Origin of the sequence: Bradyrhizobium sp. IC4060, from assembly GCF_020193715.1 — a bacterium.
Lineage (GTDB): Bacteria > Pseudomonadota > Alphaproteobacteria > Rhizobiales > Xanthobacteraceae > Bradyrhizobium > Bradyrhizobium yuanmingense.
The window spans coordinates 1008989-1066240 of the sequence record NZ_JADYVJ010000001.1 but is presented as its reverse complement, the minus strand read 5'-3'; the positions used below and the strand labels follow the sequence as shown (position 1 = coordinate 1066240).

The following is a 57252-nucleotide window of genomic DNA, read 5'->3' as shown; positions in this document are numbered from 1 at the left end:
AGCGCGCGGCGCAGCACGGAATGGCGATGAATTTCGGCTATGCCGAGCTGACGCCCGATGGCCACCACTTCAACACCGCGATCCTGACCGACAAAACCGGCAGGATCGTCGGCAAATACCGCAAGGTGCATCTGCCTGGCCATGTGGAATACGACAGCAAGCGCTCGCATCAGCACCTGGAGAAGCGTTACTTCGAGCCGGGCGATCTCGGCTTCAAGGTCTGGCGCGAACTTGGCGGCATCATCGGCATGGCGATCTGCAACGACCGCCGCTGGCCCGAGACCTATCGCGTCATGGGCCTGCAGGGCGTCGAGATGGTGCTGATCGGCTACAACACGCCGTCCGTAAATGCCGAGAAGAGTGAGGAGGGCGTCGAGAAGCGCCTGTTCCACAACCGCCTCTCGGTGCAGGCCGGCGCCTATCAGAACGCGACCTGGGTGGTCGCGGTCGCCAAGGCCGGAAATGAGGATGGCCACCCGCTGTTCGGCGGCAGCTTGATCGTCGATCCCAATGGCGAGATCGTCGCCGAGGCCAAGAGCGAGGACGACGAGGTTCTGGTCCACGCCTGCGACCTCGATGCGACGGTCTTCGGCAAGACCACCATCTTCGATTTCGCCCGGCATCGCCGCATCGAGCATTACGGCCTGATCACCAGCCAGACCGGCGCGGTGCCGCCGCCGGAGACGTGACGCCGATGGCTGACAAGGGCATATCCTTGCGTGAACTCGATCCGCGCGATCGCTACAAGCTGCTTTGCGGCGTGGTGGTGCCGCGGCCGATCGCGCTGGTGACGACGTTGGATGAGAACGGGGCGGTGAATGCCGCGCCGTTCAGCTTCTTCAACGTGTTCTCCGAAAGTCCCGCGCTGATCGTGCTCGGCCTGCAGCACAAGCCGGATCACTCGCCGAAGGACACCACCCGCAACATCCATCGCGACGGCGAGTTCGTGGTGCACATGGTGGACGAGGCGCTATCGGTCGCGATGAACGACTGCGCGGTCGATTTCCCCTCCGGAGACAGCGAGGTCGCCGCGACCGGCCTGGCGACGCTACCTTCGGTCGACGTGAAGGTGCCGCGTCTCGCCGCGGCGCCCTTCGCGCTGGAATGCCGGCGCCATGTCGTGCTGACCTTCTCGCCGGATCGCGAGCTCCTGGTCGGCGAGCTCTTGCGGGTTCACGCCCGCGAGGGGCTTGTCGACACCGCCAACATGTATGTCGATCTCGACGCCTATCGGCCGATCGGCCGCATGTTCGGCAATCTCTACACCACCCAGCGGGACACGTTTGCCCTTGTCCGCGAGAGCCATGCGCAATGGCTCGCGCGCCAGGGTGCCAAAGAGCTGAAGGACGCCTAGTGAGCCGAGAACTGCACCGTACCCAGCGCCATGGTAACGGCCGCCTGCGTCGGGTCGATGACGGGAATCCGCAGCGCGTCTTCCAGCGCGCGGCGATGGCGCGCCATGCCGGCGCAGCCCATCACGACGGCGCGGGCACCGTCCTCGTCGCGCAGCGCGCGGCCGACCTCGATCATCTTGGCGAGCGTACCTTCGCCCGAAGCGGTTTCGGCGACGCTCATGTTCAGCGGCCGCTCGCCGGAGAAGCGGTCGGTCAGGCCCATCTGCCTGAGATAGCGCATGTGACGCGGGATCGAACGCTGGGCGATCGCGATGACGCCAAAAGTCTCCGCGCGGGAAAGCGCCGTCAGCACGCCGCACTCGGCGATGCCGAACACGGGGCGGTCGGTGCCTTCCCGGCAAACTTGCAGCCCGGGATCGCTGTAGCAGGCGATGACGAAGGCGGCCGAGCTGTTGTCGCTTTCGACCAGCTTTCGCAGCGGGATCGCAACGCTGTCTGCGTCCGCCTGGCTTTCAATGCCGAACGGACCTTCGGCCAGCGTCTGGCAGACCACTTCCGGCCCGCCCTCGAAATCGAGCGGCTTCAACGCATCCTCCAGCCCCTGCGTGACCTTGTGGTTGGAGTTCGGGTTGATGACGAGAATGCGCGGCCGGGACATGATGATCTTCCTGCGAGATTTAGCGAACGTGCCTTGAGCCTATCACGGAGTGCCTCATGACTGAACCCGCTTACGACCTGATCATCCGCGGCGGCCACGTCGCCACCACCACAGACGTCTTCGAGGCCGACGTCGCCATCTCCGGCGAGACCATTGCGGCCATCGGCCGCGGGCTTCCGCCCGCAAAGCGCGAGATCGACGCGCGCGGCAAGCTGGTGCTGCCCGGCGGCGTCGACAGCCACGCGCATATCGAGCAGCTGTCGGCCGCCGGCATCATGAACGCCGATACGTTCGAGAGCGCCACCGTCTCCGCCGCCTTCGGCGGCACCACCACGGTGATTCCGTTCGCGGCTCAACATGTCGGCATGAAGCTGCCTGAGGTCGTCGAGGATTATCACGCACTGGCGAAGAAGGGTGCGGTGATCGACTACGCCTTTCACATGATCATTGCGGACGCGACCAAGGATACGGTCGAGGAACACATTCCCGCACTGGTGAAGCAGGGCCATGCCTCGATCAAGATCTTCATGACCTATGACCGCCTCAAGGTCGATGACGAGCCGCTGCTCGACATCCTGCTCGCGGCGCGCCAGTCCGGCGCGATGTTATGCGCCCATGCCGAGAACCACGGCATCATCGCCTGGATGGTGAAGCGGCTGCTGTGGCGCGGCTACACCATGCCGAAATACCACGCCGTCAGCCACGCCCGCGTGTCGGAAGCCGAGGCCTTCACCCGGCTGATCGGCATGGCGGCGTTGATCGACCAGCCGATCATGATCTTCCATGTCTCGACAGCCGAAGGCGCCAAGGTAATCCGCGACTCGCGCGGGCAGGGGCTCAAGGTCTTTGCCGAGACCTGTCCGCAATACCTGTTCCTGACCGCCGCTGATCTCGACAAGCCCGGCGCGGAAGGCGCCAAATGGATGTGCAGCCCGCCGCCGCGCTCGCATGCCGACCAGGAGGCGCTGTGGCAGGCGCTCTCGCTCGGCGATCTCCAGACCATCTCGTCGGACCACGCGCCGTATCGCTATGACGAGACCGGCAAGCTGCGCGCCGGCCCCAATCCCAACTTCAAGCAGGTCGCCAACGGCCTGCCGGGCCTGGAGCTGCGGCTGCCGCTGTTGTTCGACGCGATGGTGTCGAAGGGCCGGCTGGGCCTGGAGAAATTCGTCGAGCTGACCGCGACCGCGCCCGCAAAGATCTACAACCTGCATCCGCGCAAGGGCTCGATCGCCGTCGGCGCCGACGCCGATATCGCGATCTGGGATCCCAACCGCGAGGTCACCATCGCCGACGAGATGATGCACGACCTCGCCGGCTACACGCCGTTTGCGGGGCGCAAGCTGAAGGGCTGGCCGGTGTCGGTGCTGTCGCGCGGCCGCGTGATCATCGAGGGCGACAAGTGCCTCGCAAGCGCCGGCAGCGGAAAATTCCTGGCGCGCAGCGGCGGCGAGGCGGCCAGGCCGACCGGCCGGCTCGTCGCCGACATGGATCCCGAACGGAATTTTGGGGCAGAGCTGCTGTGATGGTGGATCGCGCGCGATGAAGATCGTCATCTTCGGCGGCACCGGCTTTGTCGGCCTCAATCTCGCCGAGGTGCTGCTCGCGCGCGGGCATGAGGTGACGCTGTATGATCGTGCGGCGTTGCCGGCGAGTGCACAAAGATCTCTGGCTGACTACGGCGCGCGGATAAATGCCGTGCAGGGCGATATTAGCGACACAGACACCATCGACGCCCTGATTGCAAAGGGCTGCGATGCGATCGTACTGGGTGCCGCGGTCACCGCCGGCGATGACCTCGAACGGGCATCGCCCGCGCGCGTTCTCGAGATCAACGTCATGGCCCAGATCCCGATCCTGCAAGCCGCGATCCACCATGGTGTTCGCCGCGTTGTCAATCTCTCGTCGGCCTCAGCCTATGGCGCTGCGGGTAAGCGTCATCAGATCCTCGACGAGGAAACGCCCTGCGATCCCGTCTCGTTCTACGCCATCAGCAAGTTCACTTCCGAGCGGTCGGCGGCGCGGCATGCCGAGCTGTTTGGCGGCGATTTTCTGAGTGTGCGCTTAAGTGCCGTATTTGGTCCGTGGGAGCGGCCAGGTTCGGTGCGCGATACGCCCAGCCTCCAGTTCCAGATCCTTGCTGCATTCGCTCGCGGCGAACCGGCGCTGCTGCCGGCGCCAGGCATCAAGGATTGGACCTACGCGCTGGACGCTGCCGAGGCCGTGGCTGTGCTGATCGAAGCCGAGCGGCCGCGCCATCGGCTCTACAATATCTCCAGCGGCGCGGCCTGGTCGGCGCTGCAATGGGGCGAGGCTTTTGCGGCCCTGCATCCCGGGCTGGAGTGTCGGCTGGCGGAGCCGGGCGAGAAGACCTTCATCAAGCTTCATGGGGGCGATCGCGCGCCGCTCTCAGTGACGCGAATGGCCGACGAATTCGGCTGGCGCGCGCGGTTCGGCTGTGCGGATTCCGCTGCCGCGATGAGCGCCTGGTGGATGCAGCACAGGGAGGGGATCTGACATGCGGCTGCAGGGGCGCACGGCCATCATCACCGGCGCAGGCTCGGGCATCGGCCGCGCCAGCGCAAAACTGTTCGCGGAGGAGGGCGCGCGCCTTGCTTTGGTCGATCGTGACGCCGCGGGCCTCGAGGAAACGCTGAGCCTTATCGGCGAAGCGACGACGCATATCGGCGACGTCGGCGATGGCGCATTCGCCGAAACCGTCGTCGGCGACGTCGTGGCCCGGCATGGTCGGCTCGATATCCTCATGACCGCGGCTGGCTTCTCCTGTGGTGGCACGGTGCTGACCACGAGCCTGGACGACTGGGATGCGGTGTTCCGCGCCAATGTCGGCGGCACCTGGCTGTGGGCGCGGGCTGCGGTGCCGCAGATGCAGCGGCAGAACAGCGGCTCGATCATCACGCTGGCATCGCAGCTCGCCATTGCCGGCGGCAAGGGCAACAGCGCCTATATCGCGGCCAAGGGCGCGATCATCAGCCTGACGCGGACCATGGCGGTGGATTTCGCAACGGATGGCATCCGTGTCAACGCGATCGCGCCCGGCGCAATCGACACGCCGATGCTTCGCCGCAGCTTTGCCCGGCACGCCAATTCCGAGCAAGTGCGCGAGGCCTCGCGCAACCGCCACGCCATGAAGCGCTTCGGCGTGCCTGAGGAGATCGCGCAAACCGCACTGCATCTCGCGAGCGATGCCTCGTCGTTCACGACCGGCACCGTGATGGTGGTCGACGGAGGCTGGCTCGCCGCATGAGTGAGGCGCTGATCCAGCTCGAAGCCGACATTCACGCCGATCTCGCTCGGATCGCGCATCCCGGCGCGGCGTGGCTCGAACCGAAAGCGGGGCCAGACGGCAAGCCGGCGCTGGATGTTCTCATCATCGGCGCCGGCCAGTCCGGCATAGCCATCGGCTTCGGCCTGCTGCGCTCGCGCGTCAGCAACATCCTGCTGATCGACAAGGCCGAGGAGGGCAAGGAGGGCCCGTGGCTCACCTACGCCCGCATGCCGACGCTGCGCAGCCCGAAGGACTACACCGGCCCGGATCTCGATATCCCCGGCCTGACTTACCAGTCCTGGCACGAGGCCCGCTTCGGCAAGGCGAGCTGGCAGGAGCTCGGCCTGATCGCGCGCGAGCATTGGGCGGAGTATCTGCTCTGGCTGCGGCGCACGGTCGGCTTGCCGGTGCGCAACGCTTGCGAGCTCAAGGAGATCGCGCCGGCGGCTAACGGCCTGCTCGCTGCGCGCGTGAAACGGGCAGGAGAGGTCGAAACGCTCTATGCGCGGAAGATCGTGCTTGCGACAGGGCAGGAGGGCATGGGCGGTTGGATGATTCCGGAGCAGCTGGTGCATCTGCCGGCGAGCTCTGTTGCAACCGTCGCCGACGACATCGATTTCGAAAGCCTGCGCGGCAAGCGCGTCGCCGTGATCGGTGCCGGCGCCTCCGCTTTCGACAATGCGGCGACTGCGCTGGAGGCCGGTGCCGCTGAAGTGCACCTGCTGTGCCGCCGTGCGCAGATCCAGGTGATCCAGCCCTATCGCTGGCTGACCTTTCGTGGCTTCCTGCGTCATCTCAGCGATCTCGACGATGCCTGGCGCTGGCGCTTCATGCGCAAGATCCTCGAGATGCGGGAAGGATTTCCGCAGCCGACCTATGACCGCTGTGCGCGTCACGCCAACTTCACACTGCACGAGGCCGCGCCGGTCGAAGCCGCGCGCAAGACCGATAACGGCGTTGAACTCCAGACGCCGCGCGGCGCCATCACCGCCGATTTCGTCATCTGCGGCACCGGCATCGACATGGACTTTGCCGGCCGCGGCGAGCTCGCCCAATGTGCCGCCAACATCGCGACCTGGGCCGACCGCTACCAGCCGCCGGAAGACGAACGCAACGAACGGCTCGGCCGCTTTCCCTATCTCGCCGACGACTATGCCTTCACCGAGCGCGAGCCGGGAATGACGCCGTGGATCGCCGACATCCATCTGTTCGCCATCGCCTCGACCATGAGCTTCGGTCCGTCGGGATCGTCGATCAATGCGATGACGACCGCCGTTCCAAAGCTGGTCCACGGCCTGACGCGCGGCCTGTTTCGCGCCGATGTCGAACGGCACTGGGATTCGCTCAGCGCCTATGACGTGCCGCAGGCCGTGGTGACGCGTCATGCGCGAGAAATGGGGGAATCGCTGTGATCACCCATGCGCCGTCGCGACCTCGCGTCCCTCGAAATGTCCGATCGGACTGGCGCGCAACTTGCTTCCTTCTGAACCTGCCTTGCTGGCGTTCTCGTTCGAAATTCAGGGAAAAACCAATGCGTTTTGTGTCTTTCAGACTGGCGACCTCAGTTCTCGCTACCACTGCGCTGCTGCTCATCGCCACTGCGCCGTCGCAAGCGCAAACCAGGGCAGAGACCTTGCGCTACGTCACCGGCGCCTCCGTCAACACGCTCGATCCCAACATCCCCGGCTCGACCCGCGAATCCTTCGCGTTGAGCATGAGCACCTATGACCGGCTGGTGGCATTCGGCCGCAAGCAGCTCAACGGCAAATGGGTGTTCGACCTCGACACGATCACCGGCGAGCTCGCCGAATCCTATGACGTCAGTCCCGACGGCCTTAAGATCACCTTCCGCCTGCGCAAGGATGCAAAGTTCCAGGACGGCTCGCCGGTCACGGCCGAGGATGTCAAGTGGTCGCTCGACCGCTGCGTCACCGCGCCGATCCTCGGCAAGGCGCAGCTGCTGACGGGCTCGCTGACGTCGGCCGATCAGTTCAAGGTGATCGATCCCCTCACCATCGAGGTGACGCTGCCAAAACCCGACAAGCTTGCGTTGCCCAATCTCGCCACCGTCTACCCGATGATCATCAACTCGAAAGTGGCAAAAGAGCACGCGACGGCTGACGATCCCTGGGCCACGGCCTGGCTGAAGGAGCACACCGCCGGCAGCGGCGCCTATGCGGTCGAGAGCTTCAAGCCGGGCGAGCAGGTGATCATCAAGCGCAACGAGGCCTGGAACCGGGGATCGCCCGGCAAGCCGGCGTACTTCAAGCGCGTCATCGTGCAGTCGGTGCCGGAGCCGGCGACCCGCGCGAACCTCGTGGAGCGCGGCGATGCCGATCTCGTGCTCGACCTGCAGGCCAGCGACGTGCAGTCGCTGGAGGCCAAGGGCAAGCTCAAGGTAATCTCGACGCCGCAATACAATGCGGTCACCTACGTCTCGATGAACAACCAGATCCCGCCCTTCGACAACGTCAATGTCCGCCGCGCCATCGCTTCCGCGCTGCCCTATGAGGACATGTTCAAGGCGGCCCTGTTCGGCCGCGGCGCGCCGCTGTTCGGCGCGACCTGGCCGGACGGCAAGCCGGCGAACGGCATCTATCCGTTCCAGCAGCCGGTGAAGATGGATCTCGACAAGGCCAGGGAATACCTCAAGGCTGCAGGTCTGCCCGAAGGATTCTCGACCACCTTCAGCTTCAATGTCGGCCAGGCCGCGACGGCCGAGCCGATGGCCGCCCTCGTCAAGGAGTCTCTTGGCAAGATCGGCATCAAGGTCGACATCCAGAAGCTGCCGGACGCGCAGATGTCGACGCAGATCAACGAGAAGAAGCTGCCGTTCTTCACCGAAGGCATCGTCGCCTGGCTGCCGTCGACCGACTATTTCTACCGCAACTTCTACACCGGCACTCAGCGCTGGAATTACTCTTCGATCAACAATCCGGACCTTGCCGCGATTGCGCAGGAGGCCCGCTTCGAGCCGGATAAGGCCAAGTACGAGGAAGCCGGCCGCAAGCTCAACGCGATGCATGTCGACCTGATGCCGCAGATCATGCTGTGGCAGCCCAATCAGGACGCGGTGATGGCGCCGTCGATCGAAGGCTACACCTATGAGTTCCACCGCCAGGTGGATTATCGCGATGTCAGCCGCAAGTGACATCCGCGGCCAGCAGGGACGCTGAATGGTGACGACCGGTCTTGGTGCAACGATGGTGCGGGCGGGCAGGCGGCTCTTGTCGTCGCTGCCGGCACTGTTCGGTGTGCTGGTCTTCACCTTCCTGTTGATGCGCGTTCTGCCCGGCGACCCCGCGGTGTTCTTCGCCTCGGGACCCAATGCCGGCAAGGAGGAGATCGAGCAGATCCGCAAGCAGATGGGGCTCGACAAATCCGTGCCGGAGCAGCTCGTGTTCTATCTCTCCGACATCGGCCACGGCAATCTCGGCCGCTCGATGATGACGGGGCAGCCGGTGCTGAAGGACCTGCGCGAGCGATTGCCGGCCTCGCTCGAGCTCACCTTCACCGCACTGTTGATCGCGCTCATCGCGGCCGTGCCGCTTGGGGTGCTGGCGGCGCTGCGGCCGGGATCAATCATCGATCACGGCGTGCGGCTGTTCTGCGCACTCGGCGTCTGCGTGCCGACCTTCGTCTCGGGCCTGCTCTTGATCTATGTCTTCTATTATCTGTTCGGGCTGGCCCCTGATCCGACCGGGCGCATCGACGTCTTCACCTCGCTGCCGCCGCAGCGCACCGGCTTCCTCTCGATCGATTTCCTGCTCGCCGGCGACGTCGAGGGCTGGTGGGCGGCCTGCAGGCAGTTGATCCTGCCGGCGGTGAGCATGGCGCTGTTCGTGATCGCGCCGCTGGCGCGGATCACGCGGGCCTCGATGCTGGTCTCGCTCGGCAGCGATTTCGTGCGCACTGCGCGCTCGGTCGGATTGTCCTGGCGCAAGGTGGTCGTCACCTATGCGCTCCGCAATGCGATCCTGCCCGTCATCACCATCGCCGGCATCGTGTTCTCGACCATGCTGGGCGCCAACGTGCTGGTGGAGAAAGTGTTCTCCTGGCCGGGCGTGGCCTCTTATGCGCTCGACGCGTTGCTGTCCTCCGACTATGCGCCGGTGCAGGGTTTCGTGCTGCTGATGGCCAGCCTGTTCGTGCTGGTCAATCTCGTCGTGGACATCTGCTACGGCATCGCCGATCCCAGGGTGTCGATCGAATGACCAGCGCCACACTTCGCCATTCGGTCTGGATCCTGCGCGGCAATCCGCTCACGGCGGTGGCCGCGGCCGGGGTGACGCTGTTCGTCTTGGTCGCGATCTTCGGACCGTGGATCGTGCCTTACGACCCCGTGGCCTCGAACGTGTCGGAGGCGCTGCTGCCGCCGAGTGCGGCGCACATTGCCGGCACGGACCAGCTCGGCCGCGACGTGTTCAGCCGTCTCATCATCGCTGCACGGCTCGACCTTGCCATCGCAGTCTCCGCGGTCGGAATCTCGTTCGTGATCGGGGCCGTCGTCGGCGCGTTCTGCGGCTATGCCGGCGGACGGCTCGATCGCGCCGTCGGCCGCTTCGTCGACGTGATGATGGCCTTTCCGTTGTTCGTGCTGGCGATGGCGATGGTCGCCGCGCTCGGCAACCGGATCGAGAACATCGTGATCGCGACCGCGATCATCAATCTTCCGTTCTACATCCGCTTCGCACGGGCCGAGGTCAACGTCCGCCGCAATGTCGGCTGGGTCGAGGCTGCGCGCGCCTGCGGCGAGAGCCATTTCTCGGTGGTGCTGCGCTTCCTGCTGCCGAACATCCTGCCGGCGATGGCGGTGCAGATCTCGCTCAATCTCGGCTGGGCCATTCTCAATGCCGCCGGCCTGTCCTTCATCGGTCTCGGCGTCAAGCCGCCGACGCCGGAATGGGGCATCATGGTCGCGGAAGGCGCGCGCTTCATCTCCACCGGACGCTGGTGGCTGGTGGCCTTTCCCGGCCTCGCACTGATGCTGGCCGTGCTGTGCTTCAACCTCCTCGGCGACGGCATGCGGGACATTCTCGATCCCCGGATGCGCACATGAGCGAGGACCTGCTCAGGATCGACGACCTCCACGTCGCGTTCTCGACGCGGCGGGGCATGGTCGAGGCCGTGCGCGGCGTCACGCTCACCGTCAAGGCCGGCGAGATGCTCGGCCTCGTCGGCGAGAGCGGCTCGGGCAAGTCGGTCACCGGCTTTGCGACGACGCGGCTGCTCGATGCAGCCGGCCGCGTCACCGGCGGCAAGATTCTGTTCCGCGGGCAGGACGTCACCAAGCTCCGCGGCGATGATCTGCGACAGCTGCAGGGCGCCGCGATGTCGATGATCTTCCAGAATCCGCGGGCGGCGCTCAACCCGATCCGCGCGATCGGCCTGCAGATCGCGGACGCGATCCTCACCCACAAGCGTATCTCGAAAGAGGCCGCGCGTGCCGAGGCGCTGGACCTGCTGCGCGCCGTTCAGATCCGCGATCCCGAGGCGCGGATGAACGCCTATCCGCACGAGCTCTCCGGCGGCATGTGCCAGCGCGTCATGATCGCGATCGCGATCTCCTGCAATCCTGCACTGCTCATCGCGGACGAGCCGACCACCGGCCTCGACGTCACCACGCAGAAGGTGGTGATGGATCTGCTGGCAGACATTGCCGCCGCGCGAGGCATGGCCACGATCCTGATCACGCACGACCTCGGCCTTGCGGCGCGCTATTGCCGCCGCATCGCCGTGATGGAGCGCGGCCGCATCGTCGAGGAGGCGAGCCCCGGCATTCTCTTCAGTGCGCCGCAGCACGCCTATACGAGGCGCCTGGTTGCGGCGTCGCCGACGGCGACGTCACGGATCGAAGATCTCGTGACGGAGGAGGACAGAGAGCGTTACGCCAACGTCGTCACCAGGCCCAGGCAGGAGCGAGCGCACGGCACGCCGCCGCTCCTGGAAGTGCGCAAGCTCGCCAAGCGTTTCGATCAGGGCGCTGCTGCGGTTGCCGACTTCTCGATGACGATGGCGGGCGGCGAGAGTGTCGGGCTGGTCGGCGAGTCCGGCTCGGGCAAGAGCACGACCTCACGCATGATCTGCCGCCTGATCGATCCGAGCGAGGGCGACATCGTGTTCGACGGGCAGTCGATCGGGCACGTGGCGGCGCGCGATTTCCACCGCTCGCCGTTACGCAAAGACATCCAGATGGTCTTTCAGGACCCCAACGAGAGCCTCAACCCGCGCTTTACGGCGTTCGATTGCATTGCCCATCCCTTGATGCGGCTCGACGGCATGCGCGCGGGCGGAGGCTTGCGCAAACGGGTGGAAGAATGCGCCGAGCGGGTCGGACTGCCGCTCGATCTGTTGCCGCGGTTTCCGCATCAGCTCTCCGGCGGGCAGAAGGCCCGCGTCGGCATTGCCCGCGCCATCGCCTGCCGGCCGCGGCTGCTGGTGCTGGACGAGCCGACCGCCGCGCTCGACGTCTCGGTGCAGGCGGTGGTGCTGCAACTGCTCGATCGCCTCAGGCGTGAAAACGACATTGCGCTGCTGTTCGTCAGCCACGATCTCAACGTCGTGCGCATGCTGTGCGACCGCACCATCGTGCTGCGCAACGGCGGCATCGTGGAGCAGGGCGAGAGCCGTGCGCTGTTCGATAATCCGAAGTCAGACTACACGCGCAAGCTGGTCGAAGCGATTCCGCATTTCGAGGCCGGGCCGGCCCTGGCGGCCGCTCTTTGAGGCCGGGATCAGCCCAAATGGCGGTGAGATCCCGCTGGCGATGGCGCATTTAGTGGCATACCATTTGCTTGCAAATGGGCTCGGTTTCACTTGCCCTTTGCCAATGAACAGCTGGCATCACGGCATTTCTGGGAGGACTTCATGGATCGCAGGACGGTATTGAAGGGACTGGCTGGCGCGGGCAGCCTGGCATTGACGGGTGGCCTGTCGGCCCCGGCGATCGCCCAGGGTGCCTCGGCGCGCACCCTGCGTTTCGTGCCCCAGGCCAATCTTGCCAATTTCGACCCGATCTGGGGCACGCAATATGTCGTGCGCAATGCCGCCGCGATGGTTTGGGACACGCTCTACGGCATCGATTCCTCGTTCCGGCCGCAGCGGCAGATGGTCGAGTCCGAGGAAGTGACCGACGACGGCACCACCTGGACGTTCAAGCTGCGGCCCGGCCTCAAGTTCCACGATGGCGAGCCGGTGCTCAGCAAGGACGTCGTGGCAAGCCTGACGCGCTGGTCGGCGCGCGATCCGATGGGCCTGATGATCAAGGCGCTCCAGCAGGAGCTCACGGCCGTCGACGACCGCACCTTCAAATGGGTGCTGAAGCAGCCTTTCCCGAAATTGCTCTATGCGCTCGGCAAGAACAATTCGCCTTGCAGCTTCATCATGCCGGAGCGCATCGCGCAGACCGATCCGTTCAAGCAGATTTCTGAATATATCGGCTCCGGTCCGCTGAAGTTCGCCAAGAGCGAGTGGGTCCCCGGTGCGAAGGCCGTGTTCGAGAAATTCGCCGACTATTCACCGCGGCAGGAGAAGGCGTCCTGGCTTGCTGGCGGCAAGCAGGTGATGGTCGACCGCGTCGAGTGGGTGATCATGCCGGATCCGGCAACCGCGGCGGCCGCGTTGCAGAACGGTGAGATCGACTGGTGGGAGAACCCGATCGCGGATCTCGTTCCGGTTCTGAAGAAGAACAAGAATATCAGCGTCGATATCGGCGATCCCCTCGGCAATATCGGCTCGTTCCGCATGAACTTCCTGTATCCGCCGTTCAACGACGTCAAGGCGCGGCGTGCGGTGCTGATGGCGCTCAGCCAGGAAGACTACATGCGCGCGATCGTCGGCGACGACAATTCGCTGTGGAAGCCGCTGCCCGGCTACTTCACGCCGGATACGCCGCTCTACACCGAAGTGGGCGGCGAGATCCTGAAGGGCAAGCGCGATCTGGACGCCGCCAAGAAGCTGCTCGCCGAGAGCGGCTATTCCGGCCAGCCGGTGACGTGCCTCGTCGCGCAGGACCAGCCAATCACCAAGGCGATGGGCGACGTCACCGCCGATCTTCTCAAGAAGCTCGGCATGAATGTCGACTTCGTCGCAACCGATTGGGGCACGGTCGGCTCCCGCCGCGCGCAGAAGACACCTCCGGGACAGGGCGGCTGGAACATGTTCCACACCTGGCACGCAGGCGCGGATTGCGTCAATCCGGCTCCCTACACCGCCATCCGTGCCAACGGCGACAAGGCCTGGTTCGGCTGGCCCACCAGCGCGGCCACCGAAAAGGAGGTCGCCTCGTGGTTCGAGGCCAAGAACGTTGACGAGGAGAAGGCCGCCATGGGCCGCCTCAACAAGGCGGCGATCGATGACGTCGTCTACGCGCCCACGGGCTTCTTCCTGAGCTACACCGCGTGGCGCAAGAACGTCTCCGGCGTTGCCAAGGGACCGCTGCCGTTCTTTTGGGGCGTGTCGAAGTCCGCATGATCGTGCGCTGAGGCCAGATGCTCTCCTACATCCTCCGTCGCATCGTCGCGACCTTGCCAGTCATGGCCATCGTCGCGCTGTTCGTGTTCAGCCTGCTCTACATCGCGCCCGGCGATCCGGCCGTGGTGATCGCGGGCGATCAGGCAAGCCCGGAGGATGTGGAGCGCATCCGCCAGAGCCTCGGGCTGGACCGGCCCTTCCTGGTCCAGTTCGGAGGCTGGGTCTGGCGCATCCTGCACGGCGATCTCGGCACCTCGATCTTCACCAACCTGCCGGTCTCGGCGATGATCGGGCAGCGTCTCGGACCGACGCTGTCGCTGATGATCGTCACGCTGCTGCTGACGATCGTGGTGGCGGTGCCGCTCGGCGTGGTGGCGGCATGGAAGGCCGGCAGCCTGATCGATCGCGTCATCATGGGCTTTGCCGTGTTCGGATTCTCGCTGCCGGTCTTCGTGGTCGGCTACATGCTCGCCTACATCTTCGCGCTGGAGCTGGAATGGCTGCCGGTGCAGGGCTACACGCCGCTGGCCCAGGGTTTCTGGCCATGGCTGGAAAACCTGATCCTGCCGGCGATCGCGCTCGGCTGCGTCTACATCGCGCTGGTCGCCCGCATCACGCGGGCAGCCATGCTCGAAGTGCTGCAGCAGGACTATATCCGCACCGCCAAGGCCAAGGGCCTCGGGCAGGGCGGCATCCTGTTCATTCACGCCCTGAAGAACGCGGCGGTGCCGATCGTCACCGTGATCGGGATCGGCATCGCGCTCCTGATCGGCGGCGCGGTCGTCACCGAGAGCGTGTTCGCGATCCCCGGCCTCGGCCGCCTCACCATCGATGCCATCCTGCGCCGTGACTATCCGGTGATCCAGGGCATCGTGCTGCTGTTCAGCTTCGTCTACGTCCTCGTCAATCTGATGATCGACGTCGTCTACACGCTCGTTGACCCGAGGATCCGCTATTGACCGACACCACCGTTAATCCGCATTCGCTTCCGGCCGGCCTCGTCCTTGCACCGCAGCTGCCCGAGATCCTGCGGCCGGTCAGGATACGGCGCGGCTTCGTCGGCCTCCTGCGCGGCCATCCGACGGTCGCGATCGGCGGCGCGCTGCTGCTCATGCTGGTGCTGATCGCGGTCTTTGCGCCGTACCTCGGCACGGTCGATCCGACCGCGCTTGCGCCCGCCAAGCGCACCCGCGCGCCGTCGGCCGATTTCTGGTTCGGCACCGACGTGCTCGGCCGCGACATCTATTCGCGCGTGCTGTTCGGCGCGCGCGTCTCGCTCACGGTCGGCCTGTCGGTCGCGATCTGCGCCTCGGCGATCGGCCTTGCCATCGGCATGGTCTCCGGCTTCATCCGCTGGGCCGACGGCATCCTGATGCGGTTCATGGACGGGCTGATGTCGATTCCGCCGATCCTGCTGGCGATCGCGCTCATGGCCCTGACGCGCGGCAGCGTCGGCAACGTCATCCTGGCGATCACCATCGCCGAGATTCCGCGCGTCTCGCGCCTCGTCCGCAGCGTCGTGCTGTCCTTGCGCGAGCAGCCCTATGTGGACGCGGCCGTGGCCTGCGGCACGCGCACGCCGATGATCATCCTGCGCCACATCCTGCCCAACACGGTTGCGCCGATGCTGGTCCAGGCGACCTACATCTGCGCCAGCGCCATGATCACGGAGGCGATCCTGTCCTTTATCGGCGCCGGCACGCCGCCGACCATTCCGTCCTGGGGCAACATCATGGCCGAGGGCCGCGCGCTTTGGCAGGTGAAGCCCTACATCGTGTTCTTCCCGGCGGCGTTCCTGTCCGTCACCGTGCTCGCCGTGAATCTGCTCGGCGACGGCCTTCGCGATGCGCTCGACCCGCGCATGGCCAAAAGCCTGTGATGTTGTCTGTGATGGATCGAGGCTGATTGCGATGGCTTTGCTCGAAGTCGAGAACCTCCAGACCCATTTCCGCACGCCCGGCGGCATCAACCGCGCGGTCGACGGGGTATCCTTCCATGTCAACGAGGGTGAGACGCTCGCCATCGTCGGCGAATCCGGTTGCGGCAAGTCGGTGACGTCGATGTCCTTGATGCGGCTGATTCCGGAGCCGCCGGGCCGGATCGCAGGCAGCATCCGCTTCGCGGGCAGGGATCTGCTGAAACTGTCCGATCGCGAGATGCGCGCGATCCGCGGCAACGACATCTCGATGATCTTTCAGGAACCGATGACGAGCCTGAACCCGGTGCTCACCGTCGGCCGCCAGATCCGCGAGACCTTGATGATCCATCAGGGCCTCGACAAGCAGGCGGCGGAGGCGCACGCGGTCGAGATGCTGACGCTGGTCGGCATTCCCGAGCCGAAACGGCGCGTCGGCGAATATCCGCACCAGCTGTCCGGCGGCATGCGCCAGCGCGTGATGATCGCGGTTGCGCTGGCCTGCAATCCGAAGCTTCTCATTGCAGACGAGCCGACAACCGCCCTCGACGTGACAATCCAGGCGCAGATCCTCAAGCTGATGCTGGACCTGAAGCGCCGGGTCGGTGCGGCCATCATCCTGATCACCCACGATCTCGGCGTCGTCGCCGAGATCGCCGAGCGTGTCATGGTGATGTATGCCGGCCGCAAGGTCGAGGAGGCGCCGGTGGCCGAGCTGTTCCGTTCCCCGCGCCATCCCTATACGCAGGGCCTGTTAGGCGCGGTGCCGAAGCTCGGCTCTTCGCTTGCGGGCACCGCGACGCGGCTCGCCGAGATTCCCGGGCAGGTGCCTGATCTGCGCAAGCCGATCACGGGCTGCGTCTTTGCCGGGCGCTGTGCGCTCGCGACCGATCTGTGCCGCCAGTATGCGCCGGGGCTGGAAGAGAAGGGCCCCCGCCACATCGCTGCGTGCCATTACGCCGCCAAGGGAGCGATCGCGGCATGAGTGTTCCGCTGCTCCAGGTCAACGACCTCAAGAAGCACTTTCCGATCAACAAGGGCCTCTTCGGACGGCAAACCGAATTCGTCTACGCGGTGGACGGCGTCTCCTTCGAGATCGCGCGCGGCGAGACGCTGTCGCTGGTCGGGGAGTCCGGCTGCGGAAAATCGACGGTTGGCCGCGCCATCCTGCGGCTGTTCGAGATCACCTCGGGCCAGGTCATCCTCGACGGCCAGAGGATCGACGACGCCGCACCGGGCACGATGCGCCAGATGCGCCGCCGCGTGCAGGTCGTGTTCCAGGATCCGTTCTCCAGCCTTAATCCGCGCATGCGCGTGCGCGACATTCTCGCCGAGCCGATCCGCAATTTCGGCCTCGCCAAGTCCGCAGAGGATCTCGAGGTCCGTGTCACATCGCTGATGGACACGGTGCGCCTGCCGCGCGAGGCGCTGAACCGCAGGCCGCACGAATTCTCCGGCGGCCAGCGTCAGCGCATCGGCATCGCGCGGGCGCTTGCGGCCGAGCCCGAGCTGATCGTCTGCGACGAGGCGGTCTCCGCGCTCGACGTTTCGGTCAAGGCGCAGATCGTCAATCTACTGCAGGATCTGCAGCGCGAGTTCGGCCTCGCGCTGCTCTTCATCAGCCACGATCTTGCCATCGTCGAGCACATGACCCATCGCGTCGCGGTGATGTATCTCGGTAAGATCGTCGAGGTCGCCCCGCGCCGCGAGATCTTTGCCGCGCCAAGGCATCCCTACACCAAGGCGCTGCTTTCGGCCGTGCCGCTGCCGGAGCCCGGAGCCCAGCGCAATCCCATCATCCTCAAGGGCGACGTGCCGAGCCCGATCAATCCGCCGAAGGGGTGTCGCTTTCACACCCGTTGCCCGTTCGTGTTCGATCGTTGCCGGACCGAGGAGCCGACGCTGCGCGCGGCCGGAGCCGAGCAATGGGTGGCGTGTCACCTGGAAGAGGCCGCGCCGGCAGTCAGCGGTTAGGGACCTGACGCCAGTCCGCGTCGCACACCGCGCCGACGCTGGGCAGGTGCCTGGATGGCGGGCGCAACTGCCATCGGGTGATGATTACATTATGCCCCTGTTTTGCCCGACGAGTCAAAATCCACCGCCGATCCGGGTCGGCATTGGCCTCGGATGCGAGGTCGCGCGGTGCATCGGAAATTCGTAAGCGAAAACAAGCCCCGTTCTACTGTGCATGGGGTTGTTTTCGCACTTTGTCGTGGCGGACCCTCAACCCTGCCGGCGCAGGAAGCCGGTGATCGTCACCTTGTCCCAGATGCCGGCCGCGGCAAACGGATCGGCGCGATTGAAGGCCTCGACCTCGCTACGGCTAGGGGCCTCGATCAGGAACAGGCTGCCGATCATGGTCTGGCCGTCGTCGGAGACGAGCGGACCGGACATCACGATCTTGACGCCGAAGCGCGAGGTGTCGCTGAGGAAAGCCTTGTGGGCATCGTAATTGGCGAGCCGGGTCGGCAACGCGCCGGTGCGGTCGAGGGCGTGAATGGCGAACAGCATGCTGTCTCCGTTTCTTGGCTTCATTCTTGGGACGGCCGCGGGCTGCGGCCGTCCGGGCTTGGTGCGATCGGGTCGTCTACTTCGCGCTGAGCTTGCCGGCGTCCTCGAAGGTGGGGCAGGTCCGCTGTTCCAGCGGCACGTCGAACGGCCCGTAATTGTCCTTGGTGATCACCGTCGGCTTCAGCACGATCTCGCTGATAACAGGCTGGCCCCGCAAGGAGCGGATTGCCATCATGGTGCCGAGGCAGCCTTGCGCAAAGCCGTTGTAGTCGCCGCTCGCCAGCAGTTTGCCGGATTTGATCGCGTCGATCGCCTCCTTGGTGCCGTTGATGCCGATCACCTGCGCCTTGCGGTTGGCACCGTCGAGCGCCTCGATCGCGCCGACCGCCATGGCATCGTTGGCGGCTAACACGCCGTCGATTTGCGAATTCGACTGCATCAAGTTCTCCATCACCTGCAGCGCCTGGAGCCGCTGGTAGTTGCCGGGCTGCGAGGCCAAAAGCTTGGCGCCGGGGGCTTCCTTCAGCGCGTCGTTGAAGCCGCGGACGCGGTCGACATTGGTCAGCGAGCCCTTGACGCCTTCGATGATGACGATGTTGCCCTTGCCGCCGAGCGTCTTGAGCAGGAAGCGCGCGGTCTCCAGCCCAAGGCTGTAATCGTCGGCGCCGACGAAGGACAGGAACTTGCCGCCGGCAGAACGGTCGGTGATGTTGACGACCGGGATCTTGGCTTCGTTGATCTTCTCGACGCCCGGCACCATCGCCTTGTAATCGACCGGCGTGAACACGATCGCGCTCGGCTTCTTCACCACCACGTCCTCGATCTGGCTGAGCTGCTCGGGAATCGAGTCCGGCTTGGTCGGGATGTATTGCAGCGTCTTCGCGTTCAGCACCCTCGCCATGTTGTCGGCGCCGACCCGCACCGTCTGGAAGAACGGATTGGTCTGGTTCTTGGTGAAGACGGCGATGGTCTCGCCGTCGGCACGCGCCGCAGTGGTGAGCGCGGTCGCCATCAGCAACGGCAGCGCCACATAGCCAATTGTCTTTCTCATATTGCCTCCATCCCTCATTTTGCTTGTTGGATTGCTGGAACTCATTGCGCGCGGCGGCGGGTCTTCATGTCGAGCCAGACCGCGAGAATGACGATGACGCCGGTGACGAGCGGCTGCCAATTGGCGCTGACCGCGAGCAGGTTCATGCCGTTCAGCACCAGGGTCAGGATCAGCGCGCCGATGAAGGTGCCGAACACGGTGCCGACGCCGCCGAACAGCGAGGTGCCCCCGATCAGAACGGCCGCGATCGCCGGCAGCGTCAGGCTCTCGCCGATATCGGCCTCGGCCGAATTGAGCCGCGACAGGAAGATGATCGAGGCAAGTCCCGCCATGGTGCCTGAGACCGCGTAGACCAGCAGCAGGCGGCGCGCGACGGGAATGCCTGATAGTCGTGCGGCGACAGGATTGGCGCCGATCGCGTAGATCTCCTGGCCCCAGACCGTGCGCTGCGCGAAGAACGTCCCGATGCCGAGGAACACCAGGAGCAGGTAGACCGGAATGGGCAGGCCGAACAGATAGCCGCTGCCGATCTGGCGGAAGCCGGCCGGGAAGCCGTGCAGGGTCTCGCCCGCCATGTACCAATAGGTGAGGCCGTTCAGCACCCAGAGCATGCCGTAGGTGGCGATGAAGGAGGGGATGCGGAGCGCCGTGACCATGACGCCGTTGATCAGGCCGACGAGCCCGCCGCAGGCAAGTCCGGTGAGGATGCCGAGCGCAGGCGAACCGGTCGTGTGGATCACGGTACCGGCGAGGCAGGCGGACAGCGCGACATTGGCGCCGACGGAGAGATCGAGGCCTGCGGTCAGCACCACCAGCGTCAGGCCGGAGGCGATGAAGAAGGTCAAGCTTGCCTGCCTCAGCACGTTGAGGATGTTGCCGAGGCTCAGGAAGGAATCGCTGAGCACGGCCAGCACCGCGCAGATCAGGAAAGCCGCGAGCAGCCGATAGAATAGCTGGACCGCGTCCTGCGACAGGAAGGAGCGGGGCGGCGCCATGGCGCCCTTGGTGATGTCGGTCATGTGCGGCTCCTGAGGCCGTCGAGGAACAGGGCAACGATGACGAGCACGCCGACGCTGGCGACCTGCACCGAGGAGGGGAGCGAGATCAGATTCAGGCCGTTGCGCAACACGCCGACGGAAAGGACCCCGAGCAGCGTACCGAGTAGCCAGCCATTGCCCCGCTCGAACGAGGTGCCGCCGACGGCGACGGCCGCGATGGCATCGAATTCCAGACCGAGGCCGGCGGTGGGATGGCCGGAGTTCATGCGTGCGGTCATCAACAGGCCTGCGATTCCGGCCATGGCGCCACCGATCGCGTAGACCGCGATCAGCAGCCTGTTGGGCGAGAGCCCGGCATAGCGCAGCGCCTCGCGGTTGCCGCCGAGGGCGAAGATGTAGGTGCCGAAGCGGGTGTGATAGAGCAGGCCGTGAAAGGTCGCATAAGTCACCAGCGCCATCACGATCGGCACGGGAATGCCTGCTAGCGTCGCCGAGTAGATGTCGCGCACGCTGTGGGGAATGCCGACCACGCTCTGGCCGTCGCTCACGATCAGCGACAGGCCTTGCGCCATGCCGAGCGTGCCGAGCGTCGCGACGAAGGGCGGTATGCCCAGAATGGCGACCAGCCAGCCGTTCGCAACACCAAAGGCCGTACCGACCAGAAGGCCGGCGCCAAGGCCCAGCAGCATCGACTTGGTCGCAAGCGACACGATAGCGACGCAGAGCGAGGTCAGCGTCAGCACCGCGCCCATCGACAGGTCCAGCCCCTCCGTCATGATGATCAGCGTCATCGGCAGCGCGAGCATGGTCAGGATGGTCGACTGCACCAGCACGTTGGAGAGGTTGGCGACCGATAGGAAGCCGGGCGCGATCGCGCTGAACAGCGCGATCAGCAGCACCAGCACCATGGCAACGCCGGGAATGCGCTGCAGTGGATTTGGTTGAGCGACGACCGCGGCCTCACGCATGATGCATCCCCAATCGCACGATATTCTCCTCGGTCAATTCGCTGCGTGTCAGATGTCCGGCGATGCGTCCCTCGCGCATCACATAGGCGCGGTCGCAGACATGGCAGATCTCGACCTGCTCGGACGAGATCATCAGGGCCGCCGCGCCGTCCGCCACGAGGCGGTCGATCAGCGCGAAGATCTCCGACTTGGCGCCGATGTCGATGCCCCGCGTCGGCTCGTCGAAGATGAAGAGTTTTGAGCCGGCGGCGAGCCATTTGCCGATCACGACCTTCTGCTGGTTGCCGCCCGAGAGCAGGCCGACGGTCTGGCGTGCGCTTGGTGTCGCGATGCGGAGCTGCCGGATCAGACCGTCAGCGGTACGCTGGGCCGAGCGTTGGTCGAATAGCCCGCTCGGAAACAGCTTTTTCAGCGCCGACACCACCAGATTGTCGCTGACGGATCGCAGCAGCGCGAGGCCTTCGCTCTTGCGGCTCTCCGGGATCAGCGCGATGCCGCGGCGGGCGGCGAGATCCGGCTCGCCGGAAATGCTCTTGCCGTCGAAGATGATCTCGCCCGAGGTCACGGGATCGGCGCCGAAGATGGCGCGGGCGACCTCGCTGCGGCCGGAGCCGACCAGGCCGCACAGCCCGACGATCTCGCCCCGGCGCACCTCGATGTTGATGTCGGAGATGCCGGTGGGCGCGGAGAGGCCCTTGACCTGGAGCAGCACCTCGCCGGGCTTGTCGACGAAATGGCGCGGATAGGTCATGTCGATGTTGCGGCCGACCATCATGCGCACCAGCTGGTCCGGCGTGACGTCGGCGGGCCGGACGCCGTCGATGCGGCGGCCGTCGCGCAGCACGGTGATGCGATCGCCGAGCGTGAACACCTCGGCCATGCGGTGCGAGATATAGACGATGGACACGCCGTCCGCCTTCAGCCGCGCGATTAGCGCGAACAGGAGCTCGGTCTCGCGGTCGGACAGTGCCGCGGTCGGCTCGTCCATGACGAGGATGCGGGCGTTCTGGCTGATCGCCTTGGCGATCTCGACCATCTGCTGCTGGGCGACGCCGAGCTTGTCGACAATGGTGGCGGGATCGATGTCGAAGCCGATCGTGTCGAGCACGCGCCTTGCGTCGGCCAATATCCTGCGGCGGTCGATGGTGCCGGGAATGCGGCCCTTCGGCTCGCGTCCCAAGAAGATGTTCTGGGCGATGTCGAGATGGGGGACCAGCGAGAATTCCTGGAAGATCACGGCGATGCCGAGCTTCTGCGCATCGGCAGTCGAGGAGATCGCGACGCGTTCGCCGTTGTAATAGAATTCGCCGGCGTCAGCGCGATAGGCGCCGCACAGCACTTTCATCAGGCTCGACTTGCCGGCGCCGTTCTCGCCCAGCAGCATATGGACTTCGCCGGGGTAGACGGCAAAGGACACGTCGTCCAGCGCCTTGACGCCCGGAAACTCCTTGCTGATGCCGCGCAGTTCCAGCAGCGGCGTGGGCGAGGTGACCTCGATCGGGAGCGCGTCGCTCATGGCTTGTTGCTCATGTTTTGGCTCTGCCAGCAAAGATCTTTCCGGGGTTCATCAATCCGTCGGGATCGAGCACCGCCTTGATCGATCGCATCACATCCACGGCCTCGCCGAGCTCGTCGGTGAGATAGTCGATCTTGCCGAGTCCGATGCCGTGCTCGCCGGTGCAGGTGCCGTCCATGGCGATGGCACGCGCGACCATGCGGGCCTGCAGCGCCTTGGCGCCTTCGGCCTCCTCGGGTTTTGTCGGGTCGATCAGGATCAGCATGTGGAAATTGCCGTCGCCGACATGGCCGACGATCGGCGCGGTGAAGCCGTGCTCGTCACCGTCGCGACGCGTCTCCGTCAGGCATTCCGCCAGACGCGAGATCGGCACGCAGACGTCGGTGATCACAGCGCGCGCGCCGGGCCGCAAGCCAAGGCCGGCGTACAGGGTGTTGTCGCGGGCATGCCAGAGCCGGCTGCGGTCTTCCGGCGCCTTGGCCCAGGCAAAGCCATGGCCGCCATGCTCGGCCGCGATCGCCTGCGCGGCTTCGGCCTGCTCGGCGACGGAGGTCTCGGAGCCATGGAATTCGAAGAACAGGGTGGGGGCCTCGCGATAGCCGAGCTTGGCGTAGGCGTTGATGCCGCGCATCATGACATCGTCGAGCAGCTCGATGCGGGCCACGGGGATCGCGGACTGGATCACGGAGATCGCGGTGTCCACCGCATCGTGCAGGGTGTCGAAGCTGCAGACTGCCGCCGAGATCGCCTGCGGCACCGGGTGTACCTTCAGCGTGATCTCGGTGATGACGCCGAGGGTGCCTTCCGCACCGACGAACATGCGCGTGAGGTCGTAGCCGGCCGCCGATTTCCGCGCGCGCCGGGCGGTACGGATCACGCGGCCGTCGGCCAACACCACCTCCAGCGCCATGACATTGTCCTTCATGGTGCCGTAGCGCACCGCCATCGTGCCCGAGGCGCGCGTCGAAGTCATGCCGCCGATCGAGGCGTCGGCGCCGGGATCGATCGGGAAGAACAGGCCGGTGTTGCGCAGCTCCGCATTCAGCTGCTTGCGCGTGATGCCGGGCTGCACCACGACGTCCATGTCGCTGTCGTGCAACGTCAGTACCTTGTTCATCCGCGCGAAGTCGAAGCAGACGCCCCCCGCGACCGCGGCCGCATTGCCTTCGAGCGAGGTGCCGGCGCCGAACGGGACGATCGGCATGCCCGCGCCGGCGCAGAGCTTGACGATCTCGGCGACCTCCTGCGTGGTCTCGGGGAAGACCACGATGTCGGGCGGCAGGCTCTGATAGTGCGACTCGCTCTGCCCGTGCTGATCGAGCACGCCGCGCGCAACGCTCGCGCGCGGACCGATCATGCCGGTGAGGCGCTCGGCCAAAACGCCCGTGCTGATCCGCGGTCCCATCCTCAGCTCCCGTCCCTGTTTTACGGACTCTTGTTGGTCCGTTGTTGAGCTTAAGCGGCTCTTGCGTTGCTTGCGACCTGCTTCAGGCCGAAATCATAGTTGAGATGAAAATAATCGCGCTCCACCATGCGACCATCCGGCGCACGGCCGGCGGGATGGCGGACGAAGTCACGGATCAGGCTGTCCTTGACGCCGAACACCACGTCGCTGTCGAGATATTGGTCGCCGTCAACGAACACGTGCGTCACCAGCTGCTCGAAACCGGGCGCTGAGATCATGAAGTGCACGTGCGCCGGGCGCCACGGATGGCGTCCCTGCACCTCCAGCATCTCGCCGACCGGTCCATCATGCGGAATCGGGTAGGCGGCCGGCTTGATCGACCAGAAATGGAAGCGGCCGTTGGCGTCGGTATGGAAGCGGGCGCGCATCGCGAGATCGCCGATCCTGTCGAGCTGCTGCACGTCGTAATAACCGTCGTCGTCGGAGTGCCAGACGTCGACGATGGCGCCGGCGAGCGGCTTTCCGTCCACGGCCGAGACCGAGCCGGTGACCAGCATCGGATCGCCATCCATCGGCCCGGAGATGTCAGCGCCGCTGTCCTTCTCCGGCGCGGCCTGGACGAAGAACGGCCCGAGCACCGTGGTCTCGGTCGCGCCTTCGGGCACCGGATGGTTGATGGCGTCGACCAGCATGGAGACGCCGAGCGTGTCCGACAGCAAGATGAACTCCTGGCGCTTGTCGTTGCACATGTGCCCGGTGCGGGTCAGGAAATCGATGCCGAACTCCCATTCGTTCTGGGTGGGCCGCACCTCGCGGACGAAGGCGTGCAAGTGCCGCACCAGCGCTTCGCTCACCTGCTTGATGCGCGGGTCGGTCGCGCCCGCGATCCGCTCCAGCACCGCATCCGTGATCGTATTTTCGTTGAAGTTACGCATGTGTATCTCCGCGATCAGGGTTTTGGTTCGCCGAGGCCGGACAGCCGTTCGAGATGCTTGACGGTCGCGATGAAGTCGGTATCGCCGTCGCCCTGCGCGACCAGCGCGCCATAGGTCTCGCGCACTTGGGCGGCGAGCTGCAGCGGCACGCCGACGGCATGGCCGGCGCCCAGGATCAGGTCGAGATCCTTGGCCATCTGCTTGCAGGAGAAGGTGGACTCGAAATCGCGGGTCCGCAGCGGCGCGGTCTTGTACTTGACCATGGGCGAAGCGACCGCGCTGTCGTCGAGCACCTTCAAGATGTCCTGCCAGGCGATGCCGCCCTTGCGCGCCAGCGCCAGGCTCTCCGCCATCATTGCCGCCGACACCGCGATCATCAGGTTGACCGAGAGTTTTGCATAGCGCGCTTCCTCGGCGGAGCCGAGATAGGTCTGAGCGCGGGTGAAAGCTGCGAACAGCGGCTTGGCGCTCTCGAAGGCGTGCTTCGGCCCCGAGACGAAGCAGGTCAGCGCCCCCGTGTGCACGATGCTGGCATTGCCGGAAACCGGCGCGCGCAGATAGGCAATGCCACGCACCTGCGCGGCGGCTGCAACCTCAGCCGAGGCGTCGACACTCACGGTGCTGGTTTCGATCAAGACGGCACCGGGCGCCATCGCGGCGATCAGGCCGGCGGAGCCGAGCAATGCGCCGCGCAAAGCAGCGTCGTCGGGCAGGGACGTGATCACGGCGGCCTTGCCGCGCACGGCCTCGGCCGGCGAAGCGGCAATCGCAATGCCCTGCGCGCGTGCCTCGTCGATGCGCGCCGCGCTCTGGTCGAACGCGGTAACGGCAAAGCCCGCCTTGGCGACGAGCACCGACATCGGCAGGCCCATCTTGCCGATCCCGATGAAACCAACTGTTTTCAGAGCGTCAGTCATTGTTCTTGTCCATTGGCGCCTCAGGCGGCGCGTCCCTGTCGTTCAGTATCCTGCACCAGCCGCCGGCCGGATTGCGCCAGCAGCTCCTTCTTCGTCTCGAGTCCCTCGACCAATAGCCGCCCCTTCTGCTTCTTCCAGGCACCGCCGATCATGACGGCCTCGATGTTGGCGAGGCTTGTCTGCATCACGACAGTTGCGATCGGGTCATGCACCGGATGAAGATTGAGATCGGAGGCGTTGATGATGACGAGGTCGGCGAGCTTGCCAGGCGTCAGCGAGCCGATCTGGTGCCCGCGGCCGAGCATGCGGGCGCCTTCCGTCGTGACCCAGCGCAGCGCTTCGCGCACGGGAATCGTGGTCGTCGCCGGAATGGCGCCACTCGCCTTGCGCGATTCCGCATTGTCGAGCGCCCGCTGCATCGAGAGCGCAACGCGCGCGACGGAGAGGAGATCGCCGGCCAGCACGGATTCGAGATCAATCCCGACCGTCGGCCGCACGCCGCGCTTCAGGAGGCGGCCGGTGATCGGAAAGCCATGGCCCTGGATCATCTCGTTCTCGGGCGTCACCGAGAACGATACGCCGAGATCGACGAGACGATCGAGCAGATCATCGGGCAGATCGTTGCCGTGGACGATGTTGATGCCGGGGCCGACGAGGCCGGCCTCGAGCAGCTTCTCCCAGCCGCCTTGCGTCTTGGCCGGACCGCCGCCCTGATGCATCGAGGCGATCAGGTTCAGCTCCCGCGCCAGGCGGAAATCGTGCATGGCGACGTCGAGCGTCGAGTAATGCGGGCCGAGAATGGCGAGCCCGAGCGTGACGAGGCCGTCGCGGTCGGCGAGGGGGCCCGCCAGCAGCCGCTCGACCTCACGGCGCGGATGCGGCACTTCCGAGAAATGCGGCTCGCCTGGCTTCGGCTCGGGCTTCGGCGAGCCGTGGAAGAACGCGGCGCGGACGCCGCTTTCGATCAGGCCGCGCACGGCGGCGTCGGTATGATCCGGCGTCGGGTTGTTGTGGCACCAATCGACCAGCGTGGTGACGCCGTGATTGATCTGGTTCAGCGCGCCGACGAGCGTCGCGATGTAGATATCGTCGGGCCGGAACACGGTGGCGAGGCCCGCATGCATGCGGCGGAAATATTCCAGCAGCGTCCAGTTCGCGGCAAAGCCGCGCAAGCCGGTCTGCCAAGTGTGCATATGTGCGTTGATCAGGCCGGGAATGACGATGCGGCCCGTGCCGTCGACGACCTCCGTGTCGGCCGCAGCGTCGATCGACGGGCGCACGTCGGCGATCCGGCCGCCCTCGACCAGCACATCGCCGGTCGAGAGATCGCCGATCGCGTCATCCATGCTGATGACGGTGGCGGATCTGATCAGGGTGCGCCGCATCGCTTCAAGCTGCCGCTTTGATGGCGCCGGGTGGTTCGCCGGCCCAGGCGCGTGCGATCAAGTCGCGAATGGCGCCACGCTCGAGCGGGCGCGGATTCCAGTAGGCATTCGTGACTGCGAGGTCAGCCGCCTTGTCGATCCCGCCCTCGGGCATGCCGACATCGCGTAGCGCGACCTTCGCACCCAGCCGCTTCGCAAGTTCGAAAAGCCCCCGAGCTGCATCGGCTGCCCCGATCGCGCGCGCGATCCGCACCATCGCGTCGGGCACGGCCGGCGCGTTGTAGGCCAGCGCATGCGGCAGCACGATGGTGTGGGTTTCGGCGTGCGGCAGGTCGAAAGTGCCGCCGAGCGTATGGCAGAGCTTGTGATGCAGCGCCATGCCGACAGTGCCGAGGCAGACACCGCACAGCCAGGCGCCATAGAGCGCCTCAATGCGGGCCTCCCGATCGTCGCTCCTGGCGACAATGGCGGGCAGGGCGCGCGCCAGCGCGCGGATGCCTTCTTCGGCCATCAGCGAGGTGACAGGATTGGCATCGCGCGCGTAAAGCGCCTCGACGGCATGGGCGATCGCGTTGATGCCGGAGGTCGCTGCGAGGCCTGCCGGCAGCGTCAGCGTCAAGTCGACGTCGTAGATCACGGTCTCCGGCAGCACGGCGGCATCGCGCACCGTGGTCTTCAGCCCGTTCTCGGTCTGGCCGACGATCGGCGTCATCTCCGAGCCGGCATAGGTGGTGGGAATGCAGAGCTGGTTGACGCCGGTGCGCAAGGCCAAGGCCTTGCCGAGCCCGGTGGTCGAGCCGCCGCCGAGCGAAACGACGCAATCGGCTTCGCATGCCTTCATTGCCGCGAGCGCGCGGTCCGTGACCTCGACCGGCGTGTGCATGGTGGCGCCGGAAAAGATGCCGGCATAGAGCGGGCCGAGCGCGGCTCCCAAGCTCTTGCCTTGTGCCTCCTGCTGCGGCGTCGTCAGCACCAGCGCACGCTTGCCGCCGAGCCGCTCGACCTCGGCCTTGGCTGAGGCAAGCGTGCCGCTGCCGAACACGACGCGGCAGGGCAGGTTTTCGAAGGTGAACGAACCGATCATGCGCCGGTCTCTTTGATGGGATAATCGACCTGGAAGCGCCCGATCCGCAAGTCGCCCAGCGCCTCGCGCACGCGCAGATGCTCCGGGTGGTTGGCATAGGCGGCGAGCGCCGCCTGGTCGGTGAATTCGGAGAACAGCACCACGTCGCAGGCATAATCGACCGCACTGACGTCCATGCCGACTTCGATATGGGTGAGGCCGTCGATCCGGCCTTTAAGGCCCTCGAACAGGGTCTTGACCTTGAGCCGGGCGGCCGAGCGCTCCTCAGGGCTCTCCCCGCGCAGTCGCCACATCACGATGTGCCTGATCGGGCCCGACATTTCCTGATTTCCTCGCCTGCAATGGTGCTTTGTTGGCGCCATTTTGCCTTGCAGAAATCGGAAATAAAGGTCAAAATTTGTAAGTCTCTTTTCCTTATTTCGCAAAAATGGACCGGCTGCTTCAACTCGAGGTCTTCTCCAAAACCGCTGAGCTCGGCAGCCTGTCCAAGGCCGCCGACATCCTGCGGATGTCGAACGCGGCGGCGAGCCGCCATCTCAGTGCGCTGGAGGAGCGGCTTGCGGTCCGGCTGATCGAGCGCAACACGCGCCGGCAATGGCTGACCGAAGCCGGGCAGGAGCTTTTGCAGCGTTGCAGCACGCTCTTGAACGAGCTCGCCGAGGCTGAGGACGCCGTCTCCGACCGCGCGCTGTCGCCGAAGGGCATGCTGCGCGTGACGTCTTCGCTGTCCTTTGCGATGATCTACCTCGCACCGATGCTGCCCGCCTTCCGTGCGCTCTATCCCGATCTCAGCGTGCAGATCATCAGCGCAAACCGCTATCTCGACTTCATCGAGGCCGGCATCGACGTTGCGATCCGCACCCGCGAGCACGAGCCGGATTCAAACATCGTCGTCCGCCGCATCGGTCAGATGCACCGCGTGCTCGCGGCCGCTCCCTCCTACCTCGAGAAGCACGGCCGGCCCGAGCATCCCGCCGATCTCGCCCGGCACAACATGCTGATCTACAATCTCGCCAATGATCCCTATTCGCTACGGCTGAGCCAGGGCAGCACGACGCAGACGATCCGGATCGCGCCGACGCTCGACAGCAACGACGGCCAGATCATCTGTGGTGCGGCGCGCGCGGGGCTCGGCATCCTGATCCAGCCGCTCTATATCGTGCAGGGCGATATCGCGGCTGGGCGGCTGGTGCCTGTCCTGAGCGATTGGCAGCTGCCGTTGCTCACCATGAACATCGCCTATCAGAACCGCGTCAGGCTGCCCGCCAAGATCAGGGTGTTCTCCGACTTCCTCGTCAGCTACATCCGGGAGCATTCAGAGCCGGGGATCTGGATCGACGCGGCGAAGTGAGCGGAAGCAGCATGTATCTCGGCATCGATCTCGGCACGTCGGCGGTCAAGACGGTTCTCGTCGATGATGCCCAGCGCGTGATCGCAAGCGAGAGCCGGTCGCTCGCGACTGTCTCGCCGCAACCGGGCTATTCCGAGCAGGATCCGGCGCAGTGGATCGATGCGACCTTCGCCACGCTGGATGCCCTCAAGGCGTCGCATGCCGATGCGTTGGCGGCGGTCGCAGGCATCGGGCTGTCCGGCCAGATGCATGGCGCCACGCTGCTCGATGCGAGCTCTAGGCCGCTGCGGCCCTGCATCCTCTGGAACGACGGACGCTCTGCGACTGAGTGCCGTGTCCTGGAGCAACGCTGGCCCGCCTTGCGCGAAGTGACGGGCAACAAGGCGATGCCGGGCTTCACCGCGCCAAAACTGCTCTGGATCGCCACGCACGAGCCCGAGATCTTCGCGGCGACGAAACTCGTTCTTCTGCCAAAGGCCTATCTGCGACTGGTGCTATCGGGCGAGGCCGTCGAGGATGTCTCGGATGCCTCGGGATCCCTGTGGCTCGACGTCGCGCGCCGCGACTGGTCGGACGCAGCGCTGGCAGCGAGCGGCTTGTCGCGCGAGCACATGCCGCGCCTGGTCGAGGGATGCGCGCCCGCAACCACGCTGCGCAGCGAACTCGCGCGGCGCTGGGGGATGATCAGGCAGCCGGTGATCGCGGGTGGGGCCGGCGACAATCCCGCGGGCGCCATCGGCATCGGCGCAATCCGGCCGGGAGCCGCTTTCGTGTCGCTGGGAACCTCGGGTGCGCTCATGGTCCCGACCGACCGGATCGCCGCCAATCCCGACCGTGTCGTGCACACGTTCTGCCACGCCATTCCAGGGATGTGGATTCAGGCCGGCGCGATCCTCTCGGCCGCTTCCTGCCTTGCCTGGCTCGCGCGCCTGTTCGGCGCCGCCGAGGCCGAGCTGCTGGCGCCGCTTGGAGCACGACCGCAGGCGCCGTCGCCCGTGAGCTTCCTGCCTTATCTCGCCGGTGAGCGGACGCCGCACGACGATCCCGTTGTGCGCGGCATGCTGGATGGCCTGAGCCATGGCACCGATCGCGCGGCGATCGTGCGGGCGGTGCTCGAAGGCGTTGCCTTCGCGCTTGCCGATTGCCGCGATGCGCTCGCGGATGCCGGCATCGGGATTGCGGAGGCCGACGTGATTGGCGGCGGTTCACGCTCTACCTTCTGGCTCTCGGTGCTGGCGAACGTGCTGAGCATTCCGATCCATCGCTTTGCCGGAGGTGAAACCGGCGCCGCGTTCGGTGCGGCGAGATTGGGGCGGCTTGCTGTCACGGGTGAGGCAATCGGTGACGTATGCATGCAGCCGCAGCGCATCGAAACATTCGAGCCCGACGCTGCACTGGTCGATGCCTACGCTGAACGGCTTCCCGCCTGGCGCGACCTGTATCGGCCGCGCCACTAGCTGGCCCAATCTGGTTTGCATACTTCGGTATATTCGCCTTCGGTATTGCCCTGCGTCACCCGCTTTTGTTTAATGACCAAACCGCGTTGCCGAGAAACGAGACGCGGGTGGGAAACGCATTGTGCGCCGGGAGGCACGATGAACGATCCGATCCTCGAGATGCGCGGGGTCTCGAAGACCTTCTTCGGCATCAAGGCGCTGCGGGCCGTCGATCTCACCGTCTATCCCGGCGAAATTCACGCCCTGATGGGTGAGAACGGCGCCGGCAAGTCGACGCTGATGAAGATCCTGTCCGGCGCCTACCGGCCCGACCCGGGCGGCGAGATCCGCATCGAGGGCAGGGCGGTGCGGATCGAAGGCCCGCTCGGCGGCCGCGCGGCGGGCATCTCCATCATCTACCAGGAGCTGTCGCTCGCTCCCAATCTCAGCGTTGCCGAGAACATCTATCTGGGACGGGAGATATCGCGGTCAGGCTTGCTGGCGCGCGGCACAATGCGCGAGGGCGTCGGCCCGATCCTGAAGCGCCTGGGCGCGGACTTCCTGCCCTCGACGCTGGTGGCGCATCTGTCCATGGGGCAGCGGCAGCTGGTCGAGATCGCCCGTGCGCTGCACGTCAGATCGAAAATCCTCATCATGGACGAGCCGACCACCTCGTTGTCGGCCGCCGAAAGTGAGCGGCTGTTCGCGTTGATCCGCCAGCTTCGCGCCGAGGGCCTTGCCATCATCTACATCTCGCATCGCATGGACGAGGTCTATGCGCTCGGCGATCGCGTCACCGTGCTGCGCGACGGCCGCCTGGTCGGCTCGCTCGACAAGCCCGAGATCCGCGCCGACACCATCGTGCGCTTGATGGTCGGTCGCGACGTCTCCTCGTTCTACAAGAAGGACCATGATCCGGAGGCGGGGCGGGGGCATCCCGTGCTCGCGGCGATCGACATGGCCGATGGCGGGCGCGTCAAGGGCTGCTCCCTCACCGTGCATGCGGGTGAGGTGGTCGGCCTCGCTGGCCTGATCGGCGCCGGTCGCACCGAGCTTGCGCATCTCATCATCGGCGCGTCGCCAAAAACCTCCGGCCGGCTCGAGCTGGAGGGGCGTCCGGTCGAGATCCGCACGCCGGGCGAGGCGCTCGAGGCCGGCATTGCCTATCTGACCGAAGACAGGAAGGCGCTCGGCCTGTTTCTCGACATGTCGTGCCTGGACAACATCAACCTCGCCGTGCTCGGCCGCGACGCGAAGCTCGGTTGGTTTCTCGACCGCGACAAGGCACGCGAGCGCGCCGACCGCGCCTTTGCAGGCCTCAGCATCCGCGCCGCCAATGCCGGCGTTCCCGCCGGCGGCCTGTCAGGGGGCAACCAGCAGAAGGTGCTGCTGTCGCGACTGCTCGCCATCGCGCCGAAGGTCCTCATTCTCGACGAGCCGACGCGCGGCGTCGATGTCGGTGCCAAGTCGGAAATCTATTCGATCATCGACAATCTCGCCAAGGCCGGCACCGCGATCCTCGTCATCTCGTCCGATCTGCCCGAGATCATCGGCATCTGCGACCGCGTCATCGTGATGCGTGCCGGGCACATTGCCGGCGAGGTCAGCCGCGGTCCGAATTCGCCGCTGGCGCAGGAAGACATCATGGGGCTTGCCACGGGGATGGAGCATCTCGATGCCTGACAATGGTGCTGCGGAGGCAAAGCCGGCATCGACGACGACCAATGGCGCTGCCGCGGAGACAAGACGCCAGCGGATGAGGATGCTGATCAGCGCGCTCGGCATGTTGCCGGTGCTGCTGATCCTCTGCATCGGCTTCAACGTGCTGTCGGAAGGCCGCTTCTTCACCGGACAAAATCTCGGCATCGTATTGCAGCAGGCTGCGGTGAACACCGTGCTCGCCGCCGGCATGACCTTCGTCATCCTCACCGGCGGCATCGACCTGTCGGTCGGCTCGATCCTGGCGGCCTCCGCGATGGCGGGTTTGACGCTCTCCAAGATGCCGGAGCTCGGCTTGCTGTGGCTGCCGGCCGCACTGCTCACCGGCCTCGTCTTCGGCATCGTCAACGGCGCGCTGATTGCGCTGCTGCGCCTGCCGCCCTTCATCGTCACGCTCGGCTCGCTCACCGCAGTGCGCGGCCTGGCGCGGCTGCTCGGGGCTGACACCACCGTGTTCAATCCCTCCATTCCCTATGCCTTCATCGGCAACGGCTCGTTGACGCTCATTCCCGGAGTCGCGTCGATCCCATGGCTCTCGGTAATCGCCTTGCTCGTCATTCTCGTCTCCTGGCTGGTGCTGCGCCGGACCGTGCTCGGCGTGCATATCTATGCCGTGGGCGGAAACGAGAGCGCAGCGCGGCTTGCCGGCATCAAGGTCTGGGCCGTCCTGATCTTCGTCTACGGCATCTCCGGACTTTTCGCCGGGCTCGGCGGCGCCATGCAGGCGGCGCGGCTCTACGCAGCCAACGGACTCCAGCTCGGCCAGTCCTATGAGCTCGATGCAATCACCGCGGTGATCCTCGGCGGTACCTCGTTCGTCGGCGGCATCGGCTCGATCTGGGGCACGCTGGTCGGTGCGCTCATCATCGCCGTGCTCTCGAACGGGCTCATCCTGATCGGTGTCTCCGACATCTGGCAATATGTGATCAAGGGCCTGGTGATCATCGGTGCCGTGGCGCTGGACCGCTACCGGCTGCAAGGCTCCGCGAGAACGTGAAAGGTCTGGCGCGCAACGGCGTGCGCATGGCTTGAGACGAGATTCCGTTGCGGCAACTGGTCTGCCGCGCCGGGGACGAAGACAGACCAGGGAGGAAGTCCATGTTGAAGACGATCATGCTCGCCGGCGCCGCCATGGCGCTTGCCCTCACCACCGCACCATCCTTCGCCAAGGAGCTCAAGTCGATCGGCGTCTCGCTGGGATCGATGGGCAATCCGTTCTTCGTCGCGCTGTCGAAGGGCGCCGAGTTCGAGGCCAAGAAGACCAATCCCAACGTGAAGATCACGACGGTCGGCTTCGAATACGACCTCGGCAAGCAGGTCACCCAGATCGATAATTTCATCGCCGCCGGCGTCGACCTGATCCTGCTCAACCCCGGCGATCCCAAGGCGATCGGGCCGGCCATCAAGAAGGCGCAAGCCGCAGGCATCGTCGTCGTTGCGGTCGACACCGCGGCCGAGGGCGCCGATGCCACCGTGACCACGAACAACGTGCAGGCCGGCGAGATCTCCTGCCAGTACATCGTCGACAAATTGGGCGGCAAGGGTGACGTCATCATCGAGAACGGGCCGCAGGTCTCCGCCGTGATCGACCGTGTGGTCGGCTGCAAGAACGTGTTCGCGAAGAATCCCGGCATCAAGGTGTTGTCGAGCGACCAGGACGGCAAGGGCTCGCGCGAGGGCGGCCTCACCGTCGCGCAGGGCTATCTGACCCGCTTCCCCAAGATCGACGCCATCTTCGCCATCAACGATCCGCAGGCGATCGGTACCGACCTTGCGGCACGCCAGCAGAACCGAACCGGCATGATCATCACCGCCGTCGACGGCGCGCCCGATATCGAGGCCGCGCTGAAAGATCCGCAGTCGCCGCAGATTCAGGCGTCCGCGTCGCAGGATCCGTTCTTCATGGCGCGGCGGGCCGTGCAGGTCGGCGTCGGCATTCTCAACGGCCAGAAGCCGGCTTCGACCGTCGAGCTGCTGCCGTCCAAGCTGGTGACACGGGATAACGTCGCCGCGTACAAGGGCTGGACCTCGGATCGCTCGCAGTAAGGCATCGGGGCGTTCGAAGCACGAGAGATGGCGGGTGGCGGTTCGATCGCGCCGCCCGCCCGCCGATACCTCGCGTGCTCACCAGTAGCACGCAGCAATGCCTGTGCTAGCTTTCCACGATCTCGTTCGGTCGATTCGGAAAGCAGATCCGGTGAAATCCACGACGTCAGGCACCGCGTGGCGGCATGCCAATATCGGCCGCCTGCTCAATAACGCGGTGCGGCGCTTCGAAGGCCGTGTGCTCGAATTGATGACCGAGCGGGGCCACGACGAGACGCGCATCGCCCATGTCAGCCTCACGCGCAATCTGGACGTGGAGGGGACGCGGCTCACCGAGCTCGCCCGCCGCGCCTCCATGAGCAAGCAGGCGATGGGCGAGCTGGTCGACCAATGCGCCGCGCTCGGCCTCGTCGATCGCATCGCCGATCCGACCGACCGGCGCGCGCGCATCGTCGTGTTCACGCGCACGGGGCGCAAATGGCTCGATGCGTTCCGTGATGCCGTCGACATCGCCGAGCGGGAGATGCGCGTCGAGCTCGGCAAGGCCACGATGGATGCAATCCTGAAGGGGCTCGCGGTGTATGGCACGGAATTTGACACGCTCGATGACCCGGATTAGTCAGGCAGCTTGACGAAATAGTCAGGTGTCCTTACCATGCAGGTTGGTGTTGGTAGGAAGAAGCATCTTGGAAATTCGTCTGACGGCCGCGGTGCTCATCGTTGGCGGGGGCCCTTGCGCGCTGATGCTGGCCAACGAGCTCGGCCGCCGCGGCGTGTCCGCGATCCTGGTCGACGAAAAGCCGGGCACGACCTTCAACCCGCAAGCCAATGCGACGCAGGCGCGCTCGATGGAGCATTATCGGCGGCTGGGCTTTTCCGACGAGATCAGGCGCGAAGGTCTGCCCGCGGACTACCCGACCGATGTCGCATATTTCACGCGCTATACCGGATACGAGCTGGCGCGGTTCGCGCTGCCGTCAGCGTCGCGGGCGGGTGAGCTGATCAAGGGCATGTCAGGCTCCTGGAGCGCGGCGGAGCTGCCGCATCGGGTCTCGCAGAAATATGTCGAGGCGGTGCTGCGCCGCCACGCCGAACGGCTGCCCGGAATCCAGCTCAACTACGGTCACCGGCTGATCGGCTACACGGAAAGTGATGACGGTATCGTCGGCGAAATCGAACGTCTCGACGATGGCAGCCGCTCCCGGGTCCGGGCCGGCTTCCTGGTCGGGGCGGACGGGCCGCGCTCGATGGTCCGACAATCGCTCGGGATCGTCTATGGCGGCGAGAGCGGGACGCAGCGCGACTTCATGGGCGGCCGCATGCTGGCGGTCTATCTCCGCTCGCCCGATTTCTACGCGCGCGTTCCCCACGCGAAAGCGTGGATGTACAATTGCTTCAACGGCGACCGCCGCGCCTTCATGGCCTCGGTGAACGGTCGTGATGAGTTTGCATTCCACACCCAGTTGCGACCGGGCGAGGACGAAACTGCGATCACGATCAACCAGGCCAAAGCCGCGTTCCAGCGCGCCTGCGGTGCGCCGATCGATTGCGAAGTTCTGTCCTTCCTGACCTGGACCGCCGGTCACGCATTGGTGGCAAGCGGGATGCAGCGGGGCAGGGTCTTCCTCGGCGGCGACGCGGCGCATCTGTTCACGCCGACCGGCGGGCTCGGCTACAACACCGCCATCGAGGATGCGGTCAATCTCGGCTGGAAGCTCGCAAGCGTCGTCAAGAGCGTGAGCCCGGCGGCACTGCTCAATAGTTACGAGGTCGAGCGGCGTCCGGTGGCGCTCCGCAACACCGATCATGCGCGCCGCTTCGCCGATTCGCTTGGCCTCTTCGCGCCGGCGCCGGAGATCGAGGATGCCACGGAGGCCGGCCACAAGGCGCGGCGAATCGCGGGTGCCTATCTCAATCAGCACGCCCGTGCCGAGTTCAACATCCCCGGCGTCACCTTCGGCGGACGCTACGACGGCTCCCCAATCATCGTCCCCGATGGTAGCGAGCCGCCGCCGGATGCTGCCAACGTCTACGTTCCCACCGCCTCTCCCGGTGGCCGCCCACCGCATGCGTGGCTGGAGGACGGCATGTCGCTATACGACCTGTTCGGATTCGAATGGACCTTGCTTCAGTTTGGGGACGTCATGTCGGCCCATGCGTCATTCGCTGACACCATTCGCGCGATCGGGGCCGACGTAAAGCTCGTCACGCTACCCAGATCGTTGCGCGATCTCTATGAGGCGGATCTCGCCCTGATACGTCCCGACCAGATCGTGGCTTGGCGCGGCAACGCATCGCAGGCCGGAACGATCGCACGCGTTCTTAGCCGCGTACTCGGGCGCGAAGACGCGCGGCTGCTAGCCGGCGGTGGAGGGATTGGTTCGCGCAGGTGACACGGCCGATGGAATTGCGCTCGTAAAGAGACTGGTCTTGGGCTGGACGCGCGATCCGTCGATCAGCTCGAGCCGCCCGCAGCGATTCAAGGTGTGCAGCTTCCTGCCCGGCCATGCCGGTCCGGGTTTCAGAGTGTGGCGGACGACCTGCTTGAATACCGTCGGCGACAGCTCGACCACTTCCGCCAGGGCAAGCGCTGCGCCGTATCCGTCGGTGCAATCCTGGACCGGTCGCCACAGTCTGTCATCGAGCGTGACGAAGTTTCCTGCCGGCCGCGTGCTGGCGCGGTCGATCAAGACGGGATTGCTGGCGTGGGGAAGCCAAGGCCCCAAGAGCCGATCGGCGTAATAGATCGCCAGCGAATCCGAATAGCCACCCGTTCCGTCGCGCCAGGCGCCAAACAGATAATACAGGCCGTTGTGGCGCGTGATCGTGACGTCGGCCAGCTCGAGGCCGGAAAGGAGCGTTGCGTATCGCTCCCATTTGTCCGGAAACCGAGTGCATTTGTAGAGGGCGACGTCCCCGCGGGTCGAGCTCTCCGGGATCATCCACAGCTCGCCATCGTCCTCGATCAGGAACGGATAGGAGAGGTGACAGGGCTCCTCCAGCACCGGCATCACCTCGCCGATCGGCCCCGCGTCGTTGAACGCGATCGCGGAAATGATACCTTTTCCGACACGGTGATCGAGATCCTCGAAGAAGGCGAAGGTCCGTCCCTGCCACGTGACGGGAAAGGGATCGGCGTAGAAGTGGTTTCCAGGATCTCCCAGAACGTTCCAGCTTGGACCTGACAGGTCTCCGGTCTGCCAGACGCCCGGGCCGTCGTTGAAGCGCCATCCGATATGCCAATGCGGGGCATAGCAGCAGAGGCGATAGATCTCCTTGGCGATCGATACGGCAAGGCCGCGCGCCACGTAGCCAACGGGTCCGCGGTGCGGGACAGTTGAAGCGGGGCGCGGCAGGTGCGGCACGATGCGCGGCCTTCCCGACAGGATCGCCGCCAGCATGGTGAGGGTCCGCGCCATGATCGTTTCGAGCGCACCACTGAGGCCCGCAGCAATCTCACCGGACGGATGGCCGCGGTCGAGGACCGAACCGTCGATCTCGTTGACGATCTCGATCACGGGCAGGTCGCCGGCGAGGATGGCGGCGAGCGCGGCATTTTCGCCTGCGACGCCGTTGAACAGCGGCCGCAGATACAGCCGGGCCGGGCTCGCCGGATCGCGCGGGGCATTCGTGAAATCGACGATTACGTCGGCGGTGCCGATGCTGACCCGTGCTGGTTCGGAGCTGATCGTCAGCCTGTCGGCGGCGCTGTGCTTGCCCTTGTGCAACACGATGCGTTCGAGCTCGAACAGCGCATCGAGACCTGCCGGCCGCGGCTCCGCCGTTGCCGTCCATGCAACTTGCACCGGCATGTCCCGGCCGTCGACCGACAGCGTCCTGCGGTCCATCCAGCGCCGCGCATAGTCACGTTCACAGCGAAACTCGATGATCATGTCGAGCCAATCTGTTCCGACGTATCAGGTCAAACGACCCGGTCGAGAATCCGGACGTATTCCTCGACCATGGCATCTACCGAATAGCGCAGCCGCAGGCCTTTGGCGTTTTGTCGCAGCTCGTCACGTAATTGCTTGTCGGTTACCAGCCTGGAGACCGCCGCGGAGAGCTTCGCATGATCGGAGGCATCGACGAAGAGCGCCGTCGGTCTGCCCTCGTAGGACAATACCTCGCGCAGGACGGGAAGATCGGTCACGACGGAGGGAACACCGGCGTTGGCAGCCTCGACCGCGGCCAGACCGAAGGTCTCGGCCTGGGTCGGAAAGACGAACACGTCGAGACAAGCAAGGAAGTCCGCCATTCGGCCAGGAGGAATCTCTCCCAGCAAATGCAGACGGTCCGCGACGTTCAAGTCGTTCGCGAGCTGCCTCAGCCGGGCCTCGTCGGCTCCCTGGCCGGCCAGCGCAAGATGCCAGGACGGTTGATCCGGCAGCAGACCGATCGCCAGATCGAGCCGCTTATGCGGATGCAGCCGTGCCGCGCAACCGAGCAGGACGCGGTCCGGTGGCAGGTTGAATTGACCTCGTGCCGCCTCCTTCGACAGGGTAAGGGCCTTGTCGTCGAAGCCGTGCGGCACATGCACCATGCGCGACCGGTAGGCCGCGGGGTAGCGCGAATATTCGCGCTCCATGTCCTGCGAATTGAGCGTGATGCAGTCGAAGAAGCCGAGGCTGCCCATGGCGATGTCGGCGGTGCGGACCGGCCAGCTCATCGCCAGCGCGGATGAAACCTGATTGGCGACGACGGGTGCACGGCTGACGAGGCGCGTGACGCCGGCGCCGATGACGTTGCCGAAATGCTGGAAGGTCAGGACGGCGTCGGGCCTGGTGGTTCTGATGTGGCGGCCGAGCGTCCACAGCATCCGCAGCAGCGCCAGCGGATTGCCCGGCCGGCTCGGCGCGCAGTAGAGCGTGGCGGGCGGTTCGTCAAAGGAGTCCGATTTGCGGAAGAAGAACAGATTGGTGACCCGGTGACCGCGCGCGGTCAGCCCGGCGCCGAGCAGCCGCGAGATCTCCTGTGCACCGGCGTTCTCGGCCTGGGTTTGCGCAAGAAGCACGTGGAGTTTTCGCCCACTGCCGTTCGGCCGCGCAGGTGCCGTCGCGCTCGTCTCGTCCAGGTCCTTGTTCGGCTGATAATGGAGCACGGATCCCGACCCGCTAAAGCAACGAAATCTTCACCTTCTTAACTCCGTACCTATCATGCGGGCATCCCGCGGACACCGGCTAGCAACAAACGGAGTTAATGCGGCGCGATGGCCACGGTGTCGTTGGCGCAGCATTTCCGCTGGTTCCCGGCTGGCGCGTTAACCAATCGGTCCTGCGCGTTCACCCCGGCGGCGCGTGCTGACACCTAGTCACGCGAGTCCGCGCTACGAACGGCATAATTGCCGCGCCTCGATGCTGGGAAGCGCAAGAGCACCAGAACGGAAGGATCCACCCCGCTGCGCCGGCGGCAGAGGACGTTCAGGGCGATGGTCGCGAGCGCGAGCGACACGGTCGTCGAAATCGCCGCGCCAAGCACGCCGAGGAAGGGGACCAGGACGAGAAATCCGACGAGCCGCAGCCCGACGTTGGCAGCGACCACCGGCACATAGATTCGTTCATGACCGGTCAGCTGCAGGATCGCAGCAGCCGGGCCGCCCGCCGCCTGGATGGCGGTTCCGATTGCAAGCACGATCAGGACCGAATGCTGCTCGGCGAAATGAGGTCCGAACAGGTTGAGGAGATAGGGGCCGCCGATCCAGATCGTGGCGAGACCGGCGACGACGCAGAGCCCAGTCACTTCCGCCATCAAGCGCGAGGTCCGCTCGAACTCCCCGTGGTTCTTGCTGAAATAGAGCGACGGGAGCCGGCGCGCACCGAACGTGTAAAGCGCCGCGGACACCATGGCGAAAATGTTGGCGAGGCGCGAGGCGGCAAAGTAGATTCCCGCGGTCGTCGGATCCAGCATCCAGTAGACCAGAATGACGTCGAGATACTGATTGGCGACTTCGAGGATCGATGCGAGCCAGAAGTGCAGGGCACTTGATCGCCAGCGTGACGTCTCCGAGCGCGCCGGCGTACTGCGCAGATCCGGCAGCACGCGCGCGACGGATACGATCTGCGCAACAAGGCCAACCGACATGGCGACCGTCATCGCCGCGAACAGCTCGGCCGGATCGAGTTGGCGATGGGCGAGCAGCATGACGAGCAGGAACACGACGACGAGGGCCCGCCAAAGGAACTCGCGGTTTCCTTCGCCCATGATAATGCTGACCAGCGAGCGCGCGATCTGGCTGCCGAGCATCAATCCGGCATTGACGGCCGTGTAGGCCGACACCGCAAGGATCAGCAGCCACCAGTCGCCTCTCATGCTCGCGACGATCGCGATCCCGCCGATCACGATCAGCATTGCGACCGAGGCGATCTTCAAGCTCGATTGCAGCACGCCTTTGGTAAGGTCCGGCCTTTCGCCGACCTGATATTCGTTCAGGAATCGCACCAGCAGGGATTCCTGGCCGACCAGTCCCACCACGGCTGCGATCTGCGCGACCGACAGCCAGGTCGCAAAGATGCCGAAGCCGTCAGGCGACATCGTCCGCGCCGCCAGCGAGAACAACGCGAACGCGAGCACGCCGCTGCCGACCTTGAGCAGGATGGTCCCGGCGACACCGCGCGTGACGTCGCGCCGCATGAACTGGAGAATGGATGCGATCATGGAAGGGTTAAGGGAGCCGCGCTCCCCTGACGAGACATGTTCCGATACCGGCGAGAACCTAGCATGTCGAGCAATCGCGAGTGTTAATGGACGAGTTGGAGGATTTCGGCGATCGCGGTGATACGGGTTGCTTCGTTCTGGAACATCGCTGTCTCCATTGTCCAACATCTGCGAGTTTCAACTCGCGCGACGGACGGCATAACGCCGCATCGACGACTCAGAAGGCGAGATCCGGGGCTCGCGTGCAGAATGGTTTCGGGACAGCAAGACGCGTGCCGCGGCGAGTCGGCGAACTGGGCACCTGCGGTCATTAACCTCAATCTCAGGAAATGTTCGCACCCGGCCCTGCGATGCGACATCAGGCGAGAGAATTGCACTGCAGACGCTGTTAACCGTGGGAGCCGGAGCCATGACGAGAACCGTGACCGAGCCGGTCGACGGGGACGAGACCGCAACCATCGACTCGGACGTCGCCATCGTCGGTGGCGGTCTTGCGGGATCGCTTGCGGCGGCCGTGCTGGCGCGGGCAGGGCGTCGCGTCGCTCTGATCGACAAGCGGGCAGTCCATCCGGATGAGTTTCGGGTCGAGAAGATCGGCGGCCATCAGCTGGAGCTGTTCGGTAAGCTCGGCTTTCTCGATGCGCTCGAAGATGTCGCGTGCCGATATGATCAAGTGCTCAACATCCGTGAGGGCAAGGTGGTCGATGTCAGCGTCGGCAGGGCTTACGGATTTGCCTATGCCGATCTCGTCGCAATGGCGCGTCGCCAGCTTCCGGATCCTTCCAACCTGATCGTCGACGAGGTCACAGCGATTGGCAGCAGCGGCGATGTCCAGCATCTCGAGCTCGCCTCCGGACCGCGCGTGGCGGCGCGCCTCGTCGTTCTGGCCACCGGCATGGCGGGAGCCCTGGGCTACAAGCTCGGCATCAGGCGGCGCGTGCTTGCCGAGCGCCATTCGGTGTCGTTCGGTTTCACGATCGCGCGCAAGGATGGCACCCCGTTCGATTTCGAGGCGTTGACCTGTTACGGCGAACGCACCGCCGATGGCATCGACTATCTCAGCCTGTTTCCCGTCCACGCCGGAATGCGTGCCAATCTCTTCATGTTCCGCGATCCGACCGATCCTGTTATGCGCGAGTTGCGCCGCGAGCCGGAGGCGACAGTCTTGCGCCTGCTGCCGGGATTGCGGAGCTACCTCGGCGATTTCCGTGTGACCGATCGCGTCCAGAACTGGGTGATGGATCTGACCGTCGTCGAGGGGCACCTCCGGCCCGGAATCGTGCTCATCGGCGATGCGTTCCAGACCAATTGTCCTGCGGCCGGAACGGGCGTCGCCCGCCTGCTCGTGGACGTCGACCGTCTCTGCACCGAATATGTGCCGCAATGGCTCGTGACCGCAGGCATGGGCCTGGAGAAGATCTCGCGATTCTATGCCGATCGCGACAAGATCGCGGCGGATCAGCAATCGCTGAAGATGGCACGCTTCCGCCAGGCGCTGACCTCGCGCAACGATATCGGCTGGGACGTGCGGCGACGGTTGCACTTCCTGCGGCGCAGTCTTGCACACCGCGTCGATCAGATGCATCCGGGCTGGCTTGGCCGCGTCCGCGGCGTATTGCGCGCCTGATCTCTGCGACCCCCCGCCGGTCAGCGCGTGGGCCTCGCGGTGTGGGCGGGCTGAACCTTCAAATCGGAGAGCCGCTTGGCCGCCAGCTTGAGCCAGGGCGCCTGCTTCAGCGCGAAGAGGGCGATTGCGCCTACGGCGCTGCCGACCTGCGTGACCTCCCACATCGGTGAAGCCTGTGCGCCGAACGATTTCTTGTATGGCTCGTCGCCGATGGTGAAGTCGAGCATCTGATCTCCGCGCTCGATACAATCCCGCGCCACTTGTTCGAACATCAGCGCGCCGATGGACTGGCTCTTGTAGCCGGCGATGTCGAAGGCGCTCATGATGACGAGGAAGCTGTCGCGGTGGCACAATCCGAGCACGGCGGCGATCACTTCGCCGTCCATCTTCATGGCATAGAGGCGAACGAAGGAGCCGAGGCCCCGAAGGGCGACGTCGGAATAGAAGCCGTAATATTCGGGCCGCTGCAGCAGGTCTCCGTCGCCTTGTGCGTGAAAGCGCGGGCCGCGAAACTTCCTCATCACCTCCATCGTCTCGAGCACGGCGGCGCTGTCGCTGCAGCATGAGAAGCTCAGCGCGCCCTTCTTCTGCAGCTGGCGATATTTCTTGGCGAGCTCCTTCTGGTAGGAGCGATCCATCGCACTGGCCCGCCATTGCTCGTACGGCGCGACCAGAACCGTGGCATAAGCATTGGTGTTCATCGAGACACGGCGGGACGTGGCGAGGAGGTCCTCGATCGGAAGCCGTCCGTCAGGCAGCTTGGCCATTCGCAGCAGATCGAAGGGGCGGACAAGGCGCCGAATCTGCGCGCATGCAGCCGCATCATGGAGCAATTGCGAGAACACGTCCGGGCTGCAAACCGGTGCCAGATAGTCGGAAACGCGCAAGTCGGCGAACTCGACGGTCCGTATCGGACCGCGCCGGATCCGGAGCAGCGGCAGCACCATGGCAAGGGCGCCGGTGTCGCGGTAGCGCACCACGACGACCAGAGCCGTTGCATCCGTTTCCGGCGCGAGCCTGGTGTAGAGGCTATGCAACCAGACCGGATGCTGGAAGGCAGTGGCAGCCGAACGATCGAACAGCTCTGCATATTCCGGAGACAGAAAGTCGAACGACGGCTCGATGGCGATGTCGAACGTGTTGCTGGGCTTATTCATGCGCACAAGGAAACCGGATCATCCGCGAACGTCGTTCGAACCGTAGCTGCGCTTATACCAAGGCCGTTACAGGTCAGACACTGCCGCCGCGCGATTTGCGCCAATGCGTTCAACCATGCTCGTATGGTTACCAAATTCTGAAGCCGGAGGCGGAAATGGCGCATGGAGCGCACCTTGCGCGGCGCCATCGTCTGCATGGCGCAGGCAATGATCTACGATCCTCGGCTGCAGGAAAGCTATGGTTCGCAAGGTCGAGCTCGTTCCCTCCGCTCCGATCCTCGGGCCGATCGGGCTCAAGCGCGAGTGAGACTTCTTAGAGACGCACCCCGGTGGTGGCAAACGCGTGCGCGGCGGGCTCCTGCACGCGATCGAGGATCACCATCCCACCAACCGCGATCACCACGGCCGCGACGCAGCCAAGCAAAAAAGCCTTCATCCTCCGCCTCCCTCGATTGGACCACGCCATCTATACGACAGGGCCTGCGGCGAGCAAGCTCGTCGATCGCATCAGCCATCCGCCCGCTATGGGCTTTTGAACACGGGATCGGCGGAAAGACGCATCGCCCATCGAGCCAAGGGACCGGAGCTCGGCGCTGCTGCGCTGCACGATCCGGAACGGATGCGGGTCTTGCAAGTTTTCTGCAGGCCTGGTGAGCGCATCGGAGGCTTGGCGTGAAATTACCGAGAACGATCCTGTGCTTCGCAGCACTTTGCTTTGTCGAGGGCGCCCTGGCCCAGCCGGCGCAAACCAACTCGCCGACGGGGCAAACGCCTCCCGAGGACAAGGGCCAGCTCCAGCCGCAAGGTTGGACGGGTCCGATCAATACCGGCTCGGGTGGTGCGCCGCCCGAAAGCCCCCAGGGCCAGAGTCCGCCCGGAATGCAGCCCGCGCCGGAGGGGTCGTCCAAGACCACGACGGCACCGGCCAAGTAGACTGTTTCAAGTAGACCGTTCCAGGATATTCATTTCCGTTGCCTCTTCTGGCAATCTCGAGCGGGTGAATGTCAGCAGGCGGCCAGGAATGAACAGATCGGCTCTGTGCACGAAGGTGGCCGCATTGCTGTGGACCATCTTTGCCGCATCGACGGTGCATGCCGACATGGTCGGACACGGCGGCCCGATACGGGCTCTCGCCATTTCGCCCGATGACGACAGCCTTCTCTCCGGCAGCTTCGACACCGCCGTCATCCGCTGGTCGCTCAGGACAGATACGGCAGAGCACGTGCTGCGGTATCATGCCGATGGCGTCAACGCCGTCGCCTTTCTCAAAGACGGCCGCATGATCACGGCCGGAGCCGATGCGCGCATTGCGGTGTGGACGGCGGGCCGGCCGGAGCCGGACCGGGTGCTGGAGGGACATGTCGCTCCGATCGCGGCGCTTGCTGTGTCGTCCGATGGGACGCTTCTCGCATCGGCGTCATGGGACCAGACAGTGCGGCTCTGGTCGCTGTCGGACGGCACATCCCGCGTGCTCGAAGGGCATACGCAGAACGTCAATGGGGTCGCTTTCCTGCCGGACGGCAGGCTCGTCAGTGTCGGCTACGATCTTGCGCTGCGCATCTGGCGTTTGCCGGATGGCCAACCTGATATCGTGACTTTGCCGGCGCCGCTGAACGCGGTGGCTGTCGCGCCGGATGGTGAAATCGTCACGGGCGCGGTCGATGGCAGGCTGCGCATGCTGACAACGGACGGCAAGGTCAGCGGCGAGGTCGCGGCCAGTCCGACGCCGGTGGTGGCCTTGGCCATGTCGGCGGACGGTGCGCTGGTCGCTGCGGCCGGGATCGGCGGCACGGTGGCGATCATCGATCGCAAGTCGCGCAACCTGCTGCGCACCCTGGTTGGGCCCGGGCTGCCGGTGTGGGCGGTCGCCTTCCTTGCCGATCGCGAGACACTGATGACGGGGGGTGCGGACGGCAGCATCAGGCGCTGGAATGCCCGCACCGGCAATCCCATCGGTTCAAGCCTGATCGGCACACCGGCCGACCCGCTTGCGGCCTATGCCGGCGATCACGGCGCCGATGTGTTTCGGGCCTGTGTTGCCTGTCACACGCTCTCGGACAAGGAGGTGCAGCGTGCGGGTCCCACACTTGCGGGACTCTACGGCCGCAAGATCGCTTCGGTGCCGGGATATCGCTTCTCTGATGCACTGAAGACGATGGACATCGTCTGGACGCCGGAAACCGTCGCACGATTGTTCGAAATCGGGCCGAATGCCTACACCCCCGGCACCAAGATGCCGGAGCAGCGCATCGGCTCGGCCGAGGACCGACGCGCGCTGACCGAATTTCTGGCCCGCGCGACGTCGAGATGATTGCCTTGCGCCGATTCGACGGCGTCCGCTTTAGTCCTTGCCATTGCGTTCGCGGAGATAATCATCCGTTGTTCGCGGCGGCGTTCGTTCCGGAACGCCCTTGAACGGATCGAATTGCTGTTCGCTCATGACCACGACGCGGCAGTCCGCGCACATCCTGAGCGCCTCGATTCGCTTGTCGCCGGCCGGATACATCCAGTGCCGGCCTTCGAGCTTGGCGGCGATGCGGTCGATCGTGCTCTTGACGCCGAAGGGCGTGCCGCAGCGGACGCAGAGCGCGGGCTCCTCTTCCTTAATGACAAGGGCGGGCGCTCGCGCAGCGCGGAAATCGATCTGCGGCTTGAGGCTGATCACCTTCTCCGGACAGGTGCTCTGGCACAGGCCGCACTGGACGCAGGCATCCTCGATGAATTTCAGCACCGGCCGCTCGGGATCGTCGCGCAGCGCGCCGGTCGGGCAGGCCGAGACGCAGGATAGGCACAGCGTGCAGCCATCGGTCTCGACGCTGATTGCGCCGACGGGCGCACCTTGCGGCAGCGCGATGACGTCGACGGGCTGCGGCGCCAGCCGGTGCAACTCGCTGAGGGCGAACCGCAAGAGATCGCGCCGCTTGCCGACGGTCTTGAAAGTTGCCGGCGTCGGTACCGCGGCGAGCGTGCCGATATCAGTCAAATGCGCGCCGAGCGCGTCGGGATCGTCGGTTTCCATCGTAGCGAGGCGACGGCCCGCAAATCCAAGGCCGCCGAGGATCGCCTCAGCCATCGCGATCGTCTGCGTCAATCCGGTCACGTCGTGGCGCGGCTTGCCACGGAGCAGGAAGCGCACGGCAGAGACGCCATAGGCGAAGGCGCCGACGATCGCCTCCAGCCCGACCTGCGTGAGCTCGTTGACGGCAAAGGGAAGCACGTTCGCCGGCAGGCCGTCGCCATGCCGCGCGAGGGCGTCGATCAACGGCGTGCCGTGCGGGCTGTCGTGAAAGAGCAGCACCGCATTCGCGCCGCCGGCCTCGCGATAGGCGAGCAGCATGGCGCGAAGTTTATGGAGCAGCGTATCGGCGGGCGGCAGCGCGTAGGAGACCGCGCTGGTAGGGCAGGCCGCCGCGCATTGGCCGCAGCCCGCGCAGATATTCGGATCGATTGCGATATGATCGCCGACGGGCGTGATCGCCCCGGTCGGGCAAAGATCGAGACAGCGATGGCAGCCCGTGCGCTTCGAGCGCGAATGGGCGCAAAGCGCCGGCGCAACCTCGACATATCTGGGCTTGTCGAAGCTGCCGACGAGATCGCGCGCGGTCAGCACCGCGCGCAGCACCGCGGCGGGATCTTTCGTGTCGGCGCGGAGATAGCCGTCGCGCAGGTCGTGGGCGGGAAACATTGGCAGACCGCCGGAAAGATCGAGCACGATATCGCAGCGCGAGGTGACCCCGCTTCGCGGCGAGTCGAGCACGAAGCGATCGCGCGAGGAGGGGCGGGGACGCGCATAATCGTCGATGACAAGCTCGAACGCGCCGAAATGTCCCTTCGCGGAGCGGATCGTGCCCTTCACGATCGGGAACACCGTGGCAACCGGCGGCACCGTGTCATCGAGCTGCTTCAGCATCACGGTGACGTCGAGGTGATCGGCAAGCAGGCGGCCGGCCTCGATCGCGGCCTCATCGCGCCCGTAGATCAGGATGACGCCCTCGCTCGACAAGGTGACGAGCGGATAGTCCGGGGCGGGGATGGAGGCGGATGCGAGCAGGGCGGCCATTTTTGCGCCGGCGTGCGCGCCGTCGCGGGACCAGCCAGCCGTCTCGCGGATATTGACGAAGCCGATCGCGTCAGGCCGCTCGCCGGCCTCGTCCGAAAACTGCGCCGCCTGCTGCGTGCAGGCGACCGTCAACACGCCTTCTGTCGCGGCCATGTTGCGGAAATGATCGAGCTCCGCCCCGCAGAGGTGGCGGAAGCTCTTGACCTCGCTGTTCGGACATGCGCGCCGGATTGCAGCCACGTCGAGGCGCATCGTGTCTTCGCACGAGCAGATCAGGATGGTCTTCGACGGCTGCTCCAGGTTAACTCCTCCGCCTTTCGGACGACGACGACGGACTCGCGCCGGCCCTTCGCCTCGTATAGACATTATCCATCGGGAAGAAAAGGAAAGCGGAGGACGGTCTGCCGTCGATCCCAGTGAGCCATGTTTCCGCGGCGGAACCGATCCACCTGCCGCCGCCGTTCACATTGGTGCGATTGCGCGAGAGCGGCGACGCTTTTGCCCATGCATGCCGCATCGCACCGGAGAGCGGCGCCGGAACGCTCGTCTATGTCGGCCGCTTCGACCTCGCCGAGTTCGCCGTGGTGCTCGAGCCGGCCGAGCCGTTGCGCAGCGCGCGGCGTGCGTTCTACGCAGGCATGGTCGCGCTCACCGACGCGCTTCGCGCCTATGCACCGCCGAGCAAGCCGATCACGATCGGCTGGCCGGATGCGGTCAGGATCGACGGGGGGCTGGTCGGCGGCGGACGGATGGGTTGGTGTTCCGGAGCTGACGAGGACGCGCCGCCGCCCTGGCTGGTCTTCGGCGCGATGATACGGACGGTTGCCATGAATGATGACGATCCAGGCGTCCACCCGCTGGCCTCGGCGCTTGACCAGGAAGGCTTTGGCGAGGCGGGCGCGGCGCAGATCACGGAAAGCTTCGCCCGGCATCTGATGCTGGCGCTGGACGGCTGGCGGGTCGACGGCTTCGACAGCGTCGCGCGCGACTATCTCACGCGGATGCCGCGTGAAAGGCAGACGATACAGCGCATAGATGATTGCGGCGACCTCCTGACGCGCCGCATCGGGACGGAGACGATCGAACGAAGCGACCTGGTCCGGGCGCTCGCGGTGCCGTCCTGGCTCGATCCGGCCCTCGGAGGACCGCGCCTGTGAAACTCCTGCGCACGATCGCGCTCGATCCCTCGGACACTTTCGTGTTCGACGTGGCGGCAGAGCCGGGCGAATGGGCCGTTTCCGGCGCCTTCCGCTTCTGGGATTGCGATGGCGCGAAGCTCGAGGGCAAGGCCCGCGCGGCGTTTCGCGGTGGGTTCCTCGGGGTGCAATCCTGGGGCTGGTCGACGCTGGCGCAGATCGTTCCGGCGACCGCGGACGATTACCACGGCCTGGTCGATCTGCTGGCGAGGCAATTGGTCGATCGTTTCGGCGCGCCGGATATGGCGGCGGCGAAAACGGCGGCCGAAGAGGAGGTCGCTTTTGCCCAGTCGCTCTGCAGCCATCCCATCAGCTCGCTTATTGCAGTGCACCGCACCTCGAGCGACGGGGAGGTCCGCGAGTCGTTCCGCCGGCTGCAGCTTCGGGAAGGCCAGGGGCATGGCAAGGCGTTCTCGTTCATCGAGATGGAGGACGACGTCGAGCCGGACGGCGATCTCAGGCTTGCGGATCTCGGCCGGGAGCCGACCGTCCGATGAACGATTTCTGGATCTCCTGTGGTCACCACCTGCTCGATCGCGACGAGGGCGGCGGCCTGCGTGTCACGGACGAATTTCTCAAAGCCTATTTTGCCCGTCCCGAGCTGATGCCGCCGGACGACGCGTGCCCGGTCGAACGCCGGCTGCATCGCGATCTGCTCGCCGACCCGCGCCAGGCCGTCGGCGCCGGCGAGATCGCCGCGATTGCCGATGCTGATGCCAGGGAGAATTGGCAGTTCGTACTGGCGTTCCGCGATCTTCTGCTGCGGCATCCGACGCTTGAAGCCGCTTATCTTGCCTGGGTGCGATCAGGGGCGAACGATCTGCCGCCGCTGTTCGTCAACCAGCTTGTGCACGTCATCCTGCGCAACGCGCTCGACGGCTGCGACGACCCGTTCGTGCTGCGCGCGGCCGAATTGTTCTTCCGGATCCAGCGCGTTCTCCCACATGAGCACGCTTTGTTGCTGGGAGACGAGGAGGTCGTCGGCGGCCGGAGCCCGACCCCGGTGCTCTCGCTGATGTCGATGCTCGGCGCCACCACCGATGCGGTCGTCGAGGTGTTGGGCGAGGAGAATGCCGAGGCCTATTGGCACCGGAGCGACCAGTTCGACATGGCCCTCGACCTGACCGCCGACGGCCGCGGACCTGTAGCGCTGGCGCAGGCGATGACGCGTTGGGTCTCCCATCTGCTCGGCATCGATGTCGTGATCGAGCCGCTACGGGCGCTGCACGAGGCGAAGCTGAGCTGGTATGTCGGGCTCGATGCCGATGCCACGAGGCTCGGCGACCGTCTGTGGCACGGCGAAGAGCTCGGCGAGCGCGACGCCGATCGCGTGCTGGCGCTGTTCCGGCTGACGTTTGCGGATTCCAGCCGTGCCCTCGACGATGTCGGGGATGAGCCGGTCTACCTGATCCTGTCGATGACGGCGGATCAGAAGCTGCGGATGAAGCCACAGAATCTGCTGACCGGGTTGCCGGTGAAGCGGCTGGAGATGGCGACATGAGCCCCGCGGCATTGCCGTCCCTCTCGATTGCCGTCGGCGTCGTAGTCGAGCGGCGCAAGGCCGACTCGCCTTGGGTCGATTTCATCTGGCGCGGAATTGCTGTCCTGCCGGACGAGCCGTCGACCGAGCCATGGACCGTGCTTCGCGAGCAGGACGGCACAACCCTGTTCTATGCCGGAAGTGCGACCATCGATCTCTATCCGTCGGAGACGGCGCGCTATCGCGACAATCTCGCCTCCGGCAGTCCGAGCATCTGGGTCGTGTTGTCGCCTGCGGAAGGCGTCTGGCCCTATGCAGTCACCGCAGTGACCGCCGACCCCGCCGAGGGCGAAGGCTTTACCGAAGCCGCCGACAATCTCGTCGAGGCCGTGCCGATGCCGGAAGTGCTGCGCGAGGCGATTGAAAGCTTCGTGGCCGAGCACCATGTCGAGCGCGAATTCGTCAAACGCAAGCGGCGCCGTGCCGATCCGGAGGCGCTGGCGCGGCGCGAACATGAAGGCGGAAAGGAATGAGTGAGGAGGACTTCCTTGCGCGTTGGTCCCGCCGCAAACAGCAGTCGCGAGCGGAGCCGGCGAAACCTGCCCCGGCGCAGCCGACGCCGCCGTCCGAGGACAAAGAGGACGAGACGGAGTTCGATCTGTCGAGCCTGCCGTCGATCGACGAGATCAATGCTGCCACCGACATCACGGCCTTCCTCGGCAAGGGGATTCCTCGCGAGTTGAGCCTTGCGGCTCTTCGCCGCGCTTGGGCGACCGATCCCGCGATTCGCGACTTCGTCGGGCTCGCGGAGAATGCATGGGACTTCAACGACCCGACGGCGATGCCGGGATTTGGCCCGCTGGATTGTTCCTCGGAGGAGCTGGCCGCACTGGTCGATCGCATTGTCGGCGGCGTGCGCGAGGCGGCCAAGTCTGCGGCCCAGTCTCTTGCTGAGGCGTCGATCGAAACGGCGGATTCTCCGGCGGAATCGCATCAAGCCGATGTGGCACTTGTTTCCAATGTCGTCGAGCCGCCCGATGAGACGCAGCACCTGGCAATCCCTGCTGCAGTGCAACCGACAGTGGGTGAAAGACCTGCGGATTCTGCAGAGCCTGTGAGGTCCCGCACGCATGGTGGTGCACTGCCGCGCTGAACCACGACCAAAGACTATAGGTACAGGCTATGGCAGGCGATTGACCGTTGCTGGAACCCGGATTACGCTACCTACTGCTTTGTAACAAAAGCGATAATCAAGCAGACGGGACTGGGATGGGAGGTCCACGTGCGCGATGACGGACTTGATCGAGCGATCGATGCCGCAGGCGGCATCGCTCAGCTTGCACGCAAAATAGGCATCAGCCAGCCCTCCGTCTCGAATTGGACCCGTGTGCCCGCACAACGGGTGGTTGCAGTCGAAACGGCGACCGGCGTCTCCCGAAACGATCTGCGGCCCGATCTTTACGGTGAGCAAGCCGGCTCCGCCGAGCTCGTCGATCCCATCGATGCGGCGCGCGCGCAGGAATACGTCTTGCTCGCGGCGCTGCTGTCTGCGCCTCCGTCGAAGCGCCTGCTCGATCAGCTCGCCGCGCTCAGCGGAGACGCGACGCCGCTCGGTCGCGCGCATGCGGCGCTTGCCGAGGCCGCCTCGAACGCCGTCCCAGCGAAGGTCGAGCGGGAGTATTTCGATTTGTTTGTCGGGCTCGGCCGCGGTGAATTGCTGCCCTATGCTTCCTATTATCTCACGGGCTTTCTCAACGAACGGCCTTTGTCGCGCCTGCGCGGCGACCTGATGACGCTCGGCATCGAGCGTATCGCCAACGATTCCGAACCCGAAGATCACGCTGCCATCCTGTGCGAGATCATGTCGGGCCTTGCCGATGGCCGCTTCGATGCCTCACACGAGGCGCAGCGCGCCTTCTTCGAAAAGCACGTGTCGCCATGGATGGGGCGGTTGTTCGCCGACATCGAGAACGCGGGGACTGCCCGTTTCTATCGCGCAGTCGGCGCGCTCGGCCGCACTTTCATCGAAATCGAGACGGAAGCATTTACATTCGCCAGCTGACCGAGGCGCTTCGGTCCGGGAGAGATGCGATGAGTGACGAGACGAAAGCAAAGGTCGGACGCCGCGATTTCCTACGCAAGGTCGGCTTGGGTACCGCCGGTGCCGGCGCGGCGCTTGCAACACCGTTGGTCGGGTCCGCCCAGGCCGACAGTGAAACCAACGATGAGAAGCGCAAGGCGCGCTACAAGGAATCCGATCACGTGAAGACGTTCTACCGCGTCAATCGTTATCCGGCCTGAGAGGGAGGCTGCCCGTGCTTATCAAGCGAACACACCAGCGTTCCGATCGCCGCGGTTCCGTCGCCGAATCCCTTGCGGGGCAGGGCGGGGGACTTGATCGCCGCACATTCCTGCGCAAATCCGGTCTGGCCGGCGGCGCGCTCGCTGCGCTCGGGGCCATGCCGGTGGGCAACGTGCGAAAGGCGGAGGCGGCCGCCGCCGGCCCGCTCGCGGCCGGCGCCACCGTCAAGAAGAGCATCTGCACGCATTGTGCCGTGGGCTGCACGGTGACGGCGGAAGTCCTCAACGGAGTCTGGATCGGGCAGGAACCGAGCTGGGATTCGCCGATCAACCGTGGCTCGCATTGCGCCAAGGGCGCCTCGGTGCGCGAGCTCGTGCACAGCGATCGCCGCCTGCGCTATCCGATGAAGCTGGTGAACGGGCAGTGGACGCGCGTGTCGTGGGACACGGCGGTGAACGAGATCGGCGACAAGCTGCTGCAGGTTCGCGAGAAGTCGGGCAGCGATTCGGTCTATTGGCTCGGCTCGGCCAAGATGACCAACGAAGGAGCCTACCTGTTCCGCAAGTTGGGCGCGTTCTGGGGCACCAACAACACCGATCACCAGGCGCGGATCTGCCACTCCACCACCGTCACCGGCGTCGCCAATACCTGGGGCTACGGCGCGATGACGAACAGCATCAACGACATGCGCAACTCCAAGACGATGCTGTTTATCGGCAGCAACGCGGCGGAAGCGCATCCGGTCAGCATGCAGCACCTGCTCGAATCCAAGGAGCTCAACAAGGCGAATTTCATCGTCTTCGATCCGCGCCTGACTCGCACCGCGGCACATGCCACCGAATATGTCCGCATCCGTCCCGGCACCGACATTCCCGTGCTCTACGGCATGATGTGGCACATCCTGAAGAACGGCTGGGAGGACAAGGAATTCGTCGCCCAGCGCGTCTACGGCTTCGACGACCTGCGCAAGGAGGTCGAGAAATGGAATCCGCAGGAGGTCGAGCGCGTCACCGGTGTGCCCGCCGCGCAGCTCGAGCGCGTCGCCAAGACGTTCGCGACGGTCAAGCCCGCGACCATCATCTGGTGCATGGGCCAGACCCAGCACACGGTCGGCACCGCCAACGTGCGGGCGAGCTGCATCGCGCTGCTGATGACGGGCAACGTCGGCAAGGCCGGGGCCGGCGCCAACATCCTGCGCGGCCATGACAACGTGCAAGGCGCGACCGATGTCGGCCTCGATATCGTGACGTTGCCGTTCTATTACGGCCTCGCGGAGGGCGCCTGGAAGCACTGGTCCCGGGTCTGGGAGGTCGACTACGACTATCTCGTCTCGCGCTTCGACGAGAAGAAGCAGATGGAGACGCCAGGCATCCCGCTGACGCGCTGGTTCGATGCCGCGCTGTTGCCGAAGGCCGACGTCGCACAGAAGGACAACGTCAAGGCCGTGTTCGTGCAAGGCCACGCCAGCAACAGCATCACGCGCATTCCCGAATCGCTGAAGGGCCTGAAGGCGCTGGAGCTGCTGGTGATCGCCGATCCGCACCCGACCACCTGGGCGTCTCTGGCGGTCGAGGCCGGACGCAAGGACGGCGTCTATATCCTGCCCGTGGCGACGCAGTTCGAATGCGCGGGATCGCGCGTCGCCTCCAACCGCTCGATGCAATGGGGCGAGCAGATCGTCAAGCCGATCTTCGAATCCAAGGACGACCTCGAGATCATCTATCTGCTGGCGAAGAAGTTCGGCTTCGCCGACAAGATGTTCAAGAACATCAAGGTCGAGAACAACCTTCCGGTCCCCGAGGACGTGCTGCGCGAGATCAACCGTGGAAGCTGGTCGACCGGTTATTGCGGCCAGTCGCCGGAGCGCATCAAGGCGCACATGAAGAACCAGCACAAGTTCGACCTGGTGACGATGCGCGCCCCCAAGGACGATCCGGAAGTCGGCGGCGATTATTATGGCCTGCCTTGGCCGTGCTGGGGCTCGCCCGAGGTGAAGCATCCCGGCTCGCCGCTGCTCTACAACAACAATCTGCACGTCATGGACGGCGGCGGCGCATTCCGTCCGCGCTTCGGCATCGAGCGCGAGGAGAAGCTGCCCGACGGCACGACGCGCAAGGTCAGCCTGCTCGCCGACAAGTCCTTCTCCAAGGGCTCGGAGATCGAGGACGGCTATCCCGAGTTCACGCTGGCGAGCCTGAAGAAGCTCGGTTGGGACAAGGATCTCACCGAGGCCGAGATGGCGACGATCCAGCGGGTCAACCCGGCCAATCCGGATGCGGTGTCCTGGGCGCTCGACCTCTCCGGCGGCATCCAGCGCGTCGCGCTGAAGCATGGCTGCGTGCCCTTCGGCAACGGCAAGGCGCGCATGAATGCGTTCGGTCTGCCGGATCCAATCCCGGTGCACCGCGAGCCGATCTACACGCCGCGCGTCGACCTCGTCGAGAAGTATCCGACCTTGCCCGATGCCAAGCAGTTCCGTCTGCCCAACATCGGCTTCTCGGTGCAGAAGGCGGCGGTGGAGAAGGGAATCGCCAAGCAGTTCCCGCTGATCCTCTCCTCCGGGCGTCTTGTCGAATACGAAGGCGGCGGCGAGGAAACCCGCACCAATCCGTGGCTCGCCGAATTGCAACAGGACATGTTCATCGAGATCAGCCCGGCTGATGCCGCCGATCGCGGCATCAAGGACGGCGGCTGGGTCTGGGTGAGCGGCGCTGAGAACAACTCGCGGGCCAAGATGAAGGCGATGGTGACCGAACGCGTCGGCAAGGGCGTCGCCTGGATGCCGTTCCATTTCGGCGGCTGGCTCGGCGGTAACGACCTGCGCAAGAACTATCCTGCCGGCACCGATCCGATCGTGCTGGGCGAGAGCGCCAACACGATCACGAGCTACGGCTACGATCCTGCAACCGGCATGCAGGAGCCGAAGGTCACGCTTTGTCAGATCGTCGCAGCCTGAGAGGAGCACGCACATGGCTCGGATGAAATTTCTCTGCGACGCTGATCGCTGCATCGAGTGCAACGCCTGCGTCACCGCCTGCAAGAACGAGCACGAGGTGCCCTGGGGCATCAACCGGCGGCGTGTCGTCACCATCAACGACGGCAAGCCGGGCGAGCGCTCGATCTCGATGGCCTGCATGCACTGCACGGACGCGCCCTGCGCGGCGGTCTGTCCGGTGAACTGCTTCTACACCACGGCCGATGCCGTGGTGCTGCACTCCAAGGACCTCTGCATCGGCTGCGGCTATTGCTTCTACGCCTGTCCGTTCGGCGCGCCGCAATATCCAAAGGTCGGAAACTTCGGCTCCCGCGGCAAGATGGACAAATGCACCTATTGCGCCGGCGGCCCGGAGGCCGACGGCAGCAAGGAGGAATACGCGAAATACGGTGCGAACCGGCTGGCCGAAGGCAAGCTGCCGCTCTGCGCGGAAATGTGCTCGACCAAATCCTTGCTTGCGGGCGACGGCGAGATCATCGCGCAGATCTACAAGGAGCGCGTCATGAAGCGCGGCTATGGCTCGGGTGCATGGGGCTGGAAGACCGCTTATCGCGAGGCGATCGAGTCCTGAAGTGGCAACAGAAGGGCGCGCAAATACCGGGGAGGACGTGATGGCGTCATTTGGAAGGTTCATTCGCCTGGCGTTCGGCGTTTGCACGCTGCTTCTCTTGGCGATGGCGGCGCCTGCGAGTGCTCAGCAGGTCAATCCGACTGCAAGCTCGGTCAAGGAGCAGCAGCTTCTGCAGGAGCTGAACCGGATTCAAGGGCGTGTC

53 protein-coding genes (2 of these 53 only partly in view) are annotated in these 57252 nt (G+C 65.3%); 35 read left to right on the top strand and 18 right to left on the bottom strand.

The features are described 5' to 3' along the window. Window positions 1-689 carry the 3' portion of an N-carbamoyl-D-amino-acid hydrolase gene (locus I6F16_RS05080; RefSeq protein WP_036005305.1) on the top strand. 244 nt of this gene lie to the left of the window's left edge, so only the last 689 of its 933 coding nucleotides appear in the window; the start codon falls outside the window, past its left edge; its stop codon occupies window positions 687-689. 5 nt (window positions 690-694) lie between these two features. After that, the gene (locus tag I6F16_RS05075; protein WP_193374959.1) at window positions 695-1354 is read left to right on the top strand and encodes a flavin reductase family protein; all 660 of its coding nucleotides are present in this window, start codon (window positions 695-697) and stop codon (window positions 1352-1354) included. Here the strand turns inward: I6F16_RS05075 and I6F16_RS05070 are convergent. Then, window positions 1351-2013, bottom strand: a complete 663-nt coding sequence (locus I6F16_RS05070; RefSeq protein WP_036005298.1) for an aspartate/glutamate racemase family protein — start codon at window positions 2011-2013, stop codon at window positions 1351-1353. The genes I6F16_RS05075 and I6F16_RS05070 overlap by 4 nt on opposite strands. Before the next feature lie 56 nt (window positions 2014-2069). Between I6F16_RS05070 and hydA the strand changes: the two genes are divergently transcribed. From hydA to I6F16_RS05005, 13 genes are all read left to right on the top strand, one after another. Continuing rightward, window positions 2070-3539: a dihydropyrimidinase gene (gene hydA / locus I6F16_RS05065; protein ID WP_225111835.1), complete on the top strand. Its 1470-nt coding sequence runs from the start codon at window positions 2070-2072 to the stop codon at window positions 3537-3539. 16 nt (window positions 3540-3555) lie between these two features. After that, window positions 3556-4530 carry an NAD(P)-dependent oxidoreductase gene (locus I6F16_RS05060; RefSeq protein ID WP_225111836.1) on the top strand — a complete coding sequence of 325 codons (975 nt, stop codon included), beginning with the start codon at window positions 3556-3558 and terminating at the stop codon, window positions 4528-4530. A gap of 1 nt (window position 4531) precedes the next feature. Further along, window positions 4532-5281, top strand: a complete 750-nt coding sequence (locus I6F16_RS05055) for an SDR family oxidoreductase (RefSeq protein WP_036023565.1) — start codon at window positions 4532-4534, stop codon at window positions 5279-5281. Beyond that, entirely contained in the window at window positions 5278-6714 is a 1437-nt protein-coding gene (locus tag I6F16_RS05050; RefSeq protein WP_036005277.1) for an NAD(P)/FAD-dependent oxidoreductase, read from the top strand. The genes I6F16_RS05055 and I6F16_RS05050 overlap by 4 nt, the downstream gene beginning before the upstream one ends. Before the next feature lie 119 nt (window positions 6715-6833). Next, entirely contained in the window at window positions 6834-8453 is a 1620-nt protein-coding gene (locus I6F16_RS05045) for an ABC transporter substrate-binding protein (RefSeq protein WP_225111837.1), read from the top strand. 28 nt (window positions 8454-8481) lie between these two features. Continuing rightward, entirely contained in the window at window positions 8482-9516 is a 1035-nt protein-coding gene (locus I6F16_RS05040) for an ABC transporter permease (protein ID WP_036005288.1), read from the top strand. Beyond that, complete coding sequence (locus tag I6F16_RS05035; RefSeq protein ID WP_036005271.1) at window positions 9513-10361, top strand: ABC transporter permease; 849 nt, start codon at window positions 9513-9515, stop codon at window positions 10359-10361. Before I6F16_RS05040 ends, I6F16_RS05035 begins: the two co-directional genes overlap by 4 nt. Beyond that, window positions 10358-12028 carry an ABC transporter ATP-binding protein gene (locus I6F16_RS05030; protein WP_036005268.1) on the top strand — a complete coding sequence of 557 codons (1671 nt, stop codon included), beginning with the start codon at window positions 10358-10360 and terminating at the stop codon, window positions 12026-12028. The genes I6F16_RS05035 and I6F16_RS05030 overlap by 4 nt, the downstream gene beginning before the upstream one ends. A 141-nt stretch (window positions 12029-12169) precedes the next feature. Next, window positions 12170-13774: an ABC transporter substrate-binding protein gene (locus I6F16_RS05025; RefSeq protein ID WP_036005265.1), complete on the top strand. Its 1605-nt coding sequence runs from the start codon at window positions 12170-12172 to the stop codon at window positions 13772-13774. Between the two features lie 17 nt (window positions 13775-13791). Further along, window positions 13792-14733, top strand: a complete 942-nt coding sequence (locus I6F16_RS05020; RefSeq protein WP_036023577.1) for an ABC transporter permease — start codon at window positions 13792-13794, stop codon at window positions 14731-14733. Further along, window positions 14730-15653, top strand: coding sequence for an ABC transporter permease (locus tag I6F16_RS05015; protein ID WP_036005259.1), 924 nt, complete (start codon window positions 14730-14732; stop codon window positions 15651-15653). Before I6F16_RS05020 ends, I6F16_RS05015 begins: the two co-directional genes overlap by 4 nt. A 31-nt stretch (window positions 15654-15684) precedes the next feature. Next, complete coding sequence (locus tag I6F16_RS05010; protein WP_036023586.1) at window positions 15685-16674, top strand: ABC transporter ATP-binding protein; 990 nt, start codon at window positions 15685-15687, stop codon at window positions 16672-16674. After that, window positions 16671-17663 carry an oligopeptide/dipeptide ABC transporter ATP-binding protein gene (locus I6F16_RS05005; RefSeq protein ID WP_225111838.1) on the top strand — a complete coding sequence of 331 codons (993 nt, stop codon included), beginning with the start codon at window positions 16671-16673 and terminating at the stop codon, window positions 17661-17663. Before I6F16_RS05010 ends, I6F16_RS05005 begins: the two co-directional genes overlap by 4 nt. Window positions 17664-17912: 249 nt before the next feature. On the opposite strand, the gene I6F16_RS05000 is transcribed toward I6F16_RS05005, so the two are convergent. The 11 genes from I6F16_RS05000 to I6F16_RS04950 all read right to left on the bottom strand — a co-directional run bounded on the left by I6F16_RS05000 (window position 17913) and on the right by I6F16_RS04950 (window position 28779). Continuing rightward, on the bottom strand, window positions 17913-18200 hold the full coding sequence (locus I6F16_RS05000) for a YciI family protein (protein WP_036005205.1): 288 nt from the start codon (window positions 18198-18200) through the stop codon (window positions 17913-17915). Between the two features lie 76 nt (window positions 18201-18276). Beyond that, window positions 18277-19251: a sugar ABC transporter substrate-binding protein gene (locus I6F16_RS04995; RefSeq protein ID WP_225111839.1), complete on the bottom strand. Its 975-nt coding sequence runs from the start codon at window positions 19249-19251 to the stop codon at window positions 18277-18279. 41 nt (window positions 19252-19292) lie between these two features. Then, window positions 19293-20270, bottom strand: a complete 978-nt coding sequence (locus I6F16_RS04990; RefSeq protein WP_036005199.1) for an ABC transporter permease — start codon at window positions 20268-20270, stop codon at window positions 19293-19295. Then, the gene (locus I6F16_RS04985; protein ID WP_225111840.1) at window positions 20267-21217 is read right to left on the bottom strand and encodes an ABC transporter permease; all 951 of its coding nucleotides are present in this window, start codon (window positions 21215-21217) and stop codon (window positions 20267-20269) included. Before I6F16_RS04985 ends, I6F16_RS04990 begins: the two co-directional genes overlap by 4 nt. Further along, a complete protein-coding gene (locus tag I6F16_RS04980; RefSeq protein ID WP_225111841.1) occupies window positions 21210-22733 on the bottom strand; it encodes a sugar ABC transporter ATP-binding protein in 1524 nt (507 codons plus the stop codon). The genes I6F16_RS04985 and I6F16_RS04980 overlap by 8 nt, the downstream gene beginning before the upstream one ends. Window positions 22734-22743: 10 nt before the next feature. After that, entirely contained in the window at window positions 22744-24138 is a 1395-nt protein-coding gene (locus tag I6F16_RS04975; protein WP_225111842.1) for an FAD-linked oxidase C-terminal domain-containing protein, read from the bottom strand. A 50-nt stretch (window positions 24139-24188) separates the two neighbouring features. Next, on the bottom strand, window positions 24189-25073 hold the full coding sequence (locus I6F16_RS04970) for an intradiol ring-cleavage dioxygenase (protein WP_225173476.1): 885 nt from the start codon (window positions 25071-25073) through the stop codon (window positions 24189-24191). 14 nt (window positions 25074-25087) lie between these two features. After that, window positions 25088-25990 carry an NAD(P)-dependent oxidoreductase gene (locus I6F16_RS04965; protein ID WP_225111844.1) on the bottom strand — a complete coding sequence of 301 codons (903 nt, stop codon included), beginning with the start codon at window positions 25988-25990 and terminating at the stop codon, window positions 25088-25090. Between the two features lie 20 nt (window positions 25991-26010). Next, window positions 26011-27375: an amidohydrolase family protein gene (locus tag I6F16_RS04960; RefSeq protein WP_225173475.1), complete on the bottom strand. Its 1365-nt coding sequence runs from the start codon at window positions 27373-27375 to the stop codon at window positions 26011-26013. A gap of 4 nt (window positions 27376-27379) precedes the next feature. Next, the gene (locus I6F16_RS04955; protein WP_225111846.1) at window positions 27380-28459 is read right to left on the bottom strand and encodes a maleylacetate reductase; all 1080 of its coding nucleotides are present in this window, start codon (window positions 28457-28459) and stop codon (window positions 27380-27382) included. Further along, a complete protein-coding gene (locus I6F16_RS04950) occupies window positions 28456-28779 on the bottom strand; it encodes a Dabb family protein (protein WP_036005173.1) in 324 nt (107 codons plus the stop codon). The genes I6F16_RS04955 and I6F16_RS04950 overlap by 4 nt, the downstream gene beginning before the upstream one ends. Window positions 28780-28886: 107 nt before the next feature. Here I6F16_RS04950 and I6F16_RS04945 point away from each other — a divergent pair, with 107 nt between their 5' ends. From I6F16_RS04945 to I6F16_RS04915, 7 genes are all read left to right on the top strand, one after another. Further along, the gene (locus I6F16_RS04945) at window positions 28887-29810 is read left to right on the top strand and encodes a LysR family transcriptional regulator (RefSeq protein ID WP_225111847.1); all 924 of its coding nucleotides are present in this window, start codon (window positions 28887-28889) and stop codon (window positions 29808-29810) included. An 11-nt stretch (window positions 29811-29821) separates the two neighbouring features. Next, complete coding sequence (gene xylB, locus I6F16_RS04940) at window positions 29822-31267, top strand: xylulokinase (RefSeq protein ID WP_225111888.1); 1446 nt, start codon at window positions 29822-29824, stop codon at window positions 31265-31267. 138 nt (window positions 31268-31405) lie between these two features. Further along, window positions 31406-32929 carry a sugar ABC transporter ATP-binding protein gene (locus I6F16_RS04935; RefSeq protein WP_057029954.1) on the top strand — a complete coding sequence of 508 codons (1524 nt, stop codon included), beginning with the start codon at window positions 31406-31408 and terminating at the stop codon, window positions 32927-32929. Next, the gene (locus I6F16_RS04930) at window positions 32922-33962 is read left to right on the top strand and encodes a ribose ABC transporter permease (protein WP_036005162.1); all 1041 of its coding nucleotides are present in this window, start codon (window positions 32922-32924) and stop codon (window positions 33960-33962) included. The genes I6F16_RS04935 and I6F16_RS04930 overlap by 8 nt, the downstream gene beginning before the upstream one ends. Before the next feature lie 101 nt (window positions 33963-34063). Then, entirely contained in the window at window positions 34064-35011 is a 948-nt protein-coding gene (locus I6F16_RS04925) for an ABC transporter substrate-binding protein (protein ID WP_036023609.1), read from the top strand. A 151-nt stretch (window positions 35012-35162) separates the two neighbouring features. Continuing rightward, a complete protein-coding gene (locus tag I6F16_RS04920; RefSeq protein WP_225111848.1) occupies window positions 35163-35630 on the top strand; it encodes a MarR family transcriptional regulator in 468 nt (155 codons plus the stop codon). 67 nt (window positions 35631-35697) lie between these two features. Continuing rightward, on the top strand, window positions 35698-37404 hold the full coding sequence (locus I6F16_RS04915; RefSeq protein ID WP_225111849.1) for an FAD-dependent oxidoreductase: 1707 nt from the start codon (window positions 35698-35700) through the stop codon (window positions 37402-37404). On the opposite strand, the gene I6F16_RS04910 is transcribed toward I6F16_RS04915, so the two are convergent. The 3 genes from I6F16_RS04910 to I6F16_RS04900 form a co-directional block, all read right to left on the bottom strand. After that, entirely contained in the window at window positions 37369-38904 is a 1536-nt protein-coding gene (locus I6F16_RS04910) for a hypothetical protein (protein ID WP_225111850.1), read from the bottom strand. The two genes, I6F16_RS04915 and I6F16_RS04910, sit on opposite strands and share 36 nt — an antisense overlap. Before the next feature lie 29 nt (window positions 38905-38933). Then, window positions 38934-40109 (bottom strand): glycosyltransferase family 4 protein, encoded by a 1176-nt coding sequence (locus tag I6F16_RS04905; protein ID WP_109144259.1) that lies wholly within the window; start codon window positions 40107-40109, stop codon window positions 38934-38936. A 206-nt stretch (window positions 40110-40315) separates the two neighbouring features. After that, complete coding sequence (locus I6F16_RS04900; RefSeq protein ID WP_128262439.1) at window positions 40316-41662, bottom strand: polysaccharide biosynthesis C-terminal domain-containing protein; 1347 nt, start codon at window positions 41660-41662, stop codon at window positions 40316-40318. 409 nt (window positions 41663-42071) lie between these two features. Between I6F16_RS04900 and I6F16_RS04895 the strand changes: the two genes are divergently transcribed. Beyond that, window positions 42072-43289, top strand: a complete 1218-nt coding sequence (locus I6F16_RS04895; RefSeq protein ID WP_225111851.1) for an NAD(P)/FAD-dependent oxidoreductase — start codon at window positions 42072-42074, stop codon at window positions 43287-43289. Between the two features lie 20 nt (window positions 43290-43309). On the opposite strand, the gene I6F16_RS04890 is transcribed toward I6F16_RS04895, so the two are convergent. Both I6F16_RS04890 and I6F16_RS37960 read right to left on the bottom strand, forming a co-directional pair. Further along, window positions 43310-44446, bottom strand: coding sequence for a GNAT family N-acetyltransferase (locus tag I6F16_RS04890; protein WP_225111852.1), 1137 nt, complete (start codon window positions 44444-44446; stop codon window positions 43310-43312). 313 nt (window positions 44447-44759) lie between these two features. Then, window positions 44760-44882, bottom strand: a complete 123-nt coding sequence (locus I6F16_RS37960) for a hypothetical protein (protein WP_260346694.1) — start codon at window positions 44880-44882, stop codon at window positions 44760-44762. 236 nt (window positions 44883-45118) lie between these two features. Between I6F16_RS37960 and I6F16_RS04885 the strand changes: the two genes are divergently transcribed. Both I6F16_RS04885 and I6F16_RS04880 read left to right on the top strand, forming a co-directional pair. Beyond that, on the top strand, window positions 45119-45379 hold the full coding sequence (locus I6F16_RS04885) for a hypothetical protein (protein WP_157783999.1): 261 nt from the start codon (window positions 45119-45121) through the stop codon (window positions 45377-45379). 88 nt (window positions 45380-45467) lie between these two features. Further along, window positions 45468-46757, top strand: a complete 1290-nt coding sequence (locus I6F16_RS04880; RefSeq protein WP_225111853.1) for a c-type cytochrome — start codon at window positions 45468-45470, stop codon at window positions 46755-46757. A gap of 30 nt (window positions 46758-46787) precedes the next feature. Here the strand turns inward: I6F16_RS04880 and I6F16_RS04875 are convergent, their stop codons facing one another. Next, window positions 46788-48758 (bottom strand): 4Fe-4S binding protein, encoded by a 1971-nt coding sequence (locus I6F16_RS04875; RefSeq protein ID WP_225111854.1) that lies wholly within the window; start codon window positions 48756-48758, stop codon window positions 46788-46790. A 164-nt stretch (window positions 48759-48922) separates the two neighbouring features. Between I6F16_RS04875 and I6F16_RS04870 the strand changes: the two genes are divergently transcribed. The 10 genes from I6F16_RS04870 to I6F16_RS04825 all read left to right on the top strand — a co-directional run. Next, entirely contained in the window at window positions 48923-49663 is a 741-nt protein-coding gene (locus tag I6F16_RS04870; RefSeq protein ID WP_036005127.1) for a biotin/lipoate--protein ligase family protein, read from the top strand. Continuing rightward, a complete protein-coding gene (locus I6F16_RS04865) occupies window positions 49660-50199 on the top strand; it encodes a DUF6505 family protein (RefSeq protein WP_036005125.1) in 540 nt (179 codons plus the stop codon). The genes I6F16_RS04870 and I6F16_RS04865 overlap by 4 nt, the downstream gene beginning before the upstream one ends. Beyond that, a complete protein-coding gene (locus I6F16_RS04860; protein ID WP_225111855.1) occupies window positions 50196-51203 on the top strand; it encodes a DUF6352 family protein in 1008 nt (335 codons plus the stop codon). Before I6F16_RS04865 ends, I6F16_RS04860 begins: the two co-directional genes overlap by 4 nt. Further along, window positions 51200-51715, top strand: a complete 516-nt coding sequence (locus I6F16_RS04855) for a DUF3305 domain-containing protein (protein WP_225111856.1) — start codon at window positions 51200-51202, stop codon at window positions 51713-51715. Before I6F16_RS04860 ends, I6F16_RS04855 begins: the two co-directional genes overlap by 4 nt. Further along, window positions 51712-52335 (top strand): DUF3306 domain-containing protein, encoded by a 624-nt coding sequence (locus I6F16_RS04850; RefSeq protein ID WP_225111857.1) that lies wholly within the window; start codon window positions 51712-51714, stop codon window positions 52333-52335. The genes I6F16_RS04855 and I6F16_RS04850 overlap by 4 nt, the downstream gene beginning before the upstream one ends. Before the next feature lie 129 nt (window positions 52336-52464). Continuing rightward, the gene (locus tag I6F16_RS04845) at window positions 52465-53244 is read left to right on the top strand and encodes a molecular chaperone TorD family protein (protein WP_225111858.1); all 780 of its coding nucleotides are present in this window, start codon (window positions 52465-52467) and stop codon (window positions 53242-53244) included. Window positions 53245-53273: 29 nt separating this feature from the next. Continuing rightward, window positions 53274-53483, top strand: a complete 210-nt coding sequence (locus I6F16_RS04840) for a twin-arginine translocation signal domain-containing protein (RefSeq protein ID WP_036005112.1) — start codon at window positions 53274-53276, stop codon at window positions 53481-53483. Window positions 53484-53497: 14 nt separating this feature from the next. Continuing rightward, window positions 53498-56440, top strand: coding sequence for a formate dehydrogenase subunit alpha (locus I6F16_RS04835; protein ID WP_225111859.1), 2943 nt, complete (start codon window positions 53498-53500; stop codon window positions 56438-56440). A 13-nt stretch (window positions 56441-56453) separates the two neighbouring features. Beyond that, on the top strand, window positions 56454-57050 hold the full coding sequence (fdh3B, locus tag I6F16_RS04830; protein ID WP_036005105.1) for a formate dehydrogenase FDH3 subunit beta: 597 nt from the start codon (window positions 56454-56456) through the stop codon (window positions 57048-57050). Window positions 57051-57090: 40 nt separating this feature from the next. Then, on the top strand, window positions 57091-57252 hold the 5' portion of the coding sequence (locus I6F16_RS04825) for a formate dehydrogenase subunit gamma (RefSeq protein WP_036005247.1). The gene runs 840 nt beyond the window's last position; 162 of the gene's 1002 nt are visible here — the first part of the coding sequence; the start codon lies at window positions 57091-57093; its stop codon lies off the right edge, out of view.

Bases quoted from the DNA above. Each gene is read 5' to 3' on its own strand.
- I6F16_RS04945 (WP_225111847.1), top strand. From the start codon at position 28,887: ATGGACCGGCTGCTTCAACTCGAGGTCTTCTCCAAAACCGCTGAGCTC.
- I6F16_RS04850 (WP_225111857.1), top strand. From the start codon at position 51,712: ATGAGTGAGGAGGACTTCCTTGCGCGTTGGTCCCGCCGCAAACAGCAG.
- I6F16_RS05075 (WP_193374959.1), top strand. From the start codon at position 695: ATGGCTGACAAGGGCATATCCTTGCGTGAACTCGATCCGCGCGATCGC.
- I6F16_RS04855 (WP_225111856.1), top strand. From the start codon at position 51,200: ATGAGCCCCGCGGCATTGCCGTCCCTCTCGATTGCCGTCGGCGTCGTA.
- I6F16_RS05070 (WP_036005298.1), bottom strand. From the start codon at position 2,013: ATGTCCCGGCCGCGCATTCTCGTCATCAACCCGAACTCCAACCACAAG.
- I6F16_RS05020 (WP_036023577.1), top strand. From the start codon at position 13,792: ATGCTCTCCTACATCCTCCGTCGCATCGTCGCGACCTTGCCAGTCATG.
- I6F16_RS05005 (WP_225111838.1), top strand. From the start codon at position 16,671: ATGAGTGTTCCGCTGCTCCAGGTCAACGACCTCAAGAAGCACTTTCCG.
- hydA (WP_225111835.1), top strand. From the start codon at position 2,070: ATGACTGAACCCGCTTACGACCTGATCATCCGCGGCGGCCACGTCGCC.
- I6F16_RS04875 (WP_225111854.1), bottom strand. From the start codon at position 48,758: ATGCGCCTCGACGTGGCTGCAATCCGGCGCGCATGTCCGAACAGCGAG.
- I6F16_RS05000 (WP_036005205.1), bottom strand. From the start codon at position 18,200: ATGCTGTTCGCCATTCACGCCCTCGACCGCACCGGCGCGTTGCCGACC.
- I6F16_RS04950 (WP_036005173.1), bottom strand. From the start codon at position 28,779: ATGTCGGGCCCGATCAGGCACATCGTGATGTGGCGACTGCGCGGGGAG.
- I6F16_RS04980 (WP_225111841.1), bottom strand. From the start codon at position 22,733: ATGAGCGACGCGCTCCCGATCGAGGTCACCTCGCCCACGCCGCTGCTG.
- I6F16_RS04955 (WP_225111846.1), bottom strand. From the start codon at position 28,459: ATGATCGGTTCGTTCACCTTCGAAAACCTGCCCTGCCGCGTCGTGTTC.
- I6F16_RS37960 (WP_260346694.1), bottom strand. From the start codon at position 44,882: ATGAAGGCTTTTTTGCTTGGCTGCGTCGCGGCCGTGGTGATCGCGGTT.
- I6F16_RS04970 (WP_225173476.1), bottom strand. From the start codon at position 25,073: ATGCGTAACTTCAACGAAAATACGATCACGGATGCGGTGCTGGAGCGG.
- I6F16_RS05030 (WP_036005268.1), top strand. From the start codon at position 10,358: ATGAGCGAGGACCTGCTCAGGATCGACGACCTCCACGTCGCGTTCTCG.
- fdh3B (WP_036005105.1), top strand. From the start codon at position 56,454: ATGGCTCGGATGAAATTTCTCTGCGACGCTGATCGCTGCATCGAGTGC.
- I6F16_RS04860 (WP_225111855.1), top strand. From the start codon at position 50,196: ATGAACGATTTCTGGATCTCCTGTGGTCACCACCTGCTCGATCGCGAC.
- I6F16_RS04990 (WP_036005199.1), bottom strand. From the start codon at position 20,270: ATGACCGACATCACCAAGGGCGCCATGGCGCCGCCCCGCTCCTTCCTG.
- I6F16_RS04930 (WP_036005162.1), top strand. From the start codon at position 32,922: ATGCCTGACAATGGTGCTGCGGAGGCAAAGCCGGCATCGACGACGACC.
- I6F16_RS04960 (WP_225173475.1), bottom strand. From the start codon at position 27,375: ATGCGGCGCACCCTGATCAGATCCGCCACCGTCATCAGCATGGATGAC.
- I6F16_RS04985 (WP_225111840.1), bottom strand. From the start codon at position 21,217: ATGCGTGAGGCCGCGGTCGTCGCTCAACCAAATCCACTGCAGCGCATT.
- I6F16_RS05055 (WP_036023565.1), top strand. From the start codon at position 4,532: ATGCGGCTGCAGGGGCGCACGGCCATCATCACCGGCGCAGGCTCGGGC.
- I6F16_RS04995 (WP_225111839.1), bottom strand. From the start codon at position 19,251: ATGAGAAAGACAATTGGCTATGTGGCGCTGCCGTTGCTGATGGCGACC.
- I6F16_RS05060 (WP_225111836.1), top strand. From the start codon at position 3,556: ATGAAGATCGTCATCTTCGGCGGCACCGGCTTTGTCGGCCTCAATCTC.
- I6F16_RS04925 (WP_036023609.1), top strand. From the start codon at position 34,064: ATGTTGAAGACGATCATGCTCGCCGGCGCCGCCATGGCGCTTGCCCTC.
- I6F16_RS04895 (WP_225111851.1), top strand. From the start codon at position 42,072: ATGACGAGAACCGTGACCGAGCCGGTCGACGGGGACGAGACCGCAACC.
- I6F16_RS04900 (WP_128262439.1), bottom strand. From the start codon at position 41,662: ATGATCGCATCCATTCTCCAGTTCATGCGGCGCGACGTCACGCGCGGT.
- I6F16_RS05025 (WP_036005265.1), top strand. From the start codon at position 12,170: ATGGATCGCAGGACGGTATTGAAGGGACTGGCTGGCGCGGGCAGCCTG.
- I6F16_RS04910 (WP_225111850.1), bottom strand. From the start codon at position 38,904: ATGATCATCGAGTTTCGCTGTGAACGTGACTATGCGCGGCGCTGGATG.
- I6F16_RS04935 (WP_057029954.1), top strand. From the start codon at position 31,406: ATGAACGATCCGATCCTCGAGATGCGCGGGGTCTCGAAGACCTTCTTC.
- xylB (WP_225111888.1), top strand. From the start codon at position 29,822: ATGTATCTCGGCATCGATCTCGGCACGTCGGCGGTCAAGACGGTTCTC.
- I6F16_RS04880 (WP_225111853.1), top strand. From the start codon at position 45,468: ATGAACAGATCGGCTCTGTGCACGAAGGTGGCCGCATTGCTGTGGACC.
- I6F16_RS04890 (WP_225111852.1), bottom strand. From the start codon at position 44,446: ATGAATAAGCCCAGCAACACGTTCGACATCGCCATCGAGCCGTCGTTC.
- I6F16_RS04975 (WP_225111842.1), bottom strand. From the start codon at position 24,138: ATGGGACCGCGGATCAGCACGGGCGTTTTGGCCGAGCGCCTCACCGGC.
- I6F16_RS04965 (WP_225111844.1), bottom strand. From the start codon at position 25,990: ATGACTGACGCTCTGAAAACAGTTGGTTTCATCGGGATCGGCAAGATG.
- I6F16_RS05050 (WP_036005277.1), top strand. From the start codon at position 5,278: ATGAGTGAGGCGCTGATCCAGCTCGAAGCCGACATTCACGCCGATCTC.
- I6F16_RS05045 (WP_225111837.1), top strand. From the start codon at position 6,834: ATGCGTTTTGTGTCTTTCAGACTGGCGACCTCAGTTCTCGCTACCACT.
- I6F16_RS04840 (WP_036005112.1), top strand. From the start codon at position 53,274: ATGAGTGACGAGACGAAAGCAAAGGTCGGACGCCGCGATTTCCTACGC.
- I6F16_RS05010 (WP_036023586.1), top strand. From the start codon at position 15,685: ATGGCTTTGCTCGAAGTCGAGAACCTCCAGACCCATTTCCGCACGCCC.
- I6F16_RS05035 (WP_036005271.1), top strand. From the start codon at position 9,513: ATGACCAGCGCCACACTTCGCCATTCGGTCTGGATCCTGCGCGGCAAT.